This window comes from Enterobacter sp. BWH64 (assembly GCF_001037645.1).
Lineage (GTDB): Bacteria > Pseudomonadota > Gammaproteobacteria > Enterobacterales > Enterobacteriaceae > Enterobacter > Enterobacter hormaechei_C.
The window spans coordinates 1,104,931-1,146,545 of record NZ_KQ089922.1; the positions used below are offsets into that span (position 1 = coordinate 1,104,931).

Annotated in this window: 41 protein-coding genes and 1 pseudogene (1 of these 42 running past the window's edge); 19 read left to right on the forward strand and 23 right to left on the reverse strand. The window is 58.1% G+C overall.

Annotated features, from left to right (window positions below):
* On the forward strand, window positions 1–2,206 hold the 3' portion of the coding sequence (locus tag SK50_RS05260) for a trifunctional serine/threonine-protein kinase/ATP-binding protein/sensor histidine kinase (RefSeq protein ID WP_255353945.1). 3,281 nt of this gene lie to the left of the window's left edge; only the last 2,206 of its 5,487 coding nucleotides appear in the window; the start codon falls outside the window, past its left edge; the stop codon is at window positions 2,204–2,206.
* A 3-nt stretch (window positions 2,207–2,209) separates the two neighbouring features.
* On the opposite strand, the gene SK50_RS05265 is transcribed toward SK50_RS05260, so the two are convergent.
* The gene (locus SK50_RS05265; RefSeq protein ID WP_017383872.1) at window positions 2,210–2,827 is read right to left on the reverse strand and encodes a response regulator transcription factor; all 618 of its coding nucleotides are present in this window, start codon (window positions 2,825–2,827) and stop codon (window positions 2,210–2,212) included.
* A gap of 179 nt (window positions 2,828–3,006) precedes the next feature.
* The gene (locus SK50_RS05270) at window positions 3,007–3,393 is read right to left on the reverse strand and encodes a VOC family protein (protein ID WP_045344424.1); all 387 of its coding nucleotides are present in this window, start codon (window positions 3,391–3,393) and stop codon (window positions 3,007–3,009) included.
* A gap of 85 nt (window positions 3,394–3,478) precedes the next feature.
* Here SK50_RS05270 and SK50_RS05275 point away from each other — a divergent pair.
* Both SK50_RS05275 and SK50_RS05280 read left to right on the forward strand, forming a co-directional pair.
* Window positions 3,479–4,084: pseudogene (locus SK50_RS05275) on the forward strand (ATP-dependent Clp protease proteolytic subunit); the annotation flags it as partial.
* Window positions 4,085–4,218: 134 nt separating this feature from the next.
* Window positions 4,219–5,340 (forward strand): ribosomal protein uL16 3-hydroxylase, encoded by a 1,122-nt coding sequence (locus SK50_RS05280; RefSeq protein WP_048229155.1) that lies wholly within the window; start codon window positions 4,219–4,221, stop codon window positions 5,338–5,340.
* A gap of 38 nt (window positions 5,341–5,378) precedes the next feature.
* Here SK50_RS05280 and SK50_RS05285 read toward each other — a convergent pair whose 3' ends face one another.
* Entirely contained in the window at window positions 5,379–5,564 is a 186-nt protein-coding gene (locus SK50_RS05285; protein WP_015572568.1) for a hypothetical protein, read from the reverse strand.
* A gap of 219 nt (window positions 5,565–5,783) precedes the next feature.
* On the opposite strand from SK50_RS05285, the gene SK50_RS05290 reads away from it, so the two are divergent.
* From SK50_RS05290 to foxA, 3 genes are all read left to right on the forward strand, one after another.
* A complete protein-coding gene (locus SK50_RS05290) occupies window positions 5,784–6,017 on the forward strand; it encodes a DUF2171 domain-containing protein (RefSeq protein ID WP_003863067.1) in 234 nt (77 codons plus the stop codon).
* A gap of 135 nt (window positions 6,018–6,152) precedes the next feature.
* Window positions 6,153–7,109 (forward strand): helix-turn-helix domain-containing protein, encoded by a 957-nt coding sequence (locus SK50_RS05295; RefSeq protein WP_017694577.1) that lies wholly within the window; start codon window positions 6,153–6,155, stop codon window positions 7,107–7,109.
* A gap of 121 nt (window positions 7,110–7,230) precedes the next feature.
* Complete coding sequence (gene foxA, locus SK50_RS05300) at window positions 7,231–9,339, forward strand: ferrioxamine B receptor FoxA (RefSeq protein ID WP_103270103.1); 2,109 nt, start codon at window positions 7,231–7,233, stop codon at window positions 9,337–9,339.
* A 76-nt stretch (window positions 9,340–9,415) separates the two neighbouring features.
* Here the strand turns inward: foxA and SK50_RS05305 are convergent, their stop codons facing one another.
* A complete protein-coding gene (locus SK50_RS05305; RefSeq protein WP_026080655.1) occupies window positions 9,416–10,831 on the reverse strand; it encodes an aminotransferase-like domain-containing protein in 1,416 nt (471 codons plus the stop codon).
* 176 nt (window positions 10,832–11,007) lie between these two features.
* Here SK50_RS05305 and SK50_RS05310 point away from each other — a divergent pair, with 176 nt between their 5' ends.
* On the forward strand, window positions 11,008–11,169 hold the full coding sequence (locus tag SK50_RS05310) for a DUF1127 domain-containing protein (RefSeq protein WP_015572572.1): 162 nt from the start codon (window positions 11,008–11,010) through the stop codon (window positions 11,167–11,169).
* Between the two features lie 85 nt (window positions 11,170–11,254).
* On the opposite strand, the gene SK50_RS05315 is transcribed toward SK50_RS05310, so the two are convergent.
* A complete protein-coding gene (locus SK50_RS05315) occupies window positions 11,255–12,643 on the reverse strand; it encodes a MocR-like pyridoxine biosynthesis transcription factor PdxR (RefSeq protein ID WP_045344427.1) in 1,389 nt (462 codons plus the stop codon).
* A 102-nt stretch (window positions 12,644–12,745) separates the two neighbouring features.
* On the opposite strand from SK50_RS05315, the gene SK50_RS05320 reads away from it, so the two are divergent.
* The 6 genes from SK50_RS05320 (at window position 12,746) to SK50_RS05345 (ending at window position 17,270) form a co-directional block, all read left to right on the forward strand.
* A complete protein-coding gene (locus SK50_RS05320; protein WP_045344429.1) occupies window positions 12,746–13,225 on the forward strand; it encodes a carboxymuconolactone decarboxylase family protein in 480 nt (159 codons plus the stop codon).
* 259 nt (window positions 13,226–13,484) lie between these two features.
* A complete protein-coding gene (locus SK50_RS05325; protein ID WP_017694574.1) occupies window positions 13,485–13,808 on the forward strand; it encodes an antibiotic biosynthesis monooxygenase family protein in 324 nt (107 codons plus the stop codon).
* Window positions 13,801–14,520, forward strand: coding sequence for an ArsR/SmtB family transcription factor (locus SK50_RS05330; protein WP_017694573.1), 720 nt, complete (start codon window positions 13,801–13,803; stop codon window positions 14,518–14,520). The genes SK50_RS05325 and SK50_RS05330 overlap by 8 nt, the downstream gene beginning before the upstream one ends.
* Before the next feature lie 149 nt (window positions 14,521–14,669).
* A complete protein-coding gene (locus tag SK50_RS05335) occupies window positions 14,670–15,140 on the forward strand; it encodes a MarR family winged helix-turn-helix transcriptional regulator (RefSeq protein ID WP_015572576.1) in 471 nt (156 codons plus the stop codon).
* Window positions 15,137–16,204 (forward strand): HlyD family secretion protein, encoded by a 1,068-nt coding sequence (locus SK50_RS05340; protein WP_026094404.1) that lies wholly within the window; start codon window positions 15,137–15,139, stop codon window positions 16,202–16,204. The genes SK50_RS05335 and SK50_RS05340 overlap by 4 nt, the downstream gene beginning before the upstream one ends.
* Window positions 16,194–17,270, forward strand: a complete 1,077-nt coding sequence (locus tag SK50_RS05345) for a DUF2955 domain-containing protein (RefSeq protein WP_015572578.1) — start codon at window positions 16,194–16,196, stop codon at window positions 17,268–17,270. Before SK50_RS05340 ends, SK50_RS05345 begins: the two co-directional genes overlap by 11 nt.
* Here SK50_RS05345 and SK50_RS05350 read toward each other — a convergent pair.
* Window positions 17,267–18,538, reverse strand: coding sequence for a DUF445 domain-containing protein (locus tag SK50_RS05350; protein ID WP_017694571.1), 1,272 nt, complete (start codon window positions 18,536–18,538; stop codon window positions 17,267–17,269). The two genes, SK50_RS05345 and SK50_RS05350, sit on opposite strands and share 4 nt — an antisense overlap.
* Window positions 18,539–18,712: 174 nt before the next feature.
* Between SK50_RS05350 and SK50_RS05355 the strand changes: the two genes are divergently transcribed.
* Both SK50_RS05355 and SK50_RS05360 read left to right on the forward strand, forming a co-directional pair.
* Entirely contained in the window at window positions 18,713–19,000 is a 288-nt protein-coding gene (locus tag SK50_RS05355; protein WP_015572580.1) for a BrnT family toxin, read from the forward strand.
* A complete protein-coding gene (locus SK50_RS05360) occupies window positions 18,987–19,289 on the forward strand; it encodes a BrnA antitoxin family protein (RefSeq protein WP_017694570.1) in 303 nt (100 codons plus the stop codon). Before SK50_RS05355 ends, SK50_RS05360 begins: the two co-directional genes overlap by 14 nt.
* A 28-nt stretch (window positions 19,290–19,317) precedes the next feature.
* Here the strand turns inward: SK50_RS05360 and SK50_RS05365 are convergent, their stop codons facing one another.
* Window positions 19,318–19,956 (reverse strand): LysE family translocator, encoded by a 639-nt coding sequence (locus SK50_RS05365; RefSeq protein WP_017694569.1) that lies wholly within the window; start codon window positions 19,954–19,956, stop codon window positions 19,318–19,320.
* A 38-nt stretch (window positions 19,957–19,994) separates the two neighbouring features.
* Complete coding sequence (locus SK50_RS05370; RefSeq protein WP_015572582.1) at window positions 19,995–20,747, reverse strand: AraC family transcriptional regulator; 753 nt, start codon at window positions 20,745–20,747, stop codon at window positions 19,995–19,997.
* Between the two features lie 153 nt (window positions 20,748–20,900).
* Here SK50_RS05370 and SK50_RS05375 point away from each other — a divergent pair, with 153 nt between their 5' ends.
* Window positions 20,901–22,271, forward strand: a complete 1,371-nt coding sequence (locus tag SK50_RS05375; RefSeq protein ID WP_017694568.1) for an NAD-dependent succinate-semialdehyde dehydrogenase — start codon at window positions 20,901–20,903, stop codon at window positions 22,269–22,271.
* Window positions 22,272–22,452: 181 nt separating this feature from the next.
* Here the strand turns inward: SK50_RS05375 and SK50_RS05380 are convergent, their stop codons facing one another.
* Window positions 22,453–22,998 (reverse strand): YfaZ family outer membrane protein, encoded by a 546-nt coding sequence (locus tag SK50_RS05380; protein ID WP_006810254.1) that lies wholly within the window; start codon window positions 22,996–22,998, stop codon window positions 22,453–22,455.
* A gap of 411 nt (window positions 22,999–23,409) precedes the next feature.
* On the opposite strand from SK50_RS05380, the gene SK50_RS05385 reads away from it, so the two are divergent.
* Window positions 23,410–24,768, forward strand: coding sequence for an esterase-like activity of phytase family protein (locus SK50_RS05385; RefSeq protein WP_040117188.1), 1,359 nt, complete (start codon window positions 23,410–23,412; stop codon window positions 24,766–24,768).
* A gap of 55 nt (window positions 24,769–24,823) precedes the next feature.
* On the opposite strand, the gene yjiA is transcribed toward SK50_RS05385, so the two are convergent.
* From yjiA to hpaG, 14 genes are all read right to left on the reverse strand, one after another.
* Complete coding sequence (gene yjiA / locus SK50_RS05390) at window positions 24,824–25,777, reverse strand: GTPase (RefSeq protein WP_045344433.1); 954 nt, start codon at window positions 25,775–25,777, stop codon at window positions 24,824–24,826.
* A 10-nt stretch (window positions 25,778–25,787) separates the two neighbouring features.
* On the reverse strand, window positions 25,788–25,991 hold the full coding sequence (locus SK50_RS05395) for a YbdD/YjiX family protein (protein ID WP_048229160.1): 204 nt from the start codon (window positions 25,989–25,991) through the stop codon (window positions 25,788–25,790).
* A gap of 65 nt (window positions 25,992–26,056) precedes the next feature.
* Window positions 26,057–28,210, reverse strand: a complete 2,154-nt coding sequence (locus tag SK50_RS05400) for a carbon starvation CstA family protein (protein ID WP_045344435.1) — start codon at window positions 28,208–28,210, stop codon at window positions 26,057–26,059.
* A 219-nt stretch (window positions 28,211–28,429) separates the two neighbouring features.
* Complete coding sequence (locus SK50_RS05405) at window positions 28,430–28,687, reverse strand: HTH domain-containing protein (protein WP_017383855.1); 258 nt, start codon at window positions 28,685–28,687, stop codon at window positions 28,430–28,432.
* Between the two features lie 120 nt (window positions 28,688–28,807).
* Window positions 28,808–29,317, reverse strand: a complete 510-nt coding sequence (locus tag SK50_RS05410) for a 4-hydroxyphenylacetate 3-monooxygenase reductase subunit (protein WP_017383854.1) — start codon at window positions 29,315–29,317, stop codon at window positions 28,808–28,810.
* Window positions 29,318–29,334: 17 nt separating this feature from the next.
* Entirely contained in the window at window positions 29,335–30,897 is a 1,563-nt protein-coding gene (gene hpaB, locus SK50_RS05415; protein WP_010427196.1) for a 4-hydroxyphenylacetate 3-monooxygenase, oxygenase component, read from the reverse strand.
* A gap of 195 nt (window positions 30,898–31,092) precedes the next feature.
* Window positions 31,093–31,983 carry a 4-hydroxyphenylacetate catabolism regulatory protein HpaA gene (gene hpaA, locus SK50_RS05420; protein WP_017383853.1) on the reverse strand — a complete coding sequence of 297 codons (891 nt, stop codon included), beginning with the start codon at window positions 31,981–31,983 and terminating at the stop codon, window positions 31,093–31,095.
* On the reverse strand, window positions 31,955–33,298 hold the full coding sequence (gene hpaX, locus SK50_RS05425) for a 4-hydroxyphenylacetate permease (RefSeq protein WP_015572591.1): 1,344 nt from the start codon (window positions 33,296–33,298) through the stop codon (window positions 31,955–31,957). The genes hpaA and hpaX overlap by 29 nt, the downstream gene beginning before the upstream one ends.
* A 21-nt stretch (window positions 33,299–33,319) precedes the next feature.
* Window positions 33,320–34,114, reverse strand: coding sequence for a 4-hydroxy-2-oxoheptanedioate aldolase (gene hpaI, locus SK50_RS05430; RefSeq protein ID WP_015572592.1), 795 nt, complete (start codon window positions 34,112–34,114; stop codon window positions 33,320–33,322).
* Window positions 34,115–34,123: 9 nt separating this feature from the next.
* A complete protein-coding gene (hpaH, locus tag SK50_RS05435) occupies window positions 34,124–34,927 on the reverse strand; it encodes a 2-oxo-hept-4-ene-1,7-dioate hydratase (RefSeq protein WP_015572593.1) in 804 nt (267 codons plus the stop codon).
* A gap of 107 nt (window positions 34,928–35,034) precedes the next feature.
* Complete coding sequence (locus tag SK50_RS05440) at window positions 35,035–35,415, reverse strand: 5-carboxymethyl-2-hydroxymuconate Delta-isomerase (RefSeq protein ID WP_023303044.1); 381 nt, start codon at window positions 35,413–35,415, stop codon at window positions 35,035–35,037.
* 9 nt (window positions 35,416–35,424) lie between these two features.
* Window positions 35,425–36,276: a 3,4-dihydroxyphenylacetate 2,3-dioxygenase gene (gene hpaD / locus SK50_RS05445; protein WP_032661486.1), complete on the reverse strand. Its 852-nt coding sequence runs from the start codon at window positions 36,274–36,276 to the stop codon at window positions 35,425–35,427.
* A gap of 2 nt (window positions 36,277–36,278) precedes the next feature.
* Complete coding sequence (gene hpaE / locus SK50_RS05450; RefSeq protein ID WP_045344437.1) at window positions 36,279–37,745, reverse strand: 5-carboxymethyl-2-hydroxymuconate semialdehyde dehydrogenase; 1,467 nt, start codon at window positions 37,743–37,745, stop codon at window positions 36,279–36,281.
* Window positions 37,742–39,019: a 4-hydroxyphenylacetate degradation bifunctional isomerase/decarboxylase gene (gene hpaG, locus SK50_RS05455; RefSeq protein ID WP_048229161.1), complete on the reverse strand. Its 1,278-nt coding sequence runs from the start codon at window positions 39,017–39,019 to the stop codon at window positions 37,742–37,744. Before hpaG ends, hpaE begins: the two co-directional genes overlap by 4 nt.
* Window positions 39,020–39,287: 268 nt before the next feature.
* Here hpaG and hpaR point away from each other — a divergent pair, with 268 nt between their 5' ends.
* Both hpaR and tsr read left to right on the forward strand, forming a co-directional pair.
* A complete protein-coding gene (gene hpaR, locus SK50_RS05460; protein WP_017383846.1) occupies window positions 39,288–39,728 on the forward strand; it encodes a homoprotocatechuate degradation operon regulator HpaR in 441 nt (146 codons plus the stop codon).
* Window positions 39,729–39,811: 83 nt separating this feature from the next.
* The gene (gene tsr, locus SK50_RS05465; RefSeq protein WP_017383845.1) at window positions 39,812–41,476 is read left to right on the forward strand and encodes a methyl-accepting chemotaxis protein; all 1,665 of its coding nucleotides are present in this window, start codon (window positions 39,812–39,814) and stop codon (window positions 41,474–41,476) included.
* Window positions 41,477–41,615: the final 139 nt, after the last annotated feature.

Below are 41,615 nucleotides of genomic sequence, written 5' to 3' on the forward strand. Positions count from 1 at the left end.
CGAATACGCCGACGCACAGGCGGATTTAGAAATGGCGGGCTGGTATGTGTGGTCCGCGCCGGGTCATATTCATCTGCTGGATTACCATTTTTACAGCGCGCTGGCGCTCTCCCGCCAGCTCACGCCGGAAACCTTTTCGGCGGATTATCGCCGCAGTATTCATCACCATTACGACAAAATTGCCCTCTGGGCGCGGATCAATCCGGGCACGTTTGCCGATAAAGAGGCGCTGATTTATGCCGAAATCGTCCGTCTGGACGGCATGAACAGCATCGCGCTGGAGCAGTATGAAAAAGCGGTGCGACTCTCGCGGGAGGGCGGGTTTAACCCGATCAATGCCCTGGCGCACGAGCTGGCCGGGCGTTTCTCGCTGGCCTGCGGCTACCCGACCGCCTCCGACGCCCATTTCCGCGGCGCGATTGCCGCCTGGGGGCGCGTCGGGGCGCAGGCCAAGGTGCGCCAGCTGGAGCAGGATTTCCCCCATCTGCTGGCCTCCGGGCAGAGCCGCGCGTATGACACGGCGGCGTTTGCCCAGAACGAGGTGATCCGCGATTTACAGAGCGTCATCAAAGCCTCACGCGCCTTATCCGAAGAGATCAACCTTGAACGTTTAATCGAAAACCTGATGACGCTGCTGCTTGAACGGGCCGGGGCGCAGCGTGGCCTGCTGCTGCGCGTCAGCGATAATCACATCCCGGAAATTGAAGCCAGCGCCTGGACCAGTACCGACGGCGTGCGGGTGCGTATCCTGAAAGCGTCACCGATGGCGACGGACATGCCGCTGTCGGTGCTGGCCGCGGTGATCCGCACCGGGCAGGAGATCCGCACCGGCAAACCGGAGGAGTTCCACCCGTTCAGCCAAGATCCGTATCTGGTGACGTCCGGCGCCGCCGTGATGTGCGTGCCGATGTTCAAACAGGCGCGGCTGGTGGGGATTCTGTATCTGGAAAACCGCCTGATGCCGGAGGTGTTTACCGCCGAACATTCGCGCGTGGTCAGCCTGCTGGGTGCGCAGGCGGCGGTTTCGCTGGAGACGGCGCGGCTCTACGCCGAGCTGCTGGCGGAAAACATCCAGCGCCGACGGGTGGAGAAAGAGCTGCGCGCAAGCCAGACCTCGCTGATGCTGGGCGAGCAGATCAGCCATACCGGCAGCTGGCGCTGGGAGCTGGTGCAGGATCTGATGTTTATGTCCGAAGAGTACGCCCGTATCCTTGGCCTGCCGGAGCAGCAAAAGATGATCTCAATGGCGGAGTTTTTGACCTTCGTGCATGAGGATGATTATGGCCGGATCAGCACCCTCGTTAATCAGAGCGTGCGTGACGGGCTGTCGATGCGCGCGGAGTTTCGCATCATCCGCACCGACGGCTCCGTTCGTTACATCCTCGGGATTGGCGATCCGGTGGGGGTGGGCAGCGAGGTGAACGAGTATTACGGCATCATTACCGACATCACCAGCCAGCGGGCGGCGGAGGATGCGATGCGGGTGGCGCAGGCGGATCTGGCGCGGGTCTCACGAGCCACTACCGTCGGGCAACTGACCTCCTCGATCGCGCACGAGATCAACCAGCCGCTGATGTCGATTGTCTCGAACGCCGGCGCGAGCCTGCGCTGGCTCAACCGCGATCCGGCGCGGCTGGAAAAAGTGCGCGAGGGGCTGGAGGAGATCGCCGCCGAGGGCGAGCGGGCAGGGGAGATCATCCGCAGCATTCAGTCTCTGACGCGCAAACAGGACCCCACGTTTACGCGAATCGATCTGCACTTCCTGATCCACCACATCATTATGCTTTCCCGCAGCGAACTTGAGCTGCGACACATAAGCGTTGATTATCTTCTGAACGCTGACGACAGCTTTATCATCGGCGACAGCGTGCAGATCCAGCAGGTGCTGCTTAACCTGGTGATGAATGCGATGGAAGCGATGGCGGAAGTGACGGATCGCCCGTGCAGCATCACGATCGCCACCGCGAACTGCGCCGAGGGGAAGGTGATTTTTGAGATCGCCGATACCGGCAGCGGCATTGAGCCGGAGCTCACCGAGCGGATCTTTGACTCGTTCTATTCGACCAAAGCGCAGGGAATGGGGATGGGGCTGACCATCAGCGCCAGCATCATTGAACGGCACCGGGGGAAACTGAGCGCGCGCCGCAGAGAGCCGTACGGCACGGTGTTTACCTTCGCGTTGCCGCTTGCCGGACAGGAGATGTAACGTTTATTCCGCTGGCTGATGTTTGGTCAGGCGCTCGACGGCCCTGACCAGTTCAGCCACGGAGCGGACCTGCATTTTCTCCATCACCCGGCGGCGGTGCACTTTCACCGTAATCTCACTGACGCCCAGCTCGGCGGCGATCTGCTTGTTGAGCTTGCCGCTGACGGCGAGCTCAAGCACCTCATGCTCACGCGGCGTGAGGGAAAGATGGCGCTGTTTCAGGGCGTAGTGCTCTTTGACGCGGGCGGCGTTGTGCTGTGCCAGCCTGAGCGCGGATTCGATGGAGCCGATGAGCGCGCTGGATTCAACGGGCTTAGTGAGAAATTCGTAGGCCCCGCCTTTGATCGCCCGGACGGACATAGGGATGGTGCCGTGGCCGGTGAGAAAGATGATCGGTATTTCCCGCCCGCTGTCTTTCAGCGCATCTGCGACATCAAACCCGGTTATCGTGGGCATTTGCATATCGAGGATCACGCAGGAGGGCAGATCCTCAAAGGGATGGCTGAGAAAGGCCTCTGCTGAGGAAAAGCCAAGGGCATGTATATCCGCAGATTCCAGCAGCCTGACAACGGACTGCCTGACTGTGTCATCGTCATCAACCACATAAACAATGTGTTCCATTCACCGCCCCGGTGTTGATTTAAATGTCGAGGATGTAAACAGTCACTATGGCTACGTAAGAGACTGTTTATGCTGACTTTCATCTTAACACATTAAATATCATTATCATTTAGCAATATGATAACCATATGAAGTATAGCGAGCTGGAGCGGAGGCGATGAAGGAACGAAACGCTGTTTTTATGCACCGACAAGCTCAATACGGTTGCCGTCCGGGTCCGCAATCACCGCTTCATAGAAACCGTCCCCGGTCATACGCGGGGCGCTGAGCAGGGAGCCGCTTGCCTGCGCCTGCGCTGCCATACTGTCCACCTGCGCTTTGCTGCCGACGTTGATGGCGATATGCGCCCAGCCGACAAATTCCGGGTGCGAAGGTGCACTGGGCAGGCCCGGCAGCGTCATCAGCTCGATGGTCGGCCCGTCATCCAGGGTAATAAAGTGAGATTTAAACCCCGAACGATTTTTGCTGACGTAGCGGTCATTACTGTGGCCGCCAAACACCGTTTCCCAGAACTGAACCTGCGCGTCCAGGCTGCGGGTCCAGAGTGCGACATGTGCAATATTCATAAGATCCCTCGTTATTTGTCTGTGAGGACTTTCACCGGTAAAACAGGCTACACTCTGGTTTTGAGCGCGACAAGCTGAGGAATCAACAATGCACTACACACTGAAAGAAAGCGACAAGGAAAAAGCGGAAGGAACAAACGGCGCGGGCGCTCTACAGCAAAAACTGCTGGAATCCCGTTCGATTGTCATCTCCGGAGAGATTAACCAGGAGCTGGCCCAGAAGGTCATCACTCAGATGATCCTGCTGCAAAGCGTCAGCAACGATCCGATCAAGCTGTACATCAACAGTCAGGGCGGCCACGTAGAAGCGGGCGACACCATCCACGACTTCATTAAGTTTATCCGTCCGGAAGTGCATGTGATCGGCACCGGCTGGGTGGCGAGCGCCGGGATCACCATCTTCCTGGCGGCGAAAAAAGAGCACCGCTACGCTCTGCCGAATACCCGCTTTATGATCCACCAGCCGCTGGGCGGCGTGCGCGGTCAGGCAACGGATATCGAAATCGAAGCGCGCGAGATCATCCGCATGCTGGAGCGCGTGAACAAGCTGATTGCTGACGCCACCGGCCAGCCGCTGGAGAAAGTGAAGAAAGACACCGACCGTAACTTCTGGATGTCACCGGCGGAAGCGCTGGACTACGGCATCGTGGGTAAACTGATTACCCATTATGACGAGCTGAACCTGGATTAAGTTTAAGCCCGCGTGTGCGTCGGGTGACGGCTTCGCCTTACCCGACCTACGCGCGCTCGATTGACCCATGACAAGTTCCCCCCTCGCTGTCTCTTCTATAATCGCGCCTGTCTCCCCTCTCACTGGTGCTATCCATGGCGTATCAACTGAACCTGAACTGGCCGGAATTTCTTGAAAAATACTGGCAAAAACAACCCGTTGTGCTGAAAAATGCCTTCCCGAATTTTGTCGACCCCATTACCCCTGATGAACTGGCGGGTCTGGCGATGGAGCCGGAAGTTGATAGCCGCCTGGTAAGCCATGCTAACGGCAAGTGGCAGGCGAGCAATGGCCCGTTTGAGCATTTCGATAACCTCGGTGAAACCGGCTGGTCCCTGCTGGCGCAGGCGGTGAACCACTGGCATATGCCCGCAGCAGAGCTGGTGCGTCCGTTCCGCGTCCTGCCGGACTGGCGTCTCGATGACCTGATGATCTCCTTCTCCGTCCCGGGTGGCGGCGTTGGGCCGCATATCGATCAGTACGATGTGTTTATTATCCAGGGGATGGGCAGCCGCCGCTGGCGCGTGGGGGACAAGCTGCCGATGCGTCAGTTCTGTCCGCATCCGGCCCTGCTGCACGTCGATCCGTTTGAGCCGATCATCGACGAAGATCTGGCCCCGGGCGATATCCTCTACATTCCGCCTGGATTCCCGCATGACGGCTTCACCCATGAAACCGCGCTCAACTACTCTGTCGGTTTCCGCGGGCCGAATGGTCGCGATCTGATCAGCAGCTTTGCCGACTACGCGCTGGAGAACGATCTGGGCGGCGAACATTACAGCGATCCGGATCTGACCTGCCGCGAACACCCTGGCCGCGTGGAGCAGTACGAGCTCGATCGCATTCGCCAGATGATGAGCGACATGATTAGCAAGCCAGATGATTTTACGAAATGGTTTGGCAGCTTCGTCTCCACGCCGCGTCACGAGCTGGATATTGCCGCCGCCGAGCCGCCGTATTCCGCAGAAGAGGTGCTCGACGCGCTGCAAGGGGGCGAAACGCTCTCCCGCCTGAGCGGGCTGCGCGTGCTGAACATCAACGGCAGCGTCTTTATCAACAGCGAACAGCTGGAAACGGCGGATGTGAACGGGGCGGACGCGCTGTGCCGCTTCACCGAGCTCGGCCAGGCTGAGCTGGGCGATGCGCTGAATAATCCGGCGTTTGTGGAAGAGCTGACCGGTTTGATTAACCAGGGCTACTGGTTCTTCGACGAGTAACAGCAGGCGGCGTTTAGTCAGGCTAAACGCCGCCAGGTTCAGACCAGCATATTACAGGCCTTCCAGTAGTTAAGAAGCCGCTCATCGTCGCGCTCTTTCTCCGCTTTGATTTTCATCGCCCGGGCAAGATTTTCTCGCGATACTTCATGGCCTTTTTGCACGATGTCTAAAACCGCTTCACCAAGAGCCAGTGAAATTTCTGCCCGATTATTGCGAATCGTCATAAATACCTCCTCGTTGGTTGCGATAATTTAATTATGAACGGGAAATAATCAGTCGGTAATAATTCATCTCATTCTTATTTTTTCATTTCGGCGTTAAGTAGACTTAATATTCGGTTCTGTCAATGATGTTTCAAAATGCTAATAAGACGTTTAAGCCTGAATTTATGCGCTACAGTTAATTTCGTGCAACAGGCAAATAACCGAAACAGGAGAATAATTATGGTAGATAAAAGCGCAATTAAGGATCACACTCAGGTTGTCGCCAGCTGCGGAACGCACGTCGGGGTTGTGGACCATCTTGATGGTGAGCGTATCAAGCTTGCGAAGAGCGATCCGGAATCGGGCGGCAAGCACCACTTTATTCCTCTCGGCTGGGTTGATAAGGTCGAAGATAATAAAGTTGTCCTGACCAAAAACCATAAAGAGGTTTTTGCTGAGTGGCAGGAAGCATAAATATATTTCTCGCAAGGAAATATATGCCTTCGCTCCGGCTTCGTCCGGAGCGTAATAGTGTCTGCGCCCGGTGATTGCTGCCATTACAAATGGATGGTACTGTTTTGCCTGTCTTTTCCCCGATGCAGGCCCCAAATGATGCTCCAGAGTGAAAATAGATCAGCGAAACGCATATTTTTTGTTGAAGATTTTCAGGTATTCGGCGAGCGCTACGGCATCGACTACCGTTTCCCCCAGTTAAAAGAGGCGCAGGTCAGCGGTAGCCCCGTGTTGCAGGGGAATGTTGAAGAGATGATGCTCTCGTCCGGCATTTCGCTGACCCACTCCGACGTACGTGTACTACAGCCCTATGAAACCACCTCTCGCCACAGCAGCCCGCTCTATATGCTGGTGGTGCTGGAAGGGTGCGTGACGCTCACGCTCAATGGTATCAATTATCCCGTCCGCCCGGGCATGGCGTTCAGCTCACGTCTGAGTGAAGATCAGGTGATGAGCGCGCGTCACGATGCCGACAGCACGCTGAAAACGCTCTCGTTTGGCGTCTACCCGCACGATGCCGGACGTGAAGCCCTGCTTGAGTCATTGCTTCTGGAATGGCAAAGCCTGAATGCACCCGCGTTTGTCTGGCAGGTTCCCGAGTTTGTGATGTCAGGTATTCTGCATGCGCAGCGGCAGGGGGGAAGCGTGCTCTCACGCAAGCTGTTGCTGGAGGGGCTGATGTATCAGCTGCTCGGCCATGGCCTCAACCAGCGCCAGCAGCCTTGCCCGCGCCGGCCTGAGCATGCGCGTCTTGAACGCGTGCGGAGCCTGCTGGAACAGTCTCCTGAACGGGATCATACTCTCGCGCAGCTGGCAGCCCTTGCCGCAATGAGCCCAAGCAGCCTGCGCAGCAAGTTCCGTCAGCGCTACGGCTGCACGCTTTTCGATTACCTTCGCGACTGTCGCCTTGCGCTGGCGCGCCGCTATCTGCTGGAAGGCCACAGCGTGCAGCAGGCGGCTTGGATGTGCGGGTATCAGCATGCCACCAACTTTGCCACCGCGTTTCGTCGTCATTACGGGATTTCACCGGGGGACGTGCGCAAACTCCGCTAACGTAATTTCTCCTGTCGCGCGAATGCATTCCGTGTGGTTTAGCATCGCGCATACGTAACCTGGCGGCACGCATAGCCGTTTGCACTCTCAAAAAGGTAATAATTCTTATTAACAATAAGAAATATCTCTGGAGAGGGTTATGTTTGCTAAATCGCGTCTGGCACTGCTGGTGGGATGGGTTACCGGTAGCGTCGCTTTTCCTTTACTGGCGCAGGATGCCCAAAAAACTGACACCGTGGTGGTGACCTCGCAGATGCAGTCTGCGGCCACCAAGCTTGAAACACCGGATATTGAAACCCCGCAGTCGGTCTCTATCGTCACTCGCGAGCAGTTCGAAGAGCAGGGCGCAACCAGCGTGCGTCAGGCCGTGAGCTACACGCCGGGGGTCTACAGCAACCAGATCGGGGCGTCAAACCGCTTTGACTACATGGTGCTGCGCGGCTTCTCGGACGGCAGCCTGGACAACGTCTACCTCGACGGCCTGAAGATGATGGGCGACACCAACTCCCACAGCTCGCTGGTGGTTGACCCGTGGTTCCTGGACAGTATCGAAGTCGTGCGCGGTCCGGCCTCCGTGCTCTATGGCCGCTCATCGCCGGGCGGGATTGTGGCGCTCACCTCCCGTAAGCCATCGTTCGATCCTGGCGGGGAGATCAAGCTCTTCGCCGGTAACAATAACCAGCGTGGGGCGATGTTCGACGTCACTGGCCCGGTTGATGATAACGACCGCGTGGCGGTGCGCCTCAGCGGGATGACCCGCTATGCCGATTCCCAGTTCGATCCGCTGAAAGAAGAGCGTTACGCCCTGATGCCGAGCCTGACCTGGCGTATCACCGACAACACCCGTCTGGATCTGATGGCCTACCTGCACCGCGATCCGGAAGGCGGCAGCCACTCCGGCCTGCCATATGAGGGCACCGTTGTACCGCACAGCGGTAAGAAAATCTCCAACACCTTCTTCGAGGGCGAGGACGATTACGACAAGTACGATCGTCGGGAAAACATGGTCGGCTATAACATTGAGCACCTGTTTGACAGCGGCTGGTCCGTGCGCCAGAAGCTGCGCTACCTGCACACCAAAGTCGAGCTGAACCAGGTGTATGCCGCAGGCTGGCTGAATGACACCGAGCTGAACCGCGGCTATTCCGGCTCCGACGAGAAGATGAACGCCATCACCCTGGATAACCAGGTCGACGGCAGCTTCGATACCGGGGCGGTAAACCACCGCGTGCTGATCGGCATGGACTACCAGGACCGCACCAACAACGTCACTGGCTACTACGGCGGCTTCCCGCCGATTGACGCTTTCCATCCTGTTTACGGCGCGAAGCCGGACTACATCACCCAGTACAGCAGGGAAAAACACAAGCTGCGCCAGACCGGCTACTACCTACAGGATCAGATGTCCATTGACCGCTGGCGCCTCACGCTGGGCGGGCGTTACGACCAGGTGAGCGTGTCGAACGTCGACAACTTCAACCACACCCGCAGCGATCTGGATAAAAACAACTTCAGCAGCCGCGCGGCGCTTCTGTATCTGTTTGATAACGGCGTTGCGCCGTACGTCAGCTACTCTACCGCCTTTACGCCGACCAGCTTTGCCGACGAGCAGGGCAACATTTTGGATCCGATGAAGGGCAAGCAGTGGGAAGCGGGTGTGAAGTATGAGCCGGAGGGGATGAACAGCCAGTTCAGCGCCTCGGTGTTCCGCATTAACCAGAAGAACATTGCCACTAAAGAGGAGCCGACCGATCCGTACCGTTCCATCGGTGAAATCGAATCCGAAGGCGTTGAACTGGAGGCGATTGGTCAGCTGACCGACAGCCTGCGTATGCAGGCGGCGTACACCTACACGGATATTCGCTACAAGAAGAGCAGCCCGGAAGAGGAGGGCAAGCGCGCCGTTTATGCCCCGCGTAACATGGCCAGCGCCTGGCTGAGTTACGACGTCAAAACCGGCCCTCTGGATGGCCTGACCGTCGGCTCCGGCGTGCGCTATGTCAACGGGATCGCCAGCGATCGCCAGAACACCCATACGCTTCCGTCGTACACGCTGGTGGATATGACCGTGGGGTATGACCTGTCGAAAGTGGGGCTCACGGGCGTGAGCGCGCAGTTGAACGTCAATAACCTGACGGACAGAAGCTACGTCGCGGCGTGTAACTCGCTCTCTTACTGCTACTTCGGTGCAGAACGCAGCATTGTGGGCAGCGTTTCGTGGAAGTTCTGAGTCGTTGACCATTGCCCGGTGGCGGTTTCCACCCTCTCCCTTTGGGAGAGGGTTGGGGTGAGGGCAACAGGCCGCACTACTCCTCCATCGCAATCACAATTGCCTCGCCCATCTTCCTCAGCGCTTCGCGGTTCTTCTCCGTCGGCGGCAACGCCACGTTGATCCGCAGGCAGTTGCGGTACTTCCCGGAGGCAGAAAACAGCGACCCGGCCGCAGCCTGGATCTTCAGACGGCACAGCTGCTTGCTGACGCACACCATATCGACCGTCTCCGGTAGCTCAACCCACAGCAGGAAGCTTCCTTGCGGGCGGGTGACGCATATCTCTGCCGGAAAATACTGCCGCACCCAGCAGGTATAGGTTTCCATATTCTGCTGATAAATCTGACGCATACGGCGCACGTGGCGATGGTAATGGCCGTCGCGAATAAACGCCGCCACCGCCATCTGCGTGCCCGGCACGTTAAACCCGCCCGCGGCGTACTTCATGTGCATCACCCGGTCGTAATAGCGCCCCGGCACAATCCAGCCGACGCGCAGGCCCGGCGCCACGGTTTTGGTAAACGAGCTGCATAAGAGCACGCGGCCATCTATGTCCATAGAATGAATGGTGCGCGGACGCGGGTACTCCGCCGCCAGCTCGCCGTAAATGTCATCCTCAACAATCACGATATCGTGCCGCTGTGCCAGGGCTAAGACCTGCTTCTTGCGAGACTCCGGCATGATAAACCCGAGCGGGTTATTGCAGTTCGGCACCAGGATCACCGCCTTGATCGGCCATTGCTCCAGCGCCAGCTCTAACGCCTCGATGCTGATCCCGGTCTCGGGATCGGTGGGAATTTCAATGGCCTTGATGTCAAAGCCGCGCAGCATCTGCATGGTGCCGTGAAACGATGGTGACTCGACTGCCACGATGTCACCCGGCTTGCACACCGAGAGCAGGGCGATCGACAGCGCGCCGTGGCAGCCGTTGGTGATGACAATCTCGTTTGCCGCCACGGTGGAGCCGCCATCCAGCATCAGACGGGCGATTTGCTCGCGTAGCTCCAGGCGCCCGTCGAGCACGTCATAGCTCAGCATTTCGCCCGGATTATGCTGCGCAATGCGGCTCATCTCACGCCACAGCGGCTTCAGGCTCGGTTGGTTAATGTCCGGTGAGCCGCCGCCAAAGGAGATCATCTCTTTGTCGGCGCGGGCGTCCAGCAGCATCATCACTTCGTCCCACTGGGTGACGTCCACGGGGCGCTGTACCGGGCGCGTCATCGCCGGGACGGGCGGCTGGGCTTTGCGTTTCGAGACAAAATAGCCGGAGCGCGGCTGAGGCGTAATCAGCTGGCGGTTTTCGAGGATCTGGTAGGCCTGCTGTATGGTGCTGATGCTCACGCCGTGCTCCTGGCTCAGCGTGCGTACCGACGGCAGACGTTCACCGCTGCGATACAGCCCTTGTTCGATACGTTCCGCCAGGAGGTTGGCCAGATGTTGATAGCGCGTCATGCTGTATCCTTTTTTTTCACCATACAGAGCATTAAACCAGTACAGATTGATGGGTAAACCACCATGCAGATACCGTTTTAGCGGATCTGTATGGTAAACAAAAGCAGTTTTTGAATCTGTATTGTACTGGTCGTTTTCCATGATGATAACTCCACTGGCACAGCGAGGAGAGCATCATGGAATTCTACGAGAATCGTTCAAAACGTCCGTTTATCGCGTTTGTCTGGATAGCGAAAACGCTGCGTAACTGGTATCGCATCAACCGTACCCGCCGTATTCTGAGCCAGATGAGCGACGAGCAGCTCAAGGACGTCGGGTTATCGCGATATGATGTGTGAGCATAGGGTTGCCCGGTGGCGCTACGCTTACCGGGCCTACAGGAGACCGTAGGCCGGGTAAGGCGCAGCCGCCACCTGGCGGTTTTCAGCTCAACAGCGCAAGCGTCTGCCGTTTCGGCCTTTCCAGCAGCTCAACCGCCTCCTGATATGACCGCACGTTGTTATAGCCCATCACCAGCCCGTAGCGTTTGCCCGACCCGCGATACCACGCCGAAAGCGCATTGACCTGCAATTGCTGTTCCTGCCAGCAGCGGGCGATCTCCCGGTCAGCGCTTCCCTTTGCGAGGAACGCGACAATATGCATTCCACCGTCGTTTTGCTCGGTGAAGAACAGATCACCATAGACCTCACGCAGGGCGGCAATCATCCAGTCGCGGCGGGTTTGATAGAGCGCGCGCATCTTTTTCAGATGACGGAAAAAATGCCCCTCGTTGAGAAAGGCTGTGAGGATCTTTTGCGTCAGCACCGGCTGGCCGCTGGTGAGGATGTCCGCGCTGTCGGTAAACGCGCCGACGGTGCTGGCGGGCATCACCACGTAGCCCATGCGCAGTGAAGGCATGATGGTTTTGCTGAAGGTGCCCATAAAGATCACCCTGTCATGCTGGTCGAGGCTTTTCAACGACGGCAGCACTTTGCGGGTGTAGTGAAATTCGCCGTCATAATCATCTTCGATAATCCACGCCTCGTTTTGTGACGCCCAGTCGAGCAGCTGCTGCTTGCGCGGCAGGGAGAGCGTCACCGCCAGCGGGCTCTGGTGCGACGGGGTAACGATGGCGAAGCGGGCATCGTGGTGATTACGCAGCAGGTAGTCCGTATCCATCCCTGCGCGATCGACCGGCACGGTGTGCAGGCGGGGCACAATGCGCTTGAGCAACTGCTGGCCCATAAAGTAGCCCGGATCCTCAAATACCACCTTATCGCTGCGGCTGGCGAGCGTATCGAGGATCAGGCGCAGGCTGCCGCTGTAGCCGCTGGTGATCAGCACCTGTTCTGCGTTGCAGGACAACCCGCGCGAGATATTGAGATAGCGGGCAATTGCCTCGCGCAGCGGATACCAGCCCAGCACCGGCGGGTTGAGCATTTCATCCTGACGCATGGCGCGCGTCGCCTGGCCTGCCAGCAGCAGCCATTTTTTATAGGGGAAGCTGTCGAGCGCGGGAATGCCGGGGCGCAGAAAACCGGCCCGTTCGCGCTGGCTAATCAACGACGCCGGCAGCGTGCCGGTCGCTTGTTCTGCCGGAGCGTTTTGCGCGGGCAGCAGAAGATCCGGATTCACCCGCGTGCCGCGCGCGCCCTGGCTTACCAGATATCCTTCCCCCGTCAGAATGGCATAGGCTGTTTCAACGGTTTTTCGCGCCACCTTCAGCTCTTCAGCCAGCACGCGGATGGCAGGCACTTTGTCGCCGGGCTTCAGTACGCCGCGCGTGATGTTATCGCGATAGCGGGTATAAATGTCGTGATAGCCCGGCTTCATGTCCTACCTCATTTCATGGTTTTTGTGTCTTTTTACTATGTCATTAACGGCGTAGATTTGCCTTATCGCATGATAAAAACCGCACAAAAAAGAGGAAAGACAATGAGCACCCGCGTAAACCACCACAAAGCCACACCTGCACTCGCCAACGCGCTTTCCGCCCTGAGCATGGAAGTGGCGAAAACCTCCATTGATCCGGCGCTGAAGCACCTGATCGACATTCGCGTCTCGCAGCTGAACGGCTGTACCTTCTGCCTGGATATGCATTCGAAAGAGGCCAAAATTGCCGGCGAGCGCGAGCTGCGCCTGTACCATCTGGCGGCATGGCGGGAGTCGCCGCTGTTCAGCGCCCGCGAGAAAGCCGCGCTGGCCTTCACCGAAGCGCTGACCCAGATTAGCGTTCACGGCGTGAGCGACGCGCTGTACCGCAGCGTGGCGGAGCATTTCTCGGACGTGGAAATTTCAGAGCTGAACTTCGCCATCGTAGCGATCAACGCCTGGAACCGCCTGGGCATTACCTCCCGCATGGAGCCGGGCTCGCTGGATGCGGCATATGGGCTGAACAAGGCTAACCTGGAGTAATCCCGCGCTCGCGGATTATCGCCACCAGCGCCCGTAAGCCTGGCGGGACGTGACGATGGCGAGTGGGGGATTCGGGCGTTTATGGAGCCGAGGTCGATTGTGGGTTAAACCCTGCCCGGTGGCGCTACGCTTACCGGGCCTACAAAACACCGTAGGCCGGATAAGCGCAGCGCCATCCGGCAAACACTTCGCTCCATACCGAAGCATTGTATCTCTTCATTCTGCATTCTCTCCCCAACATCACAACGGAGAGAAAACCATGATCGCAGTCCTTTTCGAAGCCAAAGCCGAACCCGCTTATCAGGCGCGCTATCTGCAACTGGCCGCAGAGCTTAAGCCTTTACTGGCCGACATCGACGGCTTTATTGATATCGAACGGTTCCAGAGCCTGACGACCGACGGCAAAATCCTGTCCCTTTCCTGGTGGCGGGATGAAGAGGCCGTCCGCCGCTGGAAGCAGAATGTCTTCCATCAGGCCGCGCAGGCCGAAGGCCGGGCGTCGATTTTTTCTTTCTACCGTATTCGCGTGGCGCAGCTGATGCGGGAGTACAGCTCCGAAACGGGAGGGCACGCGGATGTATGACGTTCATGTGATTTTCGACAACAGGCCCGGCGAGCTGGGTGAAATTGCGGCGGCGCTGGAACAGGCCATTGCCGCTGTAGCGGCTACAATGGCCGATCCGTCGCGCGTGAAGATGCTCTGTGCTCTGATGGACGGGCGGGCGTGGACGGCTACAGAGCTGAGCGTGGCGGCAGACGTTGCGCCGTCGACCGCCAGTGGGCATCTCGCGCGGCTGGTGGAGGGAAAGTTGATTACCTGCCTGTCTCAGGGGCGGCATCGCTACTATCGCCTGGCGGGACACGACGTGGCGGCGCTTGTCGAGCAGATGATGGGGCTCTCCTGGAGCCGCATCACGCCGCCGGAAACCTCCGCGCCAAAAGCCCTGCGCGAAGCACGAACCTGCTACGACCATCTTGCCGGAACGGTGGCGGTGCATATCTATGAATTCATGCAGGCGGAAGGCTGGCTTGAGGCAGACGGTTCAGCGCTCACGCTACATGGCCGCGAGCAGTTTCTGAAGCTTGGTATTCCGTTAAATCCCAATACCCGTCGCAAGGCGTGCTGCGCCTGCCTGGACTGGAGCGAGCGGCGGTTTCATCTGGGGGGAGAGGCCGGCGCGGCGCTGCTCATCCACATGGAAAGCAAAGGTTGGATCCAGCGGGTGGCGGGGTACAGGGAGGTGGTGGTGACGGCTTCGGGGAAAAGTGCCGTCAGGAAGCATTTTAGCCGCTAAACGCCGTTGCGGGCTGATGCCCTCACCCCGACCCTCTCCCACAGGGAGAGGGAGAACATCGTTTCGCAATTCCTGCGCTTTAACTTCTCGTTTCTTGATACTTACCCTGATAACTATTATCGTAATGGCGTACTACGAGAGGATTCCCCATGAGTGAAGAAGATCTGTTTAGCCGCAGGCCGATGGGCATGCGGATGGCGATGATCGTGCGTCAGTGGCGCGCAGTCATCGACGACGCCATTCTCGACACCGGGTTAACCCAGTCGAGCTGGACGGTGATGATGCAGCTTCATCAACTCGGGGATAACGTCTCGGTCAGCGAGCTGGCGGAAGTGCAGGGGATTGAACTGCCTCCGCTAATGCGTACGCTGACACAGCTGGAAAAGCAGGGCTATCTGCTGCGCACCGTCTCGCCGTATGACAAGCGTATCCGGCTGCTGACGCTGACGCCTGAGGGAAAAGCCATTCTTGAAAGGCTCTCTCAGGTGATTGAGACGTATCAGGCGCGCGTATCGCAAAACATCGCGCCGGAACATCTCGATATTTTCAGCGCCACACTCAATCAAATCGCCTGCAATTTGCGGACAATCCGCGAAGAAGATAATAAGACCGAAAAATAATGACTCCTGAACAAAAGTTTGCCCGCTGGGTAAGGGTGAGTATTGCCTCTTTCCTGCTGATGTTTGTCTACTTTATCGTCGCGGATATCTGGATCCCGCTGACGCCGGACTCCACCGTGATGCGCGTGGTGACCCCGGTGTCTGCACGCGTCTCCGGGTATGTGGCGGCGGTACATGTCCACAACAATAGCCAGGTTAAGAGAGGCGATCTGCTGTTTGAGCTCGACGCCACGCCGTTTCGCAATAAGGTCGAAGCGGCGCAGATTGCGCTGGAACAGGCGCGTCTGTCTAACGATCAGCTGGACGCGCAGATTGCCGCGGCGCAGGCCAGCCTGAAAACCGCGGTGCTGACGGCGCGTAATGACAAAGTGACCTTCGACCGCTACCAGAAACTGAGTACCTTGCAGAACGTGTCGCAGGCGGATCTGGATAAGGTCCGTACCACCTGGCAGAGCAGCGAGCAGTCCGTCAGCTCGATTCAGGCGAATATTCATAACCTGCGCATTCAGCGCGGCGAGCGGGATGAGCACCGCAACGTGACGCTGCAAAAATACCGTAACGCGCTGGATGAAGCGGAGCTGAATCTTGGCTGGACGAAGGTCTACGCCGAGGCGGACGGCACGGTCAGTAACCTGCAATTAAGCCCCGGTTTTTACGCCTCGTCCGGTTCGGCTGCGCTGGCGCTGGTGAACACCCGGATCGATATCGTGGCGGATTTCCGCGAGAAGAGCCTGCGGCATACCCACCAGGGGACCGACGCCGCCGTGGTGTTCGACGCCTTCCCGGGGCAAGTTTTCCGTGCCCACGTCACCAGCAGCGACGCGGGGATCCTCGCCGGACAGGAGGCCGTAAACGGTCAACTTTCTGAACCGGAAACCTCCAACCGCTGGGTGCGTGATGCCCAGCGTATGCGCATTCACGTGGCGCTGGACGAAGCCTTACCGAAGTCGCTGCCGACCGGCGCGCGCGCCACCGTGCAGCTCTACAATAGCGAAGGGCCGTTTGCGCGATTCTTCTCCGGGATGCAAATCCATCTGGTGAGCCTGCTTCACTATGTCTATTAGCACCCTGGCGCGGGTATTTACCCCGCACGGCAACATCGTCTATACGGCAAACGACTTCCGCCAGACCCTGCGTATCGTCTTTGCCGGGATGATTGCGCTCAGTATTTCGAGTTTCTACAACACCAGCTACGGCGTGTTTTTTGTGGTCTATCCGATCATGCTGCTCTCGCTGGTGCCGGTGTTTAACCGCCACGTGGCGAAGCAGTTTATCTTCAGCGCCTCGCTGAACTGCATCGAAATGGTGTTTATCATCGGCTATCTGTCCCAGTGGCCGGTCATTATGACGCTGGTGGTGTTTGCCCTGTACGTGATGCGTTTTCGCTTTATGAGTAAGGGGCCGCTGTTCCTGTTCGGCTCGATGGGCGTGGTTTGCCAGAGCGTGATGCTCAACTTTATGAGCTACCCCACCACCAACTGGCACACGCTTTTATTCTCTAACATCGAAGCGAGCGTGATGGCGGTGTGCCTGAGCGCGTTGATGAACTACCTGCTGCCGGACGTGGAGCCGCGTAAGCCGCCGCCGCTGATCGAGAAAGATGACGCCCGCGTGCGCCACGAGTCTCTGCTCTCGGGCACCGTGGCGACGCTGATTTTCGTGGTGTTCCAGATGAGCGACTTAAGCGATTCGCTTTCGGCGCTGATGGCGGGCATTCTGATCCTGTTCCCGATGCACTATCGCGGCTCGGTTATCAGCTCCATCTGGCGCGTAGTCGGCGTGGTGCTGGGGTGTCTTTATATCCTTGTCGTCCAGCTTATCCTCTACGATCACAGCAGCCATATGCTGCTAATGATGCCGCTGATTGGCCTTGGACTGGCGTTTGGCGCGCGTCTGCACGTAATGGAGAAGGTCGGCGCCGGGGTAGGCTTCGCCAGTATCACCACCATCGGCATTATGTTCGGGCAGAACATGCACCCGGACAGCGACCTGGTGTTCAGCGATCTGTACCGCATCACCTCCGTCACCTTCGCGCTGGTGGTCACGCTGACGATGGTCTTTCTGGTGCACCTGATCCTGAACCGCTTCGAGGCGACGCGCTACGTTATCGCGCCGCCAAAAGCGGATTAATGCCCCAGCACGGCGGGCAGTTGCGAGAGCAGAAACAGGATCAGGCCAATTGTTCCGCCCACCAGGGTACCGTTAACGCGAATGAACTGAAGATCTTTACCGATATTGAGTTCTATCTGGCGTGACATGTCTTTGGCATCCCAGCTTTTCACCGTGTCGCTGATATGGCGCGTCAGGAACGCGGCGAAATCCGGCGCCACGCGGTGCGCGGCCTGCTCCAGATGCTCATTCAGCGACGCCCGCAGGCTGGCGTCGTTGGTCAGCGTTTCGCCAAACCACAGCCCGGCGTTGGCGATACGCTGCTTCACGCGGGAATCATCGCTTTGCATGTCATTTTTCAGCCACTGGCGCAGGTCAGCCCACATTTCCCCCAGATAGCGGTTAAAGGCTTCGTCATTCTTCAGGTAGTGTTTGATATTCTCGGCTTTTGCCGTCATCTCCGGATCGTTTTTCAGATTGTCGATGAACTTGATCGTGGCGCGGTCAAACGCCTGACGGATCTGGTGCGTGCGGTCGTGGCTGATATCGTCCAGCAGCGTGTTCACCGCGTTCGACACCATCTCCGCGCTTTGATCGCCCAGCCACTCGGTGGGCAGCACCATCGCCTTGCGCGGATGCTCGGTCTTAAGCCAGTGGACGATCTGGTCGGCAATAAATTCCCGCGTGCTTTCCCGCTGAATCAGGGTAATCAGGCGGTTGATGATGGCGTCCAGCAGCACCTGGTGACGGTTGTTTTTGGTCATGCTTTCCAGCATGACGGCGCTGGTCTCGGTTAGATCGACCTTGTCGATAGCCTTGTGGACGGCGCGTTTGAGCAGGCGCTGAATGCGTCCATCGTCGGTAAGTTCCAGAAAACCGCTCATCACCTGCACCAGATGCTGCCCCACGCGCCGGGCGTTATCGGGCTGGCTGAACCAGGCCCCAATCATCTGTGCGGGCTCGTAGCGACGGATAAGATCGACAAGGGATTGCGTATCGAGAAACTTTTCCTGCACGAACTGGCCGAGATTGTCGCCGATGCGGTCTTTATTGCGCGGGATAATCGCCGTATGGCGCGAGATAAAGGGAATTGGCACCCGGCGGAACAGCGCGACAACGGCAAACCAGTCCGCCAGCGCGCCGACCATCGCCGCTTCGGCAATGGCCTTTACGCCGCGCACCCAGAAGGTTTGCGGCAGGAACAGAGTGGTGATAAACGCTGCGACGGCAATCAGCAGCAGCGACAGCGCGAGAAGCTTGGCGCGTTTGAGTTCGGTATGTTTTTCCATGGGTTAAGGATAGAGGGATACGGGGGAAAAGTGCAAAGCTGGACGAGGCCAGTCATCTCACTTTCTGGAATGCTCCTTCAGAAATCAAATCAAATCAAAACATTGTCTTTTTCGTTCAAATACTGCTCTGTTTGTATATGCTTTTTTGTATATACAATCAGGGAAGGGTACACTATGCCTATAGAGTATGAATGGGATAGCAATAAGGCGAAAAGCAATCTGCAAAAACACGCCATTCGTTTTGAAGATGCAGTTCTGGTTTTTGACGATCCCTGCCATTTGTCTGTTCAGGATCGTTATGAAAACGGGGAGTTTCGCTGGCAAACCATTGGTCTTGTACAGGGCGTTATTGTCATTCTGGTCGCGCACACGGTACGTTTTGAAAGCGGGGATGAAATCATACGTATCATCAGTGCGCGTAAAGCGGATCGTAAAGAGAGGAGGCGTTATGAGCATCGTTAAACATAAACGCGGTAGTGCACCGGAAGTGAGTGCGCGCCGGGAGGCTGAACTCAAAGCGCTGGCGGATAAACCCGACAGGGAAATTGATTACAGCGATATACCGGCCACGGAGGATGATCGCTGGGCCGGTGCCGTGCGGGGAAAATTCTATCGACCGCTCAAAACTCAGGCATCAGTACGCATTGACGCCGACGTGATGGAGTGGCTTAAACGGCCAGGGAAAGGTTACCAGACGCGGCTTAATGCCATTTTGCGCGAGGCGATGCTGCGCGATCAGAACAAAAAATAACACAGGCAGCGCCAGGCTGCCTTTTCTCTCAGAGGATATTTGCCACTACCCGCCACAGCACCCACCCACCAAACCCCATCAACACCACCCCTGCCGTGCGCTCTATCAGCCAGAGCGAACGGCTGAGCTTTCGCTGAACCGCCGGTAACCCCATCAGCGATATCAGCGCCAGATCCCATACCAGCACCACCATCACCATCCAGACGCCGCAGGTCGCCTGCTGAAGCAGTGTGACGTCCGGCCCGAGTAACGCTGTCATTAGCGCCAGGTAGAACAACGCGTTTTTGGGATTTAACAGCGCCGAACCCAGCCCCAGCAGGATTTGCTTACGCAGAGAAGGGCAGCGCTGGCGGGTTTCTTCCAGCGCCAGCGGCTGCGGGCGGCTGCGCACAAGATGCGAGCCAATCCACAGCAGGTACAGCGCGCCGGACAGTTCGATAAGCGTAAACAGCCACCCAAACTGGCGCAGCGCGCTCCAGCCGATAATCACCAGTAATATATACAACCCGTTACCTGCTGCGATGCCGAGACACAATCCGGCGCTGCCGCGCAGCCGGTAGCGGGCGGCGTAGCCTACCAGCAGGAAGAAATCCGGGCCCGGGCTTAACAGGGCAACAAAATGCGCCAGCGCCAGGGCAAGAAAGGCGGAGGGAAATAACAGTTCCATAGCGACCTCTGTGACAAATCTGAGGTCACATTACGACGTTACGTATCCTGATTATTGTCTGATATTGATCGGCCCGTGGCGTACTGGCGCGGCGTGGCAGCGGTATAATTCACGAAGGTCTTATGAAAATGACTCTGGTCGGCAAACCCGCTCTGGTAGCCCACGTCGGCGATATCATCCCCCGCGCGCAGCCGCGCTTTGGCGTACTCCACGCGCGAAATGTTGAGGAAACTGCCCGGCGTCAGGCCGGTATCCTGCCTGAAAGTGCGGATCAGCGTCTCCTTGCGCAGTGAGAATCGTTGGGCGAGTTCGTCAAGGGAAGGCGGTGCGGCAAGGTCGGAGAGTAACGCCTGCTGAACCTGCTGGCTGGTTGAGCGAGGTGCATTCATCTCACCCGCGCAACGGGGAAGGGCAGAAAGCAGGGTCTCCACGGATGCGGAGGACATCGTCCCGACAACGGCAAGAAAGTGCTTAAAGAGCGTGGGATCGCGAATAACCTGTAGCGCCAGGGGAAGATCGGTGTCGATATAGAGCATATGGTAACTGCGCGGCTTCCCGACAACGGGGTTGCAGCTGTGCGGGGCATAAGCCGGGATCACGATAAGATCACCGGGATCAAGAACGTACGCATTGCCATGACTTACGCAGCAGGTCTGGCCTTCCACAATCGCGCCGATGGAGAGCTGTGGATGGCAATGACGTTTGTATGCCCGGGTGCTTTGCCACGTACTGCGCAGCTCAAGGCCTGCTGCGCGGTTAAAGGTCTGGCGGATGTGGCGGGTATCGGTCATAGGAACTCCATTGATGAGCATTTTTTATACCATGTCTGCGCATCGCCTGGCAGCGTCTTGTTAAGAACCTTCCGTATATACCCAACTTTACCTTCAAAGCCAGTCAGATTGACTACCCTTAATACCCTAAGCGGTAAAACAAGGAGATTCGATATGGCTTACCAGACAGTAAATCCTGCCACGAACCAGCTCATCAAAGAATATCCCTCTCACACTGACGCAGACGTTGAAGCGGCGCTGAAGGCAGCCGATGCGCTCTATCACTCCGACTGGGCGAAAGGCGACATAAGCCAGCGCCTGCCGGTGCTGCATAAGCTGGCGGACCTGATCGACGAACGCGTGGAGGATCTGGCGAAAATCGCCAGTCAGGAGATGGGTAAGCTCATCGAACAAAGCCGTGGCGAAGTGAAGCTGTGCGCGCAAATCGCCCGCTACTATGCGGACAACGCGAAGCAGTTCCTGGCCCCGGTGAAGTATGACTCTGAACTCGGGGAAGCATGGGTTGAACATCACCCCATCGGCGTGCTGATGGCCGTCGAGCCATGGAACTTCCCGTACTATCAGCTGATGCGCGTTCTGGCGCCAAACCTGGCAGCGGGCAACCCGGTGATCGCCAAGCACGCCAGCATCGTGCCGCACTGTGCAGAGACCTTTGCACAACTGGTACGTGAAGCGGGCGCGCCGGAAGGGGCGTGGACCAACCTGTTTATCTCGTCCGAACAGGTGGCGAACATCATCGCCGACGATCGCGTACAGGGGGCGGCGCTGACCGGTTCAGAAAAAGCGGGTAGCGTGGTTGCGGCACAGGCTGCGAAGCACCTCAAAAAATCGACCCTGGAACTGGGCGGGAACGATGTCTTCGTGGTGCTGGACGATGCGGATCTGGATAAAGCCGTGAAGATCGGCGTTAACGCGCGGCTGAACAATGCCGGGCAGGTCTGTACCGCGGCGAAGCGCTTTATCCTGCATGAAAAGATTGCAGACGCCTTCCTGAGCAAATTCACCGAGGCGTTTAAGCAGGTGAAAATTGGCGATCCGCTGGACGAAAGCACCACGCTGGGGCCTTTGTCATCCAAAGACGCGCTGGAGACGCTAACTAAACAGGTTAACGAGGCGGTGAAAAATGGCGCGAAGCTGCACCATGGCGGCAAGCCGGTTCAGCGTGACGGAAGCTTCTTTGAGCCGACCATCCTGACGCATATCTCGCGTGATAACCCGGCGTACTTCGAGGAGTTCTTCGGTCCGGTAGCGCAGGTTTACGTGGTGAAAAGCGACGACGAAGCGGTCGCACTGGCTAACGATTCCCACTACGGTCTGGGCGGCGCGGTGTTCAGCCAGAACATCGAGCGCGCGAAGAAAATGGCGTCGCGCATTGAGACCGGGATGGTATACATCAACTGGCTCACCGACACTGCGGCAGAGCTGCCGTTCGGCGGCGTAAAACGTTCGGGTTACGGACGCGAGCTGTCGGACCTGGGGATCAAAGAGTTTGTGAACCAGAAGCTGGTGGTCGTTCGCAAGTAATGCGGTAATAAAAAAAACCTGCCATCCGGCAGGTTTTTTATTAACGGTCGCATCGCCTTTCTTGCCGGGTGGCGCTGCGCTTACCCGGCCTACAATCAATGTGCAATAATTTTAATACATTGCACCCTTCATTGTAGGCCCGTGCAAGCGTAGCGCCGCCGGGCGAAACGCGCAAACAGGCTTAGAAGGACACTCCACCGCCTACATATGCACCGTCGATCAGCGTGTGGTTTGGACGACCGTCTTTACCGTCTACGCTCACGTGGCGATAACCCACTTTCAGCGTGACAGGTTTGACTGGCGTCCAGCTTACGCCGCCGTTAGCTTCAACATAGTTCTTCACGCTGTTGTTCAGGCCGTCTGGCGCCACATAACCTTCACCAAACACGTGAATGCTGTCCGTAAGCGCAACGTTAACGCCGCCGCCAATCGGGAATGCCACGCCGTTATCGCCTTTTTTCGGGCCGATGTAGATGGCTTTCGCGCCAGCATTCAGCATCACCGGACCCACTTCCAGGTTGTAGCCTGCCCCAACGCCGCCGGTCTGGGTGCCGTCATCGGTGTTTTTCAGCCAGTTGCTCTCCGCATACAGGCCGGATGAGGATTTCCCCATTTCCAGATTGAGGTTAGTAAAGTTTTTACCCTGCTCAATGCTGCCACCCATGGCCAGTGCGGAGCCCGATACGGCGGTCAGAGCAGAAAGGATCAGGATGTTAAGTTTTTTCATGAGTGTTTCCTCGTCATTAAATTAATCTGAGGGCACCTTAACAAGCGATGTTTATGACTGCAAATGTGATATGTCTCGCATTTATATGCTGTTTATGTTGGGTTTTTGAATGGTAAATGTTGATTAATTGTTTATATGGCAAATCGTCAATGTCCAATACATTCGCGTTTAGGGACAGTTTACATTCCTGGCTAAACGTAAAATGAACGAGGCGCAAATAGTCCTTCGCCATGAATTAATTGGGTTTCTAATAATTTCCAAAAGTATTTCAGCTGACACAGATAAAGACAGAGGTTTACATTTCTGGTGATTGATATACGTCCGTACGCGCCGCTTCGTTGCCATTACATGTCATTTTTCTGACACGTTTCTTCATTACGTTGTTGGCTTCACTTACTGGATGCTAACAATATGAAAAGAAAAATTATTCCTGTGCTAGTCGGTTGTGCGCTCTCTTTCTCTGGCCTGGCGGCACAGCCAACCGCGGAGCGCTACGTCGTCAGCTTTCCCGAAGGCGCGCATGTCAAATACAGCGGTGCGTTTGCCAGCGCATTCCCGAACGGGCTCCCGGTGGGGATTGGTTCGGGTTTGTTATTCACGGGCAAGCAGGGCGATGCGCTGACGTTTGCGACCGTGACCGATCGCGGTCCTAACGCGGATTCGCCAAAAATGGGGAAAAACGATGCCAAAATCTTTGTTACCCCGGATTTCGCCCCGCTGCTGATGACGATCCGTGTGCTAAACGGCAAAGCGGAAGCCGTGGACGCGCGACCGCTGCATGACGATAAAGGCGAGATCAACGGCCTGCCGCTGCAAAGCGGCGTGATTGGATCTACCAATGAAGTCGCGCTAAGCGACACCTTAAAAGTGCTGAAAGGCGATAACCGCGGGCTGGATACGGAAGGCATCACGCCGGACGGGAAGGGCGGCTACTGGCTGTGCGATGAGTATGGCCCGTTCCTGATTAACGTCGACAGTAAAGGGAAAATCCTCGCGATCCACGGTCCGCAGGCGACGGAAGGGGAGAAATCCATCGCGGGCGGTCTGCCAAACGTTATCAAATGGCGTCAGGCAAACCGGGGCTTTGAAGGGCTGACCCGCATGCCGGACGGACGCATTATCGCCGCCGTGCAAAGCACGCTGGATATCGACGGGAAGAGCAAAAAACAGGCGCTGTTTACGCGTCTGGTGAGCTTCGATCCGGCGACCGGGAAAACCGCGATGTACGGCTACCCTGTCGACAGCGCGGCCTACAGCAAAAACAGCGACGCTAAAATCGGCGACATAGTGGCGCTGGATAACCACACCATCCTGCTGATTGAACAGGGCGAGGATAAAAATGACGCAATGCGTAACCTCATCTACAGGGTTGATCTGAGCAAGGCGAGCGATCTGGCGGCCTTCGACAAGCCGGGCGAATACCCGGAGTTTGATGATGAGAAAACGCTGGCGCAGCGCGGCATCACGCTTGCGGAAAAAACGCAGGTGGTCGACCTGCGTGCGCTGGGCTGGCAGCAGGAAAAGGCCGAAGGGCTGGCGCTGATTGACAGCAAAACGCTGGCAGTGGCGAACGATAATGACTTTGGCGTGAAGGTGGCGATGCAGAAGCCAGTCGAAGGCAAGAAGCTCAAGGATTATCGGGTGAACGCGCAGGGGGCGCTGACGCTGGATGACAAACCGGTTGAAACCACCCTCAGCGTGAAGCCGCTGAAGAAACCGGAGTCCGACAGCGAACTGTGGATTGTGACGCTGCCGGAGGCGTTGAAATAAGTTTCCCCCTCACCCTAACCCTCTCCCCGCGGGGGAGAGGGGATAATCGGTGCGGTTATTTCTTCAGCCCCGCAAACGCTGCCCGAATTTCCTCTTCCGGCAGCTGTATTCCAATAAACACCATCACGCTGTGCGGCACTTCATCGTCCCACGGGCGATCCCAGTCGGCGCTGTACAGGCGCTGCACGCCCTGGAACAGCAGGCGGTTCGGCTCGCCGTCGATCCACAGCATCCCTTTATAGCGCAGCAGCTTGTCGGCAAATGACAGTAGCAGGTTCTCCATCACGCGGGAGACCTCGCTGATGTCAACCGGGTAGTCCAGCTCAACCACAATCGACGTCACGTCGTTTTGCTTGTCGGACATAAAGTGGAAGCGCGGTTTCGCGGTGACGTTCTCTTCCAGCATAAAGCCGTTGGTGTTGAACAGCTGGGCGAGATCGATATCGCCGTGCGTCACCGTGTAAACTGGCGCACGCGAGTTGATGCGCGTCAGGCGCTCGCGCAGTTTTTCGCTTTCACCCGCCACGTCGGTTTTGGTCAGCAGGATGCGGTCGGCGTAGCCAACCTGGGACTGGGCGATGGTGAACTGGTTCATCTGCTCGTCGGCATGGACCGCATCCACCAGAGCGATGACGCCGTCCAGCAGGTAGCGCTGGCAGATGATCTCATGAGAGAAAAAAGTCTGAATAATCGGGCCGGGGTCGGCCATGCCGGTGCACTCGATCACCAGACGGTCGAAGTCGATGTCACCGCGATCGCGGCTGTCGAGCAGGTCCAGCAGGGCGTCTTCTAATTCGTTAGAGCGGGTGCAGCAGATGCAGCCGTTGGTCAGGGTTTTGATCTGGGTGGCGCGGTCGCCAATCAGCTGATCGTCAACGGAGACTTCGCCAAATTCGTTTTCGATGACGGCGATTTTGAAGCCGTGCTGCTCGTTCAGAATGTGGCGCAGCAGGGTGGTTTTACCGGCGCCGAGGAAACCGGTCAGCAGGGTAACGGCAATCGGGGTCATGGTTTCTCCTTTAGCAGCAGCTGATGCCGCCTTCTCCACTTCCGCCGTAGCGCGCTTCCTGACGCTCGCGGAAGAATTCAGTGTAGGTCATGTACGGCTTATCCGGATGGTTGGTCTTCATATGCTCAACGTAGTTGTCATAATCCGGAATGCCAATCAGCATTTTCGCCGCCTGACCGAGGTATTTTTTTGCTTCGCCTAAGTTACCAAACATTGAGGGTTCCAGATAGAAGAAGCCCGGTGGCGCTACGCTTACCGGGCCTACAGTAACATGCTTAATTAATGGTGTGAGGAGGTCTTCACGCCGCCTTCCGGCACCGGTACGTACGGGGTCTCTTTGTCCGTACGGCCCTCAACGTTACGCACTTTCATCCAGGTTTTGATGCCGTAGAAGATAATGCTGTACACCACCACCAGGAACAGAATGCTCAGACCCGCGTTGGTGTAGTTGTTCACCACGATATGGTTCATGTTGGCAATCTGCTGCGCGGTCAGATCCGCGCCGCCTGCGGCAATCTTCTCTTTGTACTGGTTAGCCATGAAGAAGAAGCCTTCCAGCTGCGGGTTGGTGCTGAACAGTTTCAGACCCAGCGCCCAGGTAGTGCAGAGCAGCAGCCACAGCGCAGGCACCACGGTGACCCAGATGTATTTGGTGCGTTTCATCTTCACGAGGACAACGGTACCCAGCACCAGGGCCACAGCCGCCAGCATCTGGTTAGAGATGCCGAACAGCGGCCACAGGCTCTTCACGCCGCCCAGCGGGTCAACAACGCCCTGATACAGCAGATAACCCCACATGCCTACGCAGCCCGCAGTGCCCAGAACGCCGGCCACCAGAGAGTCGGTTTTCTTCAGGAATGGCACGAAGTTACCCAGCAGATCCTGCAACATGAAGCGGCCTGCACGCGTACCGGCATCCAGCGCGGTGAGGATGAACAGCGCTTCAAACAGAATACCGAAGTGGTACCAGAAGCCCATGTCCGCCCACGGCAGCACTTTGTGGAACACGTGTGCGATACCCACCGCCAGCGTTGGCGCGCCACCTGCGCGGTTCAGCACGGACGGTTCGCCGATGTCTTTCGCGGTCTGCATGATCTGCTCAGGCGAAATCACGAAGCCCCAGGAGCTGACGGTCGCCGCCGCGTGTGCGCTGGCGTCTTTCAGCTGTGCCAGGATCAGCGCGGTATTTTCGCCGCCCATCTCATGCAGGTTTGGCATGGTAATGCCGAGACCCGCCGGCGGGGTGTTCATCGCAAAGTACAGGCCAGGCTCGATAATCGACGCCGCAACCAGCGCCATGATCGCCACGAAGGATTCCATCAGCATCGCGCCGTAACCGATGAAGCGCGCGTCGGTTTCGTTGGCCATCAGCTTCGGCGTGGTGCCGGAGGCGATCAGCGCGTGGAAGCCAGACACGGCACCGCAGGCAATGGTGATAAACAGGAACGGGAACAGGGCGCCTTTCCACAGCGGACCGGTACCGTCAATGTACTGCGTCACCGCCGGCATTTTCAGCTCCGGGTTGATGATCACAATACCAATGGCCAGCCCGACGATAACGCCGATTTTCAGGAAGGTTGCCAGGTAGTCACGCGGAGCCAGAATCAGCCACACCGGCAGCAGCGCTGAGATGAATGCGTAGCCGATCAGCGCGAAGGTGATGGTGGTGTCTTTAAAGGTCAGCGCCGGACCCCAGTACGGGTCGTGCGCAATCACGCCGCCGAAGTAGATGGAGGCGACCAGCAGCACGATACCGATGACCGACACCTCGCCAACGCGGCCAGGGCGCAGGAAGCGCATGTAGATGCCCATGAACAGCGCAATCGGTACGGTAGAGCAGACGGTGAAGACGCCCCACGGACTTTCGGCCAGCGCTTTCACCACGATCAGGGCCAGCACCGCCAGGATGATGATCATGATCAGGAAGCAGCCGAACAGAGCGATCGTGCCTGGCACGCGGCCCATCTCCTCTTTGATCATCTCGCCCAGCGACGAACCGTTACGGCGCGAGGAGATAAACAGCACCATAAAGTCCTGCACCGCTCCCGCCAGCACCACGCCCGCCAGCAGCCAGAGCGTACCCGGCAGGTAGCCCATCTGCGCAGCCAGCACCGGACCGACCAGCGGACCCGCGCCTGCAATGGCGGCGAAGTGGTGACCAAACAGCACGTAACGGTTGGTTGGCACGTAGTTCAGGCCGTCGTTGTTAATAACCGCCGGGGTGGCGCGCGTCGGGTCGAGCTTCATAACCTTCTGCGCGATGTACAAGCTGTAGTAGCGATAAGCCACAAGGTAGACGGAAACCGACGCGACCACGATCCACAGGGCGCTGACGTGCTCGCCCCGGCGTAATGCGACAACCGCCAGACAGAAAGCACCGATGATCCCGAGGATGGCCCAGGGCACGTGCTTAAGTAGTTTTTTAGTATCCATAATAAGACCTGGTTTTTTATGTAAAGAAAAAAGGGTCAGGGTTCGTTGTGAGGAGGTATTGATTAATGCTGGAGCGATCGTGCCAGATCCTCGCGCGTGTAAAGCACGGTAAATGGGTGAGTGGTTGAAAGCGATGCGTGAGCGGTCAAAAGCGAGGGTGAGTGGTTAAGGCTCACCCCCGGCGGGAGAAAATATGTGATTGAGATCACTGATAATAATCTAGCCCTGTGGGCTTTTGTCGTTCGCTTCAGGGCAGTGCACGCAGCGGCAGGGCTGATACGCGGGCAGCAGCTGATAGCGCCCTTTGCCGTCGTGTTCAATAATCGGGGAAAGCGCCTGTAAATCGCGGTACACCGTGCGTTCGGTAATGCCAAATTTTTGCATCAGATCGCGGCGATTAACGCTTCCGTTGCGGTGCAGGGCAATAATGATTTCAACCAGACGTTCAGCCGAGCGGCTTCGGGGTGAAGGGGCCATAAGACTTTCCAGCGTTAAGGGGGCGGCTGACGACGTCGCCAGCCGCCCCGGAAAATTTATCTTATGGATAGTTAACGGCGCACCTTTGCGGAAACCTTAGCGTTTTTTTGTGCAACGGGATCAAATCGCGGCTTCCATCTCCATCATCACCGGGTGGAAACGGCGTTTGAAGTAGATCAGGCCGTGCCCCTCGCTGCTGAGGATGATGTTCTTAATCTCCACAAGGTAGACCAGATGGGTGCCGATGGTTTGCACCTGGGTTATCTCACCTTCCAGGCTTGCCAGGGCGCCTTTCAGCACCGGCTGCGCCAGCGGTCCTTTCTGCCAGCAGGAGAGAGCAAAGCGTTCCTCCATTGCCATGCCGGTCATCCCGGCAAAGTGGCGGGCCATGATCTCCTGCTCGTGGTTCAGCACGTTGACGCACAGTTTGCCGTTGCCCTGGAAGACCGGGTTCATGGCGCTGTTGGCGTTGATGCAGACCATGACCGAGGGCGGGGTGTCCGTGACCGAACAGACGGCGGTGGCGGTAATGCCGCAGCGACCCGCATCGCCCTCGGTGGTGACCACATTCACCGCCGCCGACAGGCTGGCCATCGCGTCGCGAAAACGCAGGCGTTCTTCAGATTGCATTGAAACCTCCCGCTGCGTTATTTCAGCAGCTTATCCAGCATGTTGATATCAGTGTTGTTGTGCAGGTGCGGTACGGTCCAGCCGTGCTGGTCGTACTCGGACATGCAGCGGTCAACCATCGCCATCATCTTGTCCATGTTGCCGGAGCTTTGCGCCTGACGCAGGCATTGCAGGCGGATCTCATCCTGGCTACCGGAGTAGTTGATTTCGTACAGCTCGTGACGTCCGCCAAACTCGCTGCCGATGGCATCCCACATCAGTTTCAGAATCTTGATGCGTTCGACATGATCCATCCCGTTGGAGCCGCGCACGTACTTCGCCAGGTACTGGTCGATCTGCGGGTTGTTCAGGTCCCGCGCGCTGGACGGCAGGTATATCAGCCCGGAGGTCACGTTACGTTCGATGATGTTCTTGATCTTCGCATAGGCCATTGGCGCCATCACGCGGTAGGTCTGTAACGCCGCGTGGTCAGGCAGATACGCGCCGTTTACCCACGGAGTGGCTTCGGAGCACATGGAGTCGCTCAGCGCCCAGAACATGTTGCGCCACGCCACCACTTCGCCGAGATCCGCCTGCACGCCGCGGAACTCGAGGGTGCCGGTACACTCCAGCGACTTCTTCAGCAGAGCGGTGATGAAGTCGAGCTTCACTGCCAGACGCACGCAGGCCTGAAGCGGGTACATGCGGGCGAAGCCACCTTCCATCGTCCAGCGACGGCAGCGGTCGAAATCACGGTAGATCAGCACGTTTTCCCACGGGATCAGCACATGATCCATTACCAGAATGGCGTCGTTCTCGTCAAAGCGGCTGGAGAGCGGGTAGTCGTACGGAGAGCCTGTCGCCCCTGCCACCATCTCGTAAGAGGCGCGGGAGATCAGCTTCACCCCTTCGGCATCCATCGGCGCGACGAACATCAGCGCGAAGTCCGGGTTTTCGCCCATCACCTGCGCAGAACCAAAACCGATCATGTTGTAGTGGGTCAATGCCGAGTTGGTGGCCACCACTTTCGCGCCGCTGACGATGATCCCGGCGTCGGTCTCTTTCTCCAGCTTGATGTAAACGTCTTTCACCTCGTCCGCCGGTTTATGGCGATCGATCGGCGGGTTGACGATGGCGTGGTTAAAGTACAGGCCGGTTTCCTGAATACGGGTGTACCAGTTGCGGGCGTTCTGCTCGAACTGACCGTAGAAGGCAGGGTTAGCGCCGAGCGCGCAGCCGAACGCGGCTTTGTAGTCCGGCGTACGCCCCATCCAGCCATAGCTCAGGCGCGACCACTCGGCGATGGCGTCACGCTGCTGGCGCAGATCGTCGGCACTTTTCGCCACGCGGAAGAATTTATGGGTGTAGCCGCCGCTGCCGGTGTCGGTACCCCAGCAGAGGGTATCCTGCATGTCTGGCTTGTGCAGGGCATCGTACATCTGGGCGATGGACGCCGCCGCATTGCGAAATGCCGGGTGGGTAGTGACGTCCTTAACGCGCTCGCCGTAGATATAAATCTCACGGCCATCTTGCAGGCTTTTTAAATACTCTTCACCGGTTAACGGACGTTTGGCATCAGCGCGGAAATCTTCAGGCTTCATAGGGACCTCGTATCGGAAGATGGTTGTTAAATTTATGTTTTGTTTTTGTTGTTTAATTGAAGCTTGAGACGGGCGGAACGTGAAGGGACGATTGGGACAACGGCAGGTACTTTTCGGGTGAGAGGTGGTTTTGTGATCTGTGCGGCTTTTCGGCGGGTGGCGCTGCGCTTACCCGCCCTACGAACCGTTATGCGTTCAGGAAACCGGTACTTTCTGCGCCCGGTATGCGCTGGGTGAGCACCCCGTCAGTCGGTTAAAAAAACGGGCGAAATAGGCCGGATCTTTAAACCCCAGCTGCCAGGCAATTTCGCTCACTGTGCTGTCGGAAAACAGCAGCAAACGCCTGGCTTCCCGCAGCTGGCGGTCGAAGATCAGCCGTTTCGGCGAGCGGTTGGCGAAGCGGCGACAGATATCGGTCAGGCGAGATTCGGTGAGATGCAATTCGCTGGCATACTCCGGAACCGTCCAGTGCTCGTGGTAATGAGCATCTGTCAGCTGGTTAAAGCGCTGAAAAAGCTTCAGCTCACCGCGCATGCCGCCTGACGCGTGGTCGTCGAGCTTCGCGTTGCGCAGCAGCAGGGTAAAAACGGCCTGGGCCAGCAGGACCAGCGTATGCTCGCGACCGGGCAGTTGTTCCGTGGATTCCCGGGCAATCAGCTGCCAGTAGTGCTTCAGCGCCGCCAGCTCGTCAGGCCTGTCGGCAAGCGACAGGCAGATCCCCGGCAGGCCGAACGCTTCCCGCGTACCGGGGTAGAGCACTTCTAACAGTGGCCAGATGAGATCCTCGCGCACCGTCAGCACGTGGCCGTCGCTGTCGGATTCGGTAATAAACGCGTGCGGCACCGACGGTGGTGTTAGCACGAACAGCGGCGCCTGCACCGAGTAACGGTGGTCGTCGAGCTGGAGCTCAATCTGCCCGGTGTCGAGAAAATGCATCTGAAAATACTGGTCGTGGCGGTGCGCCTGCATGTCGCGGCCAAAAAAGGCCGCCATGCGGGCAAACGACTGGTAGTGCACATCGTCGGTGCCCAGACTTTCGTCGTAATCCTTGCTGATATCAATGTTGGCGATGGGGCTCTGGCACATGATCGTTCCTCTGTTGATCCCGCTGCGTCATCGGAATGCGCGTCAGCACCAGCGCGCCCACCACCAGCAGACCCGCCACGAACCACAGTCCCGAGCTGAAGCTGCCGGTCGCGTCGCGCAGAATACCTATCAGCAATGGGCTGACGGCAGACCCGACGTTGCCGATGGCGTTGATCACCGCCAGCGCCACCGCGCGGGATTGCAGGCTAATAACCTGATCCGGCGTGGTCCAGAATATCGCCATGGCGGTAAACGATCCGGTTGAGGCCATGATGATGCCAAGCAGCTGGATCAGGCTGTGATCGGTCGCCGAGGCCAGCATCCATCCCGCCGCTGCAAACAGATACGGCAGGATGGTGTGCTTTTTTCGCTCTTTCAGCCTGTCGGAGCGGCGGCTCCACCAGATCATCCCGAGGATGGTGCAAAACTGCGGAATCGCCGCCAGCAGGCCAATCACGATATTGCTGCTGCCGGTGTTGAAGCTTTGCAGGATCTGCGGCGTCCAGATGTTGATCGCGCTCAGCGTATTCGTCAGGCAGAAGTAGGCCAGCGTGTAGAGCAGCACGGCGGGCGTCAGCACCTCGCGCAGCGTCGAGCGCGGCGTGGCGGCGTGCGCAATGGCCAGCTCCTGTTCGCGGGCGATCATCGTTTTGAGTGCCTGCTTTTCGTCATCATCCAGCCAGGTGGCCTGATCCGGGGTGTCGTTAAGGTAGAACCAGGTCACCACGCCGAGCACCACCGATGGCAGCCCCTCCAGCAGGAACAGCCACTGCCAGCCCTTCAGGTTCCACAGCCCGTCCATCGCCAGAATGTACCCGGAGAGGATCGAGCCGAGCATCATGGTCACCGGCATGGCGATCATAAACAGCGCGTTGGCGCGGGCGCGGTGATACGCCGGGAACCACCAGGTGAGATAGACCAGAATGCCTGGCAGGAAACCGGCTTCGGCAATGCCCACCAGCATGCGCAGGACATAAAGCGTTTCGGGGCTGGTGGCGAACATGGTGCAGGTAGAGGCGATGCCCCACACCACCATGATCCCGGCGATCCAGCGGCGGGCGCCGACCTTCGCCAGCATGATGTTGCTGGGGATACCGCACAGCACGTAGGTCACGTAAAACAGCGTCGCGGCCAGGCCAAACATGGTTGACGTGAGGCCCAGATCTTTGCCCATCGTCAGCCCGGCAAAGCCGATGTTGATGCGATCGAGAAACGAGAAAACAAACAGGATAAAAAGAAACACGATCAAACGACGGAACAGCTTATTAATAACGCGATGTTCAACAGCTTTATTATGCAGGGTTGAGGTCGTCATGTTGCGCTCCACATCGTACGTTTAGTAGACGGATTTATTGTTATCAACTGCTGTGGTGACGTCGGTAAAGCGGGCCGCCAGCGCTTCGGCGCTGCGGGCGAGCAGGGTGGTATCCACGCCGACCGCGACAAACAACGCGCCGAGGCTGAGATAGCGTTTTGCCAGCTGTTCATTCGCCATCAGGATGCCGGGCGCTTTGCCCGCGCTGAGGATCTGCGCGATCGCCTGTTCAATGGCGGCCTGCACCTCCGGGTGCTGCGGATTACCGGCGAAGCCCATGTCGGCGCTCAGATCCGCCGGGCCGATAAACACGCCGTCCACCCCTTCCACGTCCAGGATCTGCGGCAGGTTTTTCAGCGCCTCGCGAGTTTCGATTTGCACCAGCACGCACATGGCGTCGTTAGCCTGATGCAGATACTCCGGGATGCGGTTCCAGCGCGACGCCCGCGCCAGCGCGCTGCCGACGCCGCGAATGCCGGCAGGCGGATAGCGGGTGGCGCTGACCGCCAGACGGGCTTCGTCGGCGTTTTGCACCATCGGCACCAGCAGGGTTTGCGCCCCCACGTCCAGCAGCTGCTTGATCTGCACCGGATCGTTCCACGATGGGCGCACCACCGGCTGGCTGGGATAAGGGGCGATGGCCTGGAGCTGAGTCAGGACGGTCTGCACGCTGTTCGGCGCGTGCTCCCCGTCGATCAGCAGCCAGTCAAAACCGGCCCCGGCCAGTAGCTCAGCGCTGTAGCTGCTGGTCAGCCCCAGCCACAGGCCGATTTGCGGCTTTCCGGCTTTCAGCGCGGTCTTAAATGCGTTTTCCATGGTGCACTCCTACACAAAGCGGCAGCTAATCGAGCCCATGTTGCCGTAGTCGACGTGGAAGGTGTCGCCTCTGCTGGCGGCAACCGGGCGGGTAAACGAGCCGCCGAGGATGATCTGGCCTGGCTCAAGCTGCACGTCGTATGGCGCGAGTTTGTTCGCCAGCCACGCCACGCCGTTTGCCGGGTGGTTAAGCACGCCTGCGGCGACCCCGGTCTCTTCGATCACGCCGTTGCGGTAGAGCAGGGCGGAGATCCAGCGCAGATCCAGCTCGTCGGGTTTAATCGGGCGGCCGCCGAGGATCACGCCCGCGTTGGCGGCGTTATCGGAGATGGTGTCGAACACCTTGCGCGGGCGCTGGGTTTCCGGGTCAACGTTATGGCAGCGGGCGTCGATCAGCTCCAGGGCGGGGATGACGTAATCCGTGGCGTTGTAGACGTCGAAGATCGTGCAGTTCGGGCCGCGCAGCGGTTTTGCCAGCACGAAGGCCAGCTCCACTTCGATGCGCGGGACGATAAAGCGATCCACGGGGATGTCGCTGCCGTCGTGGAAGAACATATCGTCCAGCAGCGCGCCGTAGTCCGGCTCGCTGATCTGCGAGCTGGCCTGCATCGCTTTGGAGGTGAGGCCGATCTTGTGGCCTTTCAGCACGCGGCCTTCGGCGATTTTCAGGCTCACCCATTCGCGCTGGACGGCGTAGGCGTCTTCAATGGTGATCTCCGGGTACTCCAGCGAGATCGCGCGGATCTGCTCCCGGGATTGTTCCGCCTGATGCAGGCGGTGGGCGATCAGGGTATGGGTGTGTTTGTCGAGCATGGCGTATCCTTTGTGCGGCTGTTGCCGGGTGGCGCTTCGCTTACCCGGCCTACGGTTTGGGGCCGTTGTAGGCCCGGTAAGCGCAGCGCCACCGGGCGAGCAAACGGCTACTTAAACAACGCGTGCACGTTGTTCTGCTTGTAATTAAGCGTCGGGTGCAGCTCGTCGAGCTCGAACGACAGCGCCAGATAGCGGGCGGCCATCAGCTCTGCAAAATGCGTTTTGATCAGCGCAAACAGCATCTCCCCCACGGCTTCCCGGCTTTCCAGGCTGCGCCCCGCGCCGATCTTCAGCGTCATATGCACAAAGGCGTAATCGTGCTTACCGTCGGCCATCTGCCAGGTGTCCAGCCAGTGGGCGCGGCTGCGGATACCGCCGATGGGGAAGATGCCCGTGGCGGCGAGCGCCTCGTTCACTTTGGCGAACAGCCCTGGCAGGTCGGCCTGCTCGCGGATGTTGTCGGTACATTCAGCAATAAAGTGCGGCATGGCGGCTCCTTACGCGGGCAGCGGGAAAACGGCGTTGACCTGGCCGGTGCCGGAGCTGGCGAACAGCTCGGTGAGAAACTCCACCTTACCGTCGTATTTGTCCCAGCCGAGCATCCCCAGCAGCATCACCGTGTCGTGCATATTGCCCTCGCCGTAGCAGTAGTCGGCGTACTCCGGCAGCATGCTGCAAAACTCCTTGAACTGACCCTCGCGCCACAGCTTCACCACGCGCTCGTCCATCTGGCGGTCAAACTCGCGGGTGTAGCTGTTCATCCCTTCCTCCGCGCGCTGGTCGTCGATAAAGCGGTGCGAGAGCGAGCCGCTGGCAAGCACCGCCACGGTGCCGTCGTATTTTTCGATGGCACTGATGATGGCCTCGCCCAGCCTGCGGCTGTCGGCGAAGTCGTGAACCGTGCAGAACGCCGAGATGGAGACCACTTTGAAGTGCTTATCCGCGTTCATGTAGCGCATCGGCACCAGCGTGCCGTACTCCAGCTTCAGGCTCGGGATGTTGTGCGCCTTGGCGCGAACGCCAAGCTTCACCGCTTCGTCGGCAATCAGCTGGCCGAGTTCCGGGTTGCCGTCGTAGTCGTAGGTCATGTCGCGAATAAAATGCGGCAGCTCGTTGCTGGTGTAGACGCCCGAAAAATGGTCCGCGCAGTTGATGTGATACGCGCTGTTCACCAGCCAGTGGGTGTCGAAGACGATAATGGTGTCCACGCCCAGCTCGCGGCAGCGCTTGCTGATCTCTTTATGCCCGTCGATGGCCGACTGGCGGCAGCCGTGGTTTTTGCCCGGCAGTTCAGAGAGATACATTGACGGAACGTGTGTGATTTTTGCTGCTAAGGCTAATTTTCCCATGATCAGATCCCCCACTTTGGAATCGGATGGTCGCCCATGGAGATACAGACGTTCTTCATCTCCGCGAAGACCTCGAAGCTGTACTCGCCGCCCTCACGCCCGGTGCCGGAGGCCTTCACGCCGCCAAACGGCTGGCGCAGGTCGCGCACGTTCTGGGTGTTGACGAACACCATGCCCGCTTCGATGCTGCGCGCCAGACGCAGCACTTTGCTGACGTCCTGGGTCCAGATGTAAGATGCCAGGCCGTACTCCACGTCGTTCGCCAGGCGCAGGCCTTCCGCTTCATCCTTAAACGGCAGCAGGCAGGCCACCGGCCCGAAGATCTCCTCCTGCGCCACGCGCATGCGGTTATCGACATCCGCCAGCACGGTCGGGCGCAGGAAGTTGCCGCCTTTCAGGTGCGCAGGCAGATCGGTCGGTATATCGGGGCCGCCCGCCAGCAGGGTTGCGCCTTCCTCAATGCCGAGCCGGATGTAGCCGGAGACTTTTTCCCAGTGCTGCTGGCTGATGAGCGCGCCAATCTGGGTGTTCGGATCGGTCGGGTCGCCCACGCGCAGGCGGTTGGCGCGCTCGGCAAAGCGTTTGACGAACTCCGGGTAGATGCTCTGCTGGATGAAGATGCGCGAGCCGGCGGTGCAGCGTTCGCCGTTGATGGAGAAGATGGTAAACAGGGCGGCGTCCAGCGCGCGCTCGATGTCTGCGTCTTCAAAAATCAGCACCGGAGATTTGCCGCCAAGTTCCATGGAATACTTCTTCAGCCCGGCGTTTTTCATGATGTTGCGCCCGGTGGTGGTACCGCCGGTGAAGGAGACGGCGCGCACGTCATGATGACGCACCAGCGCGTCGCCCGCCGTGGCGCCATAGCCCTGCACCACGTTGAGCACGCCCGCCGGAATGCCCGCCTCCAGCGCCAGCTCGCCCAGACGGTCGGCGGTCAGCGGGGAGAGTTCAGACATCTTCAGCACCGCGGTATTCCCTAAGGCCAGGCACGGCGCGACCTTCCAGGTGGCGGTCATAAACGGCACGTTCCACGGCGACACCAGCGCGCAAACCCCCACCGGCTGCACCAGGGTGTAGTTGAGCATCTTGTCGTCGACCGGGTAGGTTTTGCCGTTCATCTGCTGGCACACCTCGGCGAAGAACTCGAAGTTGTGCGAGGCGCGCGGAATGAGCACGTTTTTGGTCTGGTGGATCGGCAGGCCGGTGTCGGCGGTTTCCATCGCGGCAATGTCCGGCACGTTCTGGTCAATCAGATCCCCCAGGCGACGCATCAGGCGCGCGCGCTCCTTCATCGGCAGGTTGGCCCATTTCGGAAACGCCTCTTTGGCGGCGGCAACGGCCTGATGGATTTCGGCTTCGCCGCCGGAGGCCACTTCTGCCAGCACCTCGCCGGAGGCCGGGTTAGTGGTTTGGAAGTACTCACTTCCGGCGACGTTTTTACCGTTGATCCAGTGGTTAATCTTTTTCATTTTGCAGTCTCCTCACTGACAATTCGGTTTACCAGACGGCCTACGCCTTCCACTTCCACCACCACCTCATCGCCCGGCACCACGTCGGACAGCCCCTTCGGCGTGCCGGTGGCAATCATGTCGCCCGGTTGCAGGGTCATAAAATCGCTCAGATACGCAATTAAGTAGGGGATGCTGAAGATCAGGTCTGCTGTGGTGCCTTCTTGACGCAGTTCACCGTTGACGTAGGTGCGAAGACGAAGGTTGTGCGGGTCAGGAATGGCTTCTTTTGGCACTACGTTCGGGCTGATGGGGGTCAGCCCGTCGCGGCTTTTCACCCGCAGGTTCGGGCGATAGTAGTTTTCGAGATAATCGCGGATGGCGTAATCGTTGCACACCGTATAGCCCGCCACGTAGTCCATCGCCTCGGCTTCGCTGACCTTGCGCGCGGTTTTGCCGATGACCACCACCAGCTCCGCTTCGTAATGCATGTACTCGATATTGTTCGGGCGCACCGACGTCTGGTTGTCGCCGTTAAAGGTGTTTGGCGCTTTGATAAACACCAGCGGCTCGGTGGGTGGCTTGAAGTCCAGCTCGCTGGCGTGGTCGGCATAGTTCAGACCGAGGGCAAACAGCGTGGCGTGCGGCGGCGTGCGCGAAGCGATGGCAACGTCGCGTTCCTCCACCACCGGGTTTTCCAGCGGCGGAAATCCTTCTGCCAGAATACGTACCCGATCGCCCGGGCGAACTTCGACGCGGCTTTGCGGAGTGCCGAGCAATATCGCATCGCCGGGGTTCAGGGTGGCAAATTCGCTCAGGGCGCTCAGCAGTTCGGCGGCGTTGCGGTGCAGATCGGCCGTGTTCCAGTGGTCCGCTTCGCGGCCGTTGATCTCGGTGATGATGGTCAGATTATCCACGTTATCAACGGCGACAGGTTCGCCGAGCGGGCAAAATCCATCCCGGCATTTGGCCTTGATCGCCGGACGGTAGAAGCTTTCTTCCGGCAGGCTGATTTCGTTAGCCAGCGCGTAGCCGGCGATGTACGCCGCCGCCTCTTCAACGCGTACTTTGCTGGCGGTTTTGCCCACCACCAGCGCCACCGTCGCGCCGCTTAACACGGTTTCTCCCTGCGGGAAGGGAATCGGTTCGCCTGCGCGGATAACAGTGTTATGTGGCTTGATAAACCACACCGCCGTATTTGGCGGCGCGTTATAGGGGGCTTTTTCAAACGCCTCAGCCCAGGCCACACGCTGGCTTTGGTGGTTTAGCGCTACGGCAAAAACAGTACCTTTCATTCCCATACTCCTCAAACCGGCTGTCCGGTTTTGATTTCATTAATATGTTAATGATCTGGTTTTATGCTTTTGCTGTTCGTTTCGCAATCAGAAGTGAATAATTTGTGATGCAAATAACAATAAATTTACATAAAAGGGTGAATTGATATTTAAATCAATAAGTTAAAAAAATAGCTTTGTTTCTGTTAGACTTTTTGGGTTAAAACGTGTTGTCTATAAAAGCATCTTTTTTTAATTGTTTATTTGTTAATGATGTAAGGGGTAGATGATGCATGACTCATTAACCATCGCGCTGTTGCAGGCGCGTGAAGCGGCGATGGGCTACTTCCGCCCGATAGTGAAGCGGCATAATCTGACCGAGCAGCAGTGGCGTATCGTCCGCGTGCTGGCCGAGCATCCCTCCATGGATTTTCACGATCTGGCGTTCCGCACCTGTATTTTGCGCCCAAGCCTGACCGGCATTCTGACGCGGATGGAGCGCGACGGTCTGGTGCTGCGCTTAAAACCGGTGACTGACCAGCGCAAGCTGTACGTGTCGCTGACGAAAGAAGGCAACGCGCTGTACCAGCGTGCTCAGGCTCAGGTGGAAGAGGCGTACCAGCAGATAGAGGCGGAATATACGCCTGAGAAGATGAAGCAGCTCACGGCGCTGCTGGAAGAGTTTATTGAACTTGGAAACCGACATATCGCCGCGAGGGACGAAGCGTAAAAACCCTAAATTCCAGGATGATTTTCGTAAAGTTTTCTCATGCCAGGCCGAATATTCTGTATCTGCCTGAGGAAAGAGAAAACATGTTAAACCGAATCAAGATTGTCACCAGCTTACTGCTGGTTTTAGCGATATTTGGCCTTTTACAACTCACGTCTGGTGGTCTTTTCTTCAATGCCCTGAAGCATGACAAAGAGAATTTCACCATCCTGCAAACCATTCGCCAGCAACAATCCACCCTGAACGGTAGCTGGGTGGCGCTGCTGCAAACCCGTAACACCCTGAACCGCGCGGGTATCCGCTATATGATGGATCAGAACAATATCGGCAGCGGCTCAACCGTCGCCGAGCTGATGCAGATTGCCTCTGCATCTCTGAAACAGGCGGAAAAAAACTGGGCGGATTACGAAGCGCTGCCGCGCGACCCGCGTCAGAGCGACGCTGCGGCACTGGAAATCAAACGTAATTACGATATTTACCACGGTGCGCTGGCTGAGCTGATCCAGCTGCTGGGGGCGGGCAAAATCAATGAGTTCTTCGACCAGCCGACCCAGAGCTATCAGGATGGCTTTGAGAAGCAGTACGTCAACTACCTGCAACAGAACGACGCGCTGTATCAGACCGCGGTTGAAGACAGCAACAGCTCTTACCGCCAGGCTATCTGGGTGCTGATTAGCGTGCTGGCTGCGGTGTTGGTGGTGATTGTTGCCGTCTGGCTGGGTATTCGTCAGGCGCTAATTTCGCCGCTGAACCGTCTGATTGACAGCATTCGTCATATCGCCAGCGGCGACCTGGTGAAGCGCATCGACGTGGAAGGCTCCAACGAGATGGGTGTACTGGCTGACTCCCTGCGCCATATGCAGGGCGAGCTGGTGCGTACCGTGGGTGACGTGCGTAACGGCGCCAACGCTATTTACAGCGGTGCGAGCGAAATCTCGATGGGCAATAACGATCTCTCATCCCGTACCGAACAGCAGGCTGCCTCTCTGGAAGAGACCGCCGCCAGCATGGAACAGCTGACTGCCACCGTGAAGCAGAACGCCGAGAACGCCCGTCAGGCGAGCAACCTGGCGCTGAGCGCGTCTGAAACCGCGCAGAAAGGCGGCAAGGTGGTGGATAACGTGGTGCAGACCATGCGTGACATCGCCGGCAGTTCGCAGAAAATCGCCGATATCATCAGCGTGATCGACGGGATTGCCTTCCAGACCAATATTCTGGCGCTGAACGCGGCGGTAGAAGCGGCGCGTGCGGGCGAACAGGGGCGTGGTTTTGCGGTGGTTGCAGGTGAAGTCCGAAACCTGGCGCAGCGCAGCGCCCAGGCGGCTCGCGAGATCAAGAGCCTGATTGAAGACTCCGTGGGGCGCGTGGAAATTGGTTCAACGCTTGTTGAAAGCGCGGGTGAAACCATGGGTGAGATCGTGAATGCGGTAACGCGCGTGACGGATATCATGGGCGAAATCGCGTCTGCGTCTGACGAGCAGAGCCGCGGTATCGACCAGGTTGGGCTGGCGGTGGCTGAGATGGATCGCGTGACCCAGCAGAACGCCTCGCTGGTGGAAGAGTCTGCGGCGGCGGCCGCGGCACTGGAAGAGCAGGCGAGCCGTCTGACGCAGGCCGTTGCGGTGTTCCGTATTCAGCAGGAACAGATGAAGGCGCGCGAGTTCGCCTCGGCGAAAAGCGTTGCCGCACCGGTAGTGGCGCGTAAACCGGCGACCGCAGACGCGGGCGATAACTGGGAAACGTTCTGACGCTGTGCGTTTCGCCGGGTGGCGGCTACGCCTTACCCGGCCTGCGGATTGTGCGTTTTGCCGGGTGGCGGCTGCGCCTGACCCGGCCTACGGATTGTGCGTTTTGCCGGGTGGCGGCTGCGCCTGACCCGGCCTACGG

Bases quoted from the DNA above. Each gene is read 5' to 3' on its own strand.
- SK50_RS05265 (WP_017383872.1), bottom strand. From the start codon at position 2,827: ATGGAACACATTGTTTATGTGGTTGATGACGATGACACAGTCAGGCAG.
- SK50_RS05270 (WP_045344424.1), bottom strand. From the start codon at position 3,393: ATGAATATTGCACATGTCGCACTCTGGACCCGCAGCCTGGACGCGCAG.
- SK50_RS05280 (WP_048229155.1), top strand. From the start codon at position 4,219: ATGGCGTATCAACTGAACCTGAACTGGCCGGAATTTCTTGAAAAATAC.
- SK50_RS05285 (WP_015572568.1), bottom strand. From the start codon at position 5,564: ATGACGATTCGCAATAATCGGGCAGAAATTTCACTGGCTCTTGGTGAA.
- SK50_RS05290 (WP_003863067.1), top strand. From the start codon at position 5,784: ATGGTAGATAAAAGCGCAATTAAGGATCACACTCAGGTTGTCGCCAGC.
- SK50_RS05295 (WP_017694577.1), top strand. From the start codon at position 6,153: ATGATGCTCCAGAGTGAAAATAGATCAGCGAAACGCATATTTTTTGTT.
- SK50_RS05305 (WP_026080655.1), bottom strand. From the start codon at position 10,831: ATGACGCGCTATCAACATCTGGCCAACCTCCTGGCGGAACGTATCGAA.
- SK50_RS05310 (WP_015572572.1), top strand. From the start codon at position 11,008: ATGGAATTCTACGAGAATCGTTCAAAACGTCCGTTTATCGCGTTTGTC.
- SK50_RS05315 (WP_045344427.1), bottom strand. From the start codon at position 12,643: ATGAAGCCGGGCTATCACGACATTTATACCCGCTATCGCGATAACATC.
- SK50_RS05320 (WP_045344429.1), top strand. From the start codon at position 12,746: ATGAGCACCCGCGTAAACCACCACAAAGCCACACCTGCACTCGCCAAC.
- SK50_RS05325 (WP_017694574.1), top strand. From the start codon at position 13,485: ATGATCGCAGTCCTTTTCGAAGCCAAAGCCGAACCCGCTTATCAGGCG.
- SK50_RS05330 (WP_017694573.1), top strand. From the start codon at position 13,801: ATGTATGACGTTCATGTGATTTTCGACAACAGGCCCGGCGAGCTGGGT.
- SK50_RS05335 (WP_015572576.1), top strand. From the start codon at position 14,670: ATGAGTGAAGAAGATCTGTTTAGCCGCAGGCCGATGGGCATGCGGATG.
- SK50_RS05345 (WP_015572578.1), top strand. From the start codon at position 16,194: ATGTCTATTAGCACCCTGGCGCGGGTATTTACCCCGCACGGCAACATC.
- SK50_RS05350 (WP_017694571.1), bottom strand. From the start codon at position 18,538: ATGGAAAAACATACCGAACTCAAACGCGCCAAGCTTCTCGCGCTGTCG.
- SK50_RS05355 (WP_015572580.1), top strand. From the start codon at position 18,713: ATGCCTATAGAGTATGAATGGGATAGCAATAAGGCGAAAAGCAATCTG.
- SK50_RS05360 (WP_017694570.1), top strand. From the start codon at position 18,987: ATGAGCATCGTTAAACATAAACGCGGTAGTGCACCGGAAGTGAGTGCG.
- SK50_RS05365 (WP_017694569.1), bottom strand. From the start codon at position 19,956: ATGGAACTGTTATTTCCCTCCGCCTTTCTTGCCCTGGCGCTGGCGCAT.
- SK50_RS05370 (WP_015572582.1), bottom strand. From the start codon at position 20,747: ATGACCGATACCCGCCACATCCGCCAGACCTTTAACCGCGCAGCAGGC.
- SK50_RS05375 (WP_017694568.1), top strand. From the start codon at position 20,901: ATGGCTTACCAGACAGTAAATCCTGCCACGAACCAGCTCATCAAAGAA.
- SK50_RS05380 (WP_006810254.1), bottom strand. From the start codon at position 22,998: ATGAAAAAACTTAACATCCTGATCCTTTCTGCTCTGACCGCCGTATCG.
- SK50_RS05385 (WP_040117188.1), top strand. From the start codon at position 23,410: ATGAAAAGAAAAATTATTCCTGTGCTAGTCGGTTGTGCGCTCTCTTTC.
- yjiA (WP_045344433.1), bottom strand. From the start codon at position 25,777: ATGACCCCGATTGCCGTTACCCTGCTGACCGGTTTCCTCGGCGCCGGT.
- SK50_RS05395 (WP_048229160.1), bottom strand. From the start codon at position 25,991: ATGTTTGGTAACTTAGGCGAAGCAAAAAAATACCTCGGTCAGGCGGCG.
- SK50_RS05400 (WP_045344435.1), bottom strand. From the start codon at position 28,210: ATGGATACTAAAAAACTACTTAAGCACGTGCCCTGGGCCATCCTCGGG.
- SK50_RS05405 (WP_017383855.1), bottom strand. From the start codon at position 28,687: ATGGCCCCTTCACCCCGAAGCCGCTCGGCTGAACGTCTGGTTGAAATC.
- SK50_RS05410 (WP_017383854.1), bottom strand. From the start codon at position 29,317: ATGCAATCTGAAGAACGCCTGCGTTTTCGCGACGCGATGGCCAGCCTG.
- hpaB (WP_010427196.1), bottom strand. From the start codon at position 30,897: ATGAAGCCTGAAGATTTCCGCGCTGATGCCAAACGTCCGTTAACCGGT.
- hpaA (WP_017383853.1), bottom strand. From the start codon at position 31,983: ATGTGCCAGAGCCCCATCGCCAACATTGATATCAGCAAGGATTACGAC.
- hpaX (WP_015572591.1), bottom strand. From the start codon at position 33,298: ATGACGACCTCAACCCTGCATAATAAAGCTGTTGAACATCGCGTTATT.
- hpaI (WP_015572592.1), bottom strand. From the start codon at position 34,114: ATGGAAAACGCATTTAAGACCGCGCTGAAAGCCGGAAAGCCGCAAATC.
- hpaH (WP_015572593.1), bottom strand. From the start codon at position 34,927: ATGCTCGACAAACACACCCATACCCTGATCGCCCACCGCCTGCATCAG.
- SK50_RS05440 (WP_023303044.1), bottom strand. From the start codon at position 35,415: ATGCCGCACTTTATTGCTGAATGTACCGACAACATCCGCGAGCAGGCC.
- hpaD (WP_032661486.1), bottom strand. From the start codon at position 36,276: ATGGGAAAATTAGCCTTAGCAGCAAAAATCACACACGTTCCGTCAATG.
- hpaE (WP_045344437.1), bottom strand. From the start codon at position 37,745: ATGAAAAAGATTAACCACTGGATCAACGGTAAAAACGTCGCCGGAAGT.
- hpaG (WP_048229161.1), bottom strand. From the start codon at position 39,019: ATGAAAGGTACTGTTTTTGCCGTAGCGCTAAACCACCAAAGCCAGCGT.
- hpaR (WP_017383846.1), top strand. From the start codon at position 39,288: ATGCATGACTCATTAACCATCGCGCTGTTGCAGGCGCGTGAAGCGGCG.
- tsr (WP_017383845.1), top strand. From the start codon at position 39,812: ATGTTAAACCGAATCAAGATTGTCACCAGCTTACTGCTGGTTTTAGCG.